The organism is Roseibium sediminicola (assembly GCF_023156505.1).
Taxonomy (GTDB): Bacteria; Pseudomonadota; Alphaproteobacteria; order Rhizobiales; family Stappiaceae; genus Roseibium; species Roseibium sediminicola.
The window spans coordinates 1-57,332 of record NZ_JALNMJ010000025.1 but is presented as its reverse complement, the minus strand read 5'-3'; the positions used below and the strand labels follow the sequence as shown (position 1 = coordinate 57,332).

The 57,332-nt window shown below is 61.6% G+C and carries 50 protein-coding genes (1 of these 50 running past the window's edge); 32 read left to right on the top strand and 18 right to left on the bottom strand.

The window, feature by feature from the left end; translation table 11 throughout:
* The 3 genes from fabF to M0H32_RS24985 all read left to right on the top strand — a co-directional run.
* Positions 1-143, top strand: partial view of a beta-ketoacyl-ACP synthase II gene (fabF, locus tag M0H32_RS24995; RefSeq protein ID WP_248158915.1) — the 3' end only. The gene continues 1,120 nt to the left of window position 1, outside the view; only the last 143 of its 1,263 coding nucleotides appear in the window; the start codon falls outside the window, past its left edge; it ends in the stop codon at positions 141-143.
* A gap of 264 nt (positions 144-407) precedes the next feature.
* Entirely contained in the window at positions 408-965 is a 558-nt protein-coding gene (locus tag M0H32_RS24990; protein WP_248158913.1) for a helix-turn-helix domain-containing protein, read from the top strand.
* Entirely contained in the window at positions 962-1,519 is a 558-nt protein-coding gene (locus tag M0H32_RS24985) for a GNAT family N-acetyltransferase (RefSeq protein WP_248158910.1), read from the top strand. Before M0H32_RS24990 ends, M0H32_RS24985 begins: the two co-directional genes overlap by 4 nt.
* Positions 1,520-1,722: 203 nt before the next feature.
* Here the strand turns inward: M0H32_RS24985 and M0H32_RS24980 are convergent, their stop codons facing one another.
* Both M0H32_RS24980 and M0H32_RS24975 read right to left on the bottom strand, forming a co-directional pair.
* Positions 1,723-2,385, bottom strand: a complete 663-nt coding sequence (locus tag M0H32_RS24980; RefSeq protein WP_248158907.1) for an FAD-binding oxidoreductase — start codon at positions 2,383-2,385, stop codon at positions 1,723-1,725.
* A 76-nt stretch (positions 2,386-2,461) separates the two neighbouring features.
* Positions 2,462-4,273: an ABC-F family ATP-binding cassette domain-containing protein gene (locus M0H32_RS24975; RefSeq protein WP_248158904.1), complete on the bottom strand. Its 1,812-nt coding sequence runs from the start codon at positions 4,271-4,273 to the stop codon at positions 2,462-2,464.
* 216 nt (positions 4,274-4,489) lie between these two features.
* Here M0H32_RS24975 and M0H32_RS24970 point away from each other — a divergent pair, with 216 nt between their 5' ends.
* The 5 genes from M0H32_RS24970 to M0H32_RS24950 all read left to right on the top strand — a co-directional run bounded on the left by M0H32_RS24970 (position 4,490) and on the right by M0H32_RS24950 (position 10,606).
* Complete coding sequence (locus tag M0H32_RS24970) at positions 4,490-4,987, top strand: BA14K family protein (protein WP_248158903.1); 498 nt, start codon at positions 4,490-4,492, stop codon at positions 4,985-4,987.
* Positions 4,988-5,208: 221 nt separating this feature from the next.
* On the top strand, positions 5,209-6,795 hold the full coding sequence (locus tag M0H32_RS24965) for a peptide ABC transporter substrate-binding protein (RefSeq protein ID WP_248158901.1): 1,587 nt from the start codon (positions 5,209-5,211) through the stop codon (positions 6,793-6,795).
* 109 nt (positions 6,796-6,904) lie between these two features.
* Positions 6,905-7,828, top strand: coding sequence for an oligopeptide ABC transporter permease OppB (gene oppB, locus M0H32_RS24960; RefSeq protein WP_248158899.1), 924 nt, complete (start codon positions 6,905-6,907; stop codon positions 7,826-7,828).
* Positions 7,829-7,842: 14 nt separating this feature from the next.
* On the top strand, positions 7,843-8,970 hold the full coding sequence (locus M0H32_RS24955) for an ABC transporter permease subunit (protein WP_248158897.1): 1,128 nt from the start codon (positions 7,843-7,845) through the stop codon (positions 8,968-8,970).
* A 10-nt stretch (positions 8,971-8,980) separates the two neighbouring features.
* Entirely contained in the window at positions 8,981-10,606 is a 1,626-nt protein-coding gene (locus M0H32_RS24950; protein ID WP_248158895.1) for an ABC transporter ATP-binding protein, read from the top strand.
* A 92-nt stretch (positions 10,607-10,698) separates the two neighbouring features.
* Here the strand turns inward: M0H32_RS24950 and M0H32_RS24945 are convergent, their stop codons facing one another.
* Both M0H32_RS24945 and M0H32_RS24940 read right to left on the bottom strand, forming a co-directional pair.
* On the bottom strand, positions 10,699-11,445 hold the full coding sequence (locus M0H32_RS24945) for a GntR family transcriptional regulator (RefSeq protein WP_248158892.1): 747 nt from the start codon (positions 11,443-11,445) through the stop codon (positions 10,699-10,701).
* A gap of 391 nt (positions 11,446-11,836) precedes the next feature.
* Positions 11,837-12,904 (bottom strand): dipeptidase, encoded by a 1,068-nt coding sequence (locus M0H32_RS24940; protein WP_345779365.1) that lies wholly within the window; start codon positions 12,902-12,904, stop codon positions 11,837-11,839.
* Between the two features lie 169 nt (positions 12,905-13,073).
* Here M0H32_RS24940 and M0H32_RS24935 point away from each other — a divergent pair, with 169 nt between their 5' ends.
* Positions 13,074-13,811: a L,D-transpeptidase gene (locus M0H32_RS24935; protein ID WP_248158889.1), complete on the top strand. Its 738-nt coding sequence runs from the start codon at positions 13,074-13,076 to the stop codon at positions 13,809-13,811.
* A 69-nt stretch (positions 13,812-13,880) separates the two neighbouring features.
* Here the strand turns inward: M0H32_RS24935 and trhA are convergent, their stop codons facing one another.
* Complete coding sequence (trhA, locus tag M0H32_RS24930; protein ID WP_248158885.1) at positions 13,881-14,534, bottom strand: PAQR family membrane homeostasis protein TrhA; 654 nt, start codon at positions 14,532-14,534, stop codon at positions 13,881-13,883.
* A gap of 227 nt (positions 14,535-14,761) precedes the next feature.
* On the opposite strand from trhA, the gene M0H32_RS24925 reads away from it, so the two are divergent.
* The gene (locus M0H32_RS24925; protein ID WP_248158882.1) at positions 14,762-16,273 is read left to right on the top strand and encodes a malonate--CoA ligase; all 1,512 of its coding nucleotides are present in this window, start codon (positions 14,762-14,764) and stop codon (positions 16,271-16,273) included.
* Between the two features lie 9 nt (positions 16,274-16,282).
* Here the strand turns inward: M0H32_RS24925 and M0H32_RS24920 are convergent, their stop codons facing one another.
* A complete protein-coding gene (locus M0H32_RS24920; RefSeq protein WP_248158878.1) occupies positions 16,283-17,644 on the bottom strand; it encodes a DHA2 family efflux MFS transporter permease subunit in 1,362 nt (453 codons plus the stop codon).
* Between the two features lie 91 nt (positions 17,645-17,735).
* Complete coding sequence (locus tag M0H32_RS24915) at positions 17,736-18,680, bottom strand: LysR family transcriptional regulator (protein ID WP_248158869.1); 945 nt, start codon at positions 18,678-18,680, stop codon at positions 17,736-17,738.
* Between the two features lie 78 nt (positions 18,681-18,758).
* On the opposite strand from M0H32_RS24915, the gene M0H32_RS24910 reads away from it, so the two are divergent.
* From M0H32_RS24910 to M0H32_RS24900, 3 genes are all read left to right on the top strand, one after another.
* Positions 18,759-19,679 (top strand): DMT family transporter, encoded by a 921-nt coding sequence (locus M0H32_RS24910; protein WP_248158868.1) that lies wholly within the window; start codon positions 18,759-18,761, stop codon positions 19,677-19,679.
* A gap of 97 nt (positions 19,680-19,776) precedes the next feature.
* The gene (locus tag M0H32_RS24905; protein WP_248158867.1) at positions 19,777-20,361 is read left to right on the top strand and encodes a nitroreductase family protein; all 585 of its coding nucleotides are present in this window, start codon (positions 19,777-19,779) and stop codon (positions 20,359-20,361) included.
* A 302-nt stretch (positions 20,362-20,663) separates the two neighbouring features.
* Positions 20,664-21,209, top strand: coding sequence for a DUF2867 domain-containing protein (locus M0H32_RS24900; protein WP_248158864.1), 546 nt, complete (start codon positions 20,664-20,666; stop codon positions 21,207-21,209).
* Here M0H32_RS24900 and M0H32_RS24895 read toward each other — a convergent pair.
* Together M0H32_RS24895 and M0H32_RS24890 are read right to left on the bottom strand one after the other, a co-directional pair.
* Positions 21,194-21,850, bottom strand: a complete 657-nt coding sequence (locus M0H32_RS24895) for a cupin domain-containing protein (RefSeq protein WP_248158854.1) — start codon at positions 21,848-21,850, stop codon at positions 21,194-21,196. The two genes, M0H32_RS24900 and M0H32_RS24895, sit on opposite strands and share 16 nt — an antisense overlap.
* A 154-nt stretch (positions 21,851-22,004) precedes the next feature.
* Positions 22,005-22,826, bottom strand: a complete 822-nt coding sequence (locus M0H32_RS24890; RefSeq protein WP_248158853.1) for a substrate-binding periplasmic protein — start codon at positions 22,824-22,826, stop codon at positions 22,005-22,007.
* Between the two features lie 283 nt (positions 22,827-23,109).
* Between M0H32_RS24890 and M0H32_RS24885 the strand changes: the two genes are divergently transcribed.
* Together M0H32_RS24885 and M0H32_RS24880 are read left to right on the top strand one after the other, a co-directional pair.
* Positions 23,110-24,585 (top strand): helicase HerA domain-containing protein, encoded by a 1,476-nt coding sequence (locus M0H32_RS24885; RefSeq protein ID WP_248158852.1) that lies wholly within the window; start codon positions 23,110-23,112, stop codon positions 24,583-24,585.
* Positions 24,586-24,663: 78 nt separating this feature from the next.
* The gene (locus M0H32_RS24880) at positions 24,664-25,032 is read left to right on the top strand and encodes a hypothetical protein (RefSeq protein WP_248158851.1); all 369 of its coding nucleotides are present in this window, start codon (positions 24,664-24,666) and stop codon (positions 25,030-25,032) included.
* Positions 25,033-25,035: 3 nt separating this feature from the next.
* Here the strand turns inward: M0H32_RS24880 and M0H32_RS24875 are convergent, their stop codons facing one another.
* The 3 genes from M0H32_RS24875 to M0H32_RS24865 form a co-directional block, all read right to left on the bottom strand.
* Positions 25,036-25,440 (bottom strand): GFA family protein, encoded by a 405-nt coding sequence (locus M0H32_RS24875; RefSeq protein WP_248158842.1) that lies wholly within the window; start codon positions 25,438-25,440, stop codon positions 25,036-25,038.
* Between the two features lie 67 nt (positions 25,441-25,507).
* Positions 25,508-25,825: a hypothetical protein gene (locus tag M0H32_RS24870; RefSeq protein WP_248158840.1), complete on the bottom strand. Its 318-nt coding sequence runs from the start codon at positions 25,823-25,825 to the stop codon at positions 25,508-25,510.
* A 174-nt stretch (positions 25,826-25,999) separates the two neighbouring features.
* Positions 26,000-28,033 (bottom strand): methyl-accepting chemotaxis protein, encoded by a 2,034-nt coding sequence (locus M0H32_RS24865; protein WP_248158838.1) that lies wholly within the window; start codon positions 28,031-28,033, stop codon positions 26,000-26,002.
* Positions 28,034-28,224: 191 nt separating this feature from the next.
* Here M0H32_RS24865 and hmgA point away from each other — a divergent pair, with 191 nt between their 5' ends.
* The 16 genes from hmgA (at position 28,225) to M0H32_RS24785 (ending at position 49,700) form a co-directional block, all read left to right on the top strand.
* Complete coding sequence (gene hmgA, locus M0H32_RS24860) at positions 28,225-29,595, top strand: homogentisate 1,2-dioxygenase (protein WP_248158836.1); 1,371 nt, start codon at positions 28,225-28,227, stop codon at positions 29,593-29,595.
* Entirely contained in the window at positions 29,595-30,464 is an 870-nt protein-coding gene (locus M0H32_RS24855) for an MBL fold metallo-hydrolase (RefSeq protein ID WP_248158834.1), read from the top strand. The genes hmgA and M0H32_RS24855 overlap by 1 nt, the downstream gene beginning before the upstream one ends.
* A 7-nt stretch (positions 30,465-30,471) precedes the next feature.
* Positions 30,472-31,488 (top strand): fumarylacetoacetate hydrolase family protein, encoded by a 1,017-nt coding sequence (locus tag M0H32_RS24850; RefSeq protein WP_248158832.1) that lies wholly within the window; start codon positions 30,472-30,474, stop codon positions 31,486-31,488.
* A gap of 242 nt (positions 31,489-31,730) precedes the next feature.
* Complete coding sequence (locus tag M0H32_RS24845; protein ID WP_248158830.1) at positions 31,731-32,690, top strand: MBL fold metallo-hydrolase; 960 nt, start codon at positions 31,731-31,733, stop codon at positions 32,688-32,690.
* 3 nt (positions 32,691-32,693) lie between these two features.
* Positions 32,694-33,218: a DinB family protein gene (locus M0H32_RS24840; protein WP_248158827.1), complete on the top strand. Its 525-nt coding sequence runs from the start codon at positions 32,694-32,696 to the stop codon at positions 33,216-33,218.
* Between the two features lie 23 nt (positions 33,219-33,241).
* Positions 33,242-34,861: an FAD-dependent oxidoreductase gene (locus M0H32_RS24835; protein ID WP_248158826.1), complete on the top strand. Its 1,620-nt coding sequence runs from the start codon at positions 33,242-33,244 to the stop codon at positions 34,859-34,861.
* The gene (locus tag M0H32_RS24830; RefSeq protein WP_248158823.1) at positions 34,858-35,049 is read left to right on the top strand and encodes a DUF2783 domain-containing protein; all 192 of its coding nucleotides are present in this window, start codon (positions 34,858-34,860) and stop codon (positions 35,047-35,049) included. The genes M0H32_RS24835 and M0H32_RS24830 overlap by 4 nt, the downstream gene beginning before the upstream one ends.
* Positions 35,050-35,352: 303 nt before the next feature.
* Positions 35,353-37,797, top strand: a complete 2,445-nt coding sequence (locus M0H32_RS24825; RefSeq protein ID WP_248158814.1) for a methyl-accepting chemotaxis protein — start codon at positions 35,353-35,355, stop codon at positions 37,795-37,797.
* Positions 37,798-37,966: 169 nt separating this feature from the next.
* Positions 37,967-39,184, top strand: a complete 1,218-nt coding sequence (locus M0H32_RS24820) for a WD40 repeat domain-containing protein (RefSeq protein ID WP_248158811.1) — start codon at positions 37,967-37,969, stop codon at positions 39,182-39,184.
* A 234-nt stretch (positions 39,185-39,418) separates the two neighbouring features.
* Entirely contained in the window at positions 39,419-41,296 is a 1,878-nt protein-coding gene (locus M0H32_RS24815) for a diguanylate cyclase (protein ID WP_248158808.1), read from the top strand.
* 148 nt (positions 41,297-41,444) lie between these two features.
* A complete protein-coding gene (locus M0H32_RS24810) occupies positions 41,445-42,353 on the top strand; it encodes a metal ABC transporter substrate-binding protein (protein ID WP_248158805.1) in 909 nt (302 codons plus the stop codon).
* A gap of 115 nt (positions 42,354-42,468) precedes the next feature.
* Positions 42,469-43,377, top strand: a complete 909-nt coding sequence (locus M0H32_RS24805; RefSeq protein ID WP_425607363.1) for a manganese/iron ABC transporter ATP-binding protein — start codon at positions 42,469-42,471, stop codon at positions 43,375-43,377.
* Positions 43,377-44,255 (top strand): metal ABC transporter permease, encoded by an 879-nt coding sequence (locus M0H32_RS24800; protein WP_248158801.1) that lies wholly within the window; start codon positions 43,377-43,379, stop codon positions 44,253-44,255. Before M0H32_RS24805 ends, M0H32_RS24800 begins: the two co-directional genes overlap by 1 nt.
* Entirely contained in the window at positions 44,255-45,109 is an 855-nt protein-coding gene (locus M0H32_RS24795; RefSeq protein WP_248158798.1) for a metal ABC transporter permease, read from the top strand. The genes M0H32_RS24800 and M0H32_RS24795 overlap by 1 nt, the downstream gene beginning before the upstream one ends.
* A gap of 252 nt (positions 45,110-45,361) precedes the next feature.
* On the top strand, positions 45,362-46,540 hold the full coding sequence (locus M0H32_RS24790) for an efflux RND transporter periplasmic adaptor subunit (RefSeq protein WP_248158795.1): 1,179 nt from the start codon (positions 45,362-45,364) through the stop codon (positions 46,538-46,540).
* Positions 46,541-46,556: 16 nt separating this feature from the next.
* Positions 46,557-49,700 (top strand): efflux RND transporter permease subunit, encoded by a 3,144-nt coding sequence (locus tag M0H32_RS24785; protein WP_248158792.1) that lies wholly within the window; start codon positions 46,557-46,559, stop codon positions 49,698-49,700.
* A gap of 223 nt (positions 49,701-49,923) precedes the next feature.
* Here the strand turns inward: M0H32_RS24785 and M0H32_RS24780 are convergent, their stop codons facing one another.
* From M0H32_RS24780 to M0H32_RS24765, 4 genes are all read right to left on the bottom strand, one after another.
* On the bottom strand, positions 49,924-51,186 hold the full coding sequence (locus M0H32_RS24780; protein ID WP_248158988.1) for a TRAP transporter large permease: 1,263 nt from the start codon (positions 51,184-51,186) through the stop codon (positions 49,924-49,926).
* Between the two features lie 53 nt (positions 51,187-51,239).
* Positions 51,240-51,791 (bottom strand): TRAP transporter small permease subunit, encoded by a 552-nt coding sequence (locus tag M0H32_RS24775; RefSeq protein WP_248158788.1) that lies wholly within the window; start codon positions 51,789-51,791, stop codon positions 51,240-51,242.
* A 273-nt stretch (positions 51,792-52,064) separates the two neighbouring features.
* Entirely contained in the window at positions 52,065-53,087 is a 1,023-nt protein-coding gene (locus M0H32_RS24770; protein WP_248158785.1) for a TRAP transporter substrate-binding protein, read from the bottom strand.
* Between the two features lie 30 nt (positions 53,088-53,117).
* Complete coding sequence (locus M0H32_RS24765; protein ID WP_248158782.1) at positions 53,118-53,675, bottom strand: gluconokinase; 558 nt, start codon at positions 53,673-53,675, stop codon at positions 53,118-53,120.
* Positions 53,676-53,807: 132 nt separating this feature from the next.
* Here M0H32_RS24765 and gntR point away from each other — a divergent pair, with 132 nt between their 5' ends.
* A complete protein-coding gene (gene gntR / locus M0H32_RS24760; RefSeq protein WP_345779363.1) occupies positions 53,808-54,812 on the top strand; it encodes an HTH-type transcriptional regulator GntR in 1,005 nt (334 codons plus the stop codon).
* A 26-nt stretch (positions 54,813-54,838) separates the two neighbouring features.
* Here the strand turns inward: gntR and M0H32_RS24755 are convergent, their stop codons facing one another.
* Both M0H32_RS24755 and M0H32_RS24750 read right to left on the bottom strand, forming a co-directional pair.
* Positions 54,839-56,071 carry an MFS transporter gene (locus M0H32_RS24755; protein ID WP_248158778.1) on the bottom strand — a complete coding sequence of 411 codons (1,233 nt, stop codon included), beginning with the start codon at positions 56,069-56,071 and terminating at the stop codon, positions 54,839-54,841.
* Between the two features lie 156 nt (positions 56,072-56,227).
* Positions 56,228-56,998 carry a substrate-binding periplasmic protein gene (locus M0H32_RS24750; RefSeq protein ID WP_248158776.1) on the bottom strand — a complete coding sequence of 257 codons (771 nt, stop codon included), beginning with the start codon at positions 56,996-56,998 and terminating at the stop codon, positions 56,228-56,230.
* Positions 56,999-57,332 lie beyond the last annotated feature (334 nt).

Sequence of the window (57,332 nt, the reverse complement as noted above, 5' to 3'; positions counted from 1 at the left end):
GCAACCTGGACAGCGCCGACGAAGCCATGCAGCGTTTCGAAATGATCCCCGGCAAGGCGATCGCCCGCGAGGTCAACCACATCCTCACCAACGGCTTCGGCTTCGGCGGCGTTAACGCCAGCGCGGTGTTCTCGAAGGTGTGAGGGGTGCTCCAATTTGGGGAGGCTCGTCTGAAGCTCTCCTGCAACGTCATCCCATGGCTTGACCATGGGATCCATGCCGTTTCGTGTCTCCATTGAGGGTCCTGTCTTATGGCAACGACATGGCATGGATTGCAGGGTCAAGCCCTGCAATGATGAGGTGGGGAGCTTGGCACAGCAATCAGCCTTCCTTAGGTGCCTGGTCGTTTTCACTTGGCAAAACAATGATTCCCATTTATGAGAAAAATCTCAAATATGGGAATTGTTATGAGCAGCCTTGAACAGGATATCGGCCGGCGGATTGCCGAGCTGCGCCGGGCGCGGGACTGGCCGCTGGATGAGCTGGCGGAAAAGTCCGGCGTCAGCCGGGCAACCCTGTCGCGGATCGAACGCGGCGACACCAGCCCGACGGCGGTGGTGCTCGGCCAGCTGGCTCGCGCCTTTGAACTCTCCATGGCTGACCTCTTCGGCTTCGGCGCGCCGCTTATGGACAAAAAGATTGCCCGGCAGGACCAACCGGTCTGGCAGGACCCGGAAACCGGCTTCCGCCGCCGCAGCGTTTCGCCCGCAGCCAGTGGTTTTCGCGGCAGTGTCATCGAGGGCGAACTGCCCGCAGGGCAGACGATTTCCTATTCCGTGCCGCCGCTGCCGGATCTGGAACATCACCTGGTGCTTCTGGAGGGGGCGTTGGTGATGACGCTCGGCGAGGAGCGCCATGAGCTTCAGCCCGGCGACTGCCTGCGTTTCCGCCTCAACGCCGCCAACGCCTATCACGCGCCCGGCCCGGAGGCCGCCCGCTATCTCCTGACGGTGATCACGCCATGACTGTGTCCAAACCCGCCACAACGCCCTTCTTGCCGGAACCTCCCGTCCATCTGCTGACCCCGGCCGAAGTCCGTGCGGCCGTGCCGCAACTGGCCGCCTTGCTGATGGCCTGCGTCGAGGATGGTGCCGGCATCGGCTTCATCCTGCCGCTGTCACGCGAGAAGGCCGAGGCCTTCTGGGAAAGCCGTCTGCCGGCGCTGGAGGCCGGCGAGGCGTTCCTGATGGTGGCGAAGGACGGCAACGAGATTGCCGGCGTCGTCATGCTGGCGCTCGCGCCCCAGGACAATGGCCTCCACCGGGCGGAGGTCGCCAAATTGATGGTTCATCCGGGTCACCGCCGCAAGGGCCTTGCCCGCAAGCTCATGGCCGCCATTGATGGGCTGGCGCTGTCCCTGGACCGCTGGCTGCTGGTGCTCGACACGGTCACCGGCGACCGCGCCGAGAAACTCTATCCGACCTGCGGCTTTCAGAAGGTCGGTGTCATCCCGGACTACGCCTATGGCAGCCACGGCGTCCTCGATGCGACCACGGTGTTCTACAAGGATTTGAGGTGAGCGAAATGATCCGCATAAAGCTGACAGGCCGCGTTTCCGTCCAGATGTCCTTCCCGCGAAAACGGGGGCCCAGAAATCTTCGTCGTCTCTGATGGCCAAATCGCCTCGACCCGGGAGTCCCGGGTCTCGGGTCTTCGATTCGCTGCGCCTTAGATGACAGCAGAAAGAGTGGATCATCCGGCCTGCAGACAAGCCACTTCTACTCAGTCACTGAACGCGATCGCTTCCGCCTTCACGCCGAGCTTGCCCAGAACCTCCTCGACCGCCTCCATCATCGGTGGTGGACCGCAAAGATAGAAGCGCCTGTCGAGATCCGGCACCAGGTCCGTCAAGAGATCGGCGTCGATCAGGCCGTGATGGGTCCCGGCAAGATCCTCGTCGGACAGGACGTGATCAACCTTGAGGCCGTCCATCGACTCCAGCTGGCTCTTGTAGATGATGTCCTCGGAGGTCTTGTTGGCGATGATCAGATGGTTGCCGGCCAGCTTGCCCTCTTTTTCAAGCATCCGGAAAATCGCCAGGAAGGGCGTGATGCCGGCCCCGCCGGCGATGAAAACACCGGGTTCCTCGTAGCGAAATGTCTTGAACGGATCGGCAATCAGCACCGTGTCGCCCTCCTTCAACGCGTGCAGGCGCTTGGTGACACCGTCATGTTCCGGATAGCCCTTGATGGTGAATTCGAGTGACTTTTCCTCCGGCAGGGAGGTCATCGTGAAAGGCCGCGTTTCCTCGCGCCAGCCGTCCTGATCAAGCGCGATCTCGGTGGCGTCGCCGACGTTGAAGTCGAAGCCTTCCGGCTCGCTGATCCGGAAGCGCTTCACGTCATGGGTCACCTGGTCGATTTTCAGAATTTTCGCCGTGTGCATCGCTTGCGTCTCCTTCTGTTCGGGAGGAAAACGCACAGAGGCGGGCAGGGTTCCGGCAGAGAGGCAGACGTGAAGTTCAGCCCTCTTCGCTCAGCATCTCCAGCTCCAGCCACTGCTCCTCGGCGGAGTCCTTTTCCGCTGTCAGGTCAGTGATTTGCTGGGAGATCCTGGCAAATTTGTCGGGGTTCTTGGCAAAAAGGTTCGGATCGTTCATCTCGCCCTGAAGCGCTTCAAGCTGTACTTCAAGTCTCTCGATCGTGTCCGGCAGCGTTTTCAGAAGATGCTGCTGGGTGAAGGTCAGTTTCGACTTCTGCTGCGGCTTGGCGGCCGAAGCGTTTGACCGGGCTGGTTTTTCCTTCTTCGCCGGCACCTGGTTCTCGACCTTGCGGGCGGTGACGCCTTCGCCGCGTTGCGCCAGCATGTCGGTATAGCCGCCGGCATATTCCCGCCACAGGCCATCGCCTTCCGAGACTATCACGGAGGTGGCCACCCGGTCGAGAAAGTCGCGGTCGTGGGAGACGATTAGCGCGGTGCCGGGATAGTCGGCGAGAAGCTCCTGGAGGAGGTCGAGCGTTTCCAGGTCCAGATCGTTGGTGGGTTCGTCGAGCACCATCAGGTTGGACTTGTTGGCGAGTGCTCTCGCCAGCATTGCCCGGGCGCGTTCGCCGCCGGAGAGCGCATGGACCGGCGTGCGCGCCTGTTCGGGCGAAAACAGGAAGTCCTTCATATAGGACATGACATGTTTGCTCTCGTCGCCGATGACCACCATGTCGCCACTGCCGCCGGTCAGGACCGAGGACAGGCTGTCATTGAGATCCAGCTTCTCGCGCTTCTGGTCGAGCGTGACCATTTCCAGATTGGTGCCGAGACGTGTCGAGCCGGTGTCGGGCGCCAGCTCGCCGGTCAGCATTTTCAGGAGCGTCGTCTTGCCGGCGCCGTTCGGGCCGACAAAGCCGACCCGGTCACCGCGCTGGATGCGGGTGGAGAATTCCTTGACGATGGCGCGCTCGCCATAGGTCTTGGAAATGCCCTTGGCCTCGATCACCAGCTTGCCGGAAGCCTCTCCTTCGGTGGCGCTGAGTTTCGCCGTACCCTGCGGGCCACGGTGCTCGCGCTTCTGTTTCCTGAGGTCCGCCAGCTCGCGCACGCGGCGCATGTTGCGCTTGCGCCGCGCGGTGACGCCATAGGTCATCCAGTGCTCTTCGCGCTTGATCTTCTGGGCCAGCTTCTGCTGGTCGACCTCTTCCTGCTCGAACACCTCGTCGCGCCAGGCTTCGAAATAGGCAAAACCCTTGTCCATGCGCCGGGAAGTGCCGCGGTCGATCCAGATCGTGGCGCGCGAAAGATTTTCCAGAAAGCGGCGGTCGTGGGAAATCAGCACCAGTGCCGATTTCAGGCTCTTGAGCTCTTCTTCCAGCCATTCAATGGCGGGCAGGTCCAGATGGTTGGTCGGCTCGTCGAGCAGCAGGATGTCCGGCTCCGGCGCCAGCGTCCTGGCAAGAGCCGCGCGGCGGGCCTCGCCGCCGGAGAGCGACTTCGGGTCTTCCTTGCCGGTCAGGCCGAGCACTTCGAGCAGATAGGCGCCTCGGTAGGGATCGTCGCCCTCCGTCAAGCCTTCATTGACATAGTCGAGCACGGTTCGATAGGCGGCAAGGTCCGGGTCCTGCGGCAGGTAGCGCACGGTGCGCCCGGGCTGAAAGAAGCGTTCGCCTGTGTCCATCTCCATCAGACCGGCGGCAATCTTCAAAAGCGTGGACTTGCCGGAGCCGTTTCGGCCGACCAGGCACAGCCGGTCGCCCTCGGAAACCGACATTTCGGCGCCGGTCAGAAGCGGCGTGCCGCCGAAGGTCAGGTGGATGTCGCGCAGGGTCAGAAGGGGCGGGGCCATGGATGCCTAGGAATTGTTGAACCGGTGTCTGATCGGCGCCCGGTTTACTGGCCGGACCGGGACAGCGCAAGCGGCCGGGAAAGGCGGACAGCTATTTTTGATCGGTGTGCGCGAGATTTCCGCGTTTAAATCGGATATAGTTTTGGAAGAGTGGACAGGGCCGACGACAAAGGCGCAGTCTGGGGATGGACCCCGAGACTGCCGGGAGTATGGAACATGTCTTTCTTGAACACTGGTCTCTTGCCGCGCGGTTTGGCCCGCCGCAGCCGCAACCTTTTTCTGGCCGCGTCCCTGATTGCGGCCGGCGCGCTGGCGATTGCGCCAGAAACAGCCCGCGCCGACGGAATCTATGTCGGCGGCGGCGGAATCGGCTTTTCCTTTGGATCGGGCGGGTATCGCGGATATCGCAGCGGCTTTTATTTTGGCGGTCCGGTCGGCTTCTACGGCCCGGGCCTCTACGGTCCACCCTACCGTCCTTATGGCGCTCCCTACTATTATCACCCTTACGATCGCCGCGCGTATCCCTACAGATCGCGGGTCTATGTCAATCCGCCGCGCTACCGCGGACAACCGCAGCGTGTACCCTATACCAAGACCGGATTGGCACCGTTCACGCCGCAATGGGCGGCCTATTGCGCCCGGAAGTTCAAGTCTTTCAACCCCAATACGGGCACCTATCTGGCCTATAGTGGAAAATATCGCTTCTGCCGCTAGCTTTGAAAGATTATTGCGCGTATCGGCGTGGCAACGTTTGACCAAACAGTAAAACCGGGGAAAATTTTTCCCCTTCCTCTCAAATGTCCGCAAAAACATCGCCTTTTTGCGACGAAAGTCGAAATGTGCCGTTGGGGGATGCTTGATTGCGCGCAAAGAGCGTGGAATCTTGTCGCCCATCGTTCCTATTCTTTAACTAATAACCCAGAGGGGAGAGCGATATGTTCAAGTCCATGCGTGTGACAGCGCTGGCGGCTGCGTTGATGGCTGCCACATCTCTTACTGCAATGGCCGAGGTGGTCTACCACCGCGGCAACACGGCTGACCCGGAAACCCTGGACCAGCACAAGACCTCCACAACCTATGAAGCGCATATCCTGCGCGACCTTTACGAAGGTCTGGTTGCCTACAGCTCCGCGGGCAAGATCATTCCGGGCGTGGCCACCGAATGGTCCGTCTCCGACGACGGCAAGACCTACACCTTCACGCTGCGCGACAATGCAAAATGGTCGAACGGCGATCCGGTCGTTGCAGGCGATTTCGTCTATTCGCTTCAGCGCATCATGACCCCGGACACCGGCGCCAAATACGCCAACGTGCTTTATCCGATCATGAATGCCGAGAAGGTCAACAAAGGCGAGTTGAAGCCTGAAGACCTCGGCGTCAAGGCGGTCGACGACCATACGCTCGAAATCACGCTTGAAGCACCGACACCGTACTTCATCGACCTGCTTGCCCACCAGACCGGCCTGCCGGTGCACCCGGCCTCCGTCGAGAAATTCGGCTCCGACTTCGTCAAGGCGGAAAACATCGTCACCAACGGTGCCTACACCCTGGCCGAATTCATCCCGAACGCTCATGTGAAGGCGGTCAAGAACCAGCATTTCCATGACGCGGACAACGTCAAGATCGACACTGTCTTCTTCTATCCGACCGAAGACCGCGGTGCTGCCCTGCGCCGGTTCCAGGCCGGCGAACTGCACACCAACAACGACGCGCCGACCGAGCAGGTCGCGTTCATGCGCGAGAACCTGGGTGACCAGTTCCACGTGGCGCCGTATCTCGGCACCTACTACTACGCTCTGAACCACGAAGACGAAGTCCTGAGCAATCCGGACGTTCGCCAGGCGCTGTCGATGTCGATCGACCGCGAATTCCTGGCCGACGAAATCTGGGGCTCCACCATGGTGGCCGGCTATTCCTTCGTGCCGCCGGGCATCGGCAACTACGGTGATCCGGCTTTTGCCGACTACAAGGACATGTCCCAGATCGATCGCGAAGAAAAGGCGCTCGAGCTGCTCACGGCCGCAGGTTACGGCCCGGACAATCCTGTTGAGCTGACCATCAACTACAACACCTCCGAGAACCACAAGAACACGGCCGTTGCGATTGCCGACATGTGGAAGCCGCTGGGTGTCAACATCAACCTGATCAACACGGACACCAAAACGCACTACGCCATGCTGCGTGACCGTCAGGACTTCGACATCGCGCGCGCGGGCTGGATCGGCGACTATTCCGATCCGCAGAACTTCCTGTTCATGGTCGAGGCCGACAACACCGGGTTCAACTACGCTCGCTACGAGAACCCGGAATATGACGCCCTCATGGACGAAGCCGCGGTCACCGTGGATCTGGAAAAACGCGCCGACATCCTGAAGAAGGCCGAAGAGCTCTTCATGCGGGATCTGCCGTTCATTCCGATGATGTACTACGGCTCGATGAACCTTGTTTCCGACAAGGTCGCCGGATTTGAGGACAACCTCCTCAACATCCACCCGAGCCGCTGGATGAGCATCTCCGAGTAACCCCGAAAACCTCAGGACCGGCAGGGCATTCCCTGCCGGTTTCCTGTTGTAAGGTGGCGTTGGCCGAGGCCGATCAAAAGACCGCCGTCAAAACAATAGGGGCAAGTCTATGCACCGCTATGTGCTCGGTCGATTGCTCGGCGCAATCCCGACCCTCTTTTTGATAGTTACCATCTCTTTCTTCCTGATCCGCATCGCGCCCGGTGGTCCGTTCGACCTGGAGCGTCCGCTGGAAGCGAAAGTGATGGAGAATTTGAACAAGATCTATCACCTCGACGAGCCGCTCTGGAACCAGTACCTGCTGTATCTGCAGAGCGTGGCACGTCTGGATTTCGGTCCGAGTTTCTATTTCCGTGATTTCTCGATCAACGAACTCTTCGCGCAAAGCTTGCCGATCTCCATCCAGCTCGGCCTGTCGGCTCTGTGTCTGGCGCTGGTTGTCGGCGGTTGTCTCGGCGTGATCGCCGCCCTGCGGCAAAACAAGACCACCGACTATTCGGTGATGGCGGCCGCAACGCTCGGCGTGACCATTCCGAATTTCGTTGTGGCGCCGATCCTGACCCTGATCCTCGGCGTCTGGCTGGGCTGGCTGCCGGTCGGCGGCTGGAACGGAGGGGCCTTCGTCAACCGGGTTCTGCCGGTGGTCACACTGGCCCTGCCGCAGATCGCGGTCGTCGCCCGTCTGACCCGCGGCTCGATGATCGAGGCGCTCAGGTCCAACCATGTGCGCACGGCCCGGGCCTATGGCTTGACCTCCTACATGATCGTGGTGGTGCATGCCCTGCGCGGCGCGATCCTACCGGTGGTCTCCTATCTCGGTCCGGCCGCGGCTGCCCTTTTGACCGGCTCGGTGGTGATCGAGACCATCTTCGGCATTCCCGGCATTGGCCGCTACTTCGTGCAAGGCGCGCTGAACCGCGATTACACCCTGGTCATGGGAACCGTCGTGGTCGTCGCCTGTTTCGTTATCATGTTCAACCTCATTGTGGATCTGCTTTACGCGCTTCTCGATCCGCGTGTGCGCTACGATTGAGGAGGAGCTGACCCGTGACCCTGACTGCAACAACATCCAGCGACGTGCCCGCAAAGGGGCGTTCGCTCTGGGACGACGCCCGCGACCGGCTTCTGGCCAACCGCGCGGCCGTCGCCTCCATGGTCGTGCTGCTGGTGATCGCGCTGATCTCGATTTTCGGCCCGATCCTGTCACCGCACCATTACGACACGGTCTATCGCGACTATGTCAAAGTGCCTGCGAGCCTTGAGGCCTATCCGCGCGCGGAAAAAGTCGAGCCTGGCTTCATGACAGCGGCCAAGCGGGCCCGCCTGACGGTGGACAGTTACGAGCGCGACGGCGATGCCGTGGTGGCGACCGTGACTTCCAAGCGGGAAATCGATCCGCGCTCGGTGCAGTATTTCGACCGCAGCGACCTGTTCAAGAACACCGTGCTGTCGGACATGTCCGCCGACAAGAAACAGGCCACGATCCGGTCCGACATCAACTACACCCATTTCTATTTCGGTACCGATGCCAATGGCAGGGACATGATGACCCGGACATTCATCGCCGGCCGGGTGTCGCTGACGATCGGCCTTCTGGCCACTGTGGTCGCGATCTCCATCGGGGTGCTCTATGGCGCCACGTCAGGCTATCTCGGCGGCCGGGTCGACCAGATGATGATGCGTGTCGTCGATGTGCTTTATTCGCTGCCCTTCATCTTCTTCGTGATCATGCTGGTGGTGTTTTTCGGCCGGAACTTCATCCTGATGTTCATTGCCGTTGGCGCGGTGGAATGGCTCGACATGGCGCGCATCGTGCGCGGTCAAACGCTCACCATCAAGCGCCAGGAATACGTTCAGGCGGCCGAGGCCATGGGTGTTGCCGATGGCGGCATCGTGCGTCGGCACATCATTCCGAATACGCTCGGGCCGGTGGTGGTCTACATGACCCTTCTGGTGCCCAAGGTCATCCTTCTGGAGAGCTTCCTGTCCTTCCTGGGGCTCGGCATCCAGGAGCCAATGACCAGCTGGGGTGTTCTGATTTCAGAGGGGGCGCGCAACTTGCAGGGCGCCGCCTGGATGCTGATCTTCCCGTCCATCTTCCTGACATCGACCTTGTTCGCGCTGAACTTCATCGGCGACGGCCTGCGCGATGCGCTGGATCCGAAAGACCGATAGGGAGAGAGCCATGGCCCAAGACAGCAACAAGACGGTCCTCTCCATCAAGGATCTCAAGGTCGATTTCGAGACCGCCACCGGAACCATCAACGCCGTCCGCGGCGTCGACATCCATGTCGGAGCCGGCGAGACGGTCGCGATCGTCGGCGAGAGCGGCTCCGGCAAGAGCCAGACGATGATGGCCGCGATGGGTCTGCTCGCTTCCAACGGGCGCACCGAAGGCGAGGTCATCTACGAAGGGCGCAACATCCTCGGTTTGCCGATAGGCAAGCTGAACAAGGTCCGCGGTGCCAAGATCACCATGATCTTCCAGGAGCCGATGACCTCGCTCGATCCGCTCTACACCATCGGCCGCCAGTTGGCCGAGCCGATGGTCGTGCATGGTGGCCTGTCGTGGAAGGCGGCCAAGGCCAAGGCGCTCGAGCTTTTGAAGCTGGTGAACATTCCCGAGCCGGAACGCAAGATCAAGGCTTATCCATACGAGATGTCCGGCGGCCAGCGTCAGCGCGTGATGATCGCAATGGCGCTTGCCAACGATCCGGATGTTCTCATCGCCGACGAGCCGACCACGGCGCTTGACGTCACCACGCAGGCGCAGATCCTCGATCTCCTGGCCGATCTGCAGAAGCGGCTCGGCATGGCGGTGATCTTCATCACCCACGATCTGGGCATCGTCCGGCGCATTGCCGACCGGGTTTATGTCATGAAGACCGGCGAGGTGGTCGAAAGCGGCGAAACCGGCCAGATCTTCACCCGGCCGGAGCATCCCTACACCAAGATGCTGCTGGACGCGGAGCCGACCGGCCACAAGCTGCCGGTTCCCGAAAGTGCGCCGATACTACTCGAGGCACAGAAGGTCGAGGTCGAGTTTGAACTCGATAGCGGCTTCTTCAAGCCCAAGCACATCCTGCGCGCCGTCGACAATATCAGCTTCTCCCTGCGCAAGGGCCAGACGCTCGGGATCGTCGGCGAAAGCGGTTCGGGCAAATCGACCTTGGGCCGGGCGGTCCTGAACCTGCTGCCGGCCGGCGGCCGGGTGGTCTTTCAGGGACAGCAGATCTCCGGCAAGGACCGGGGGGCCATGCGCGCCCTGCGCAAGGACATGCAACTGATCTTCCAGGACCCGTTCGGTTCGCTCAGCCCGCGCATGACGGTCGGTCAGATCATTTCCGAGGGGCTTCTGGTGCACGAACCGTCCCTGTCCGCAAAGGACCGGGACAAGCGCGCTTGCCAGGCTCTGGAAGAGGTTTCCATGGACCCGGTCATGCGCAATCGCTATCCGCATGAGTTTTCCGGCGGCCAGCGCCAGCGCATTGCCATTGCGCGCACCATGGTGCTGAAACCGGAGCTGGTCGTGCTCGACGAGCCGACCTCGGCCCTGGATCGCACCATCCAGAAACAGGTGGTCGAGCTTCTGCGCGATCTGCAGAAGGCCCATGACTTGACCTACCTGTTCATATCGCATGATCTTGCCGTGGTCCGGGCGCTGTCCGACACGGTGATGGTGATGCAGCGGGGCAAGGTGGTGGAGGCCGGCACTGCCGATGCGATCTTCGAAGCACCGAAGGACGCTTACACCAAGGAGCTGATCGGTGCGGCCATGCTGACCCAGCAACAGATGATGGAAAGCGCCTGACCGGCGTTTTCCGGGATTGGTTTTCAGACGCGTTGAATTGGCGGCGGAGCATGGCTTCGCCGCTTTTTTGCATGTCCTGAGACTGAGGTTGTTTAGCTCGCCGATTGCAGGGGCAGCGTATCGACCTGGTCCTGAAGCCGATCCAGATCCGTGCCGTAGTAATGCGGCGCAAGCAGAACGGCGCTGGACAGGATATGGGATCTGAGCGCGGCCTGGGTGGCTTCTTTGTTGCGCTCAGCCAGTGCTTCGAAAATCGCCGCATGTGGTGTGACGTTCGGCCGTGCCCAGGAGACTTCCGGACGCGGTTTTGACAGCATCACCTGCTGAAGGATCATGAAGGTTCTGAGCAGCATCGGTTCCAGGACCGGCATCTGGGCGATCTTGAACAGACGCACATGCAGTGCCCGGTCGACCTCGGCGCAGCCGAAGACATCCCGCCGTACACGGCAGTCCTCAAACTGCCGGTCCAGGTCGTAAAGCTCGTCGATTTGCGAGGGGGTGACGTATTTGATTGCTTCTGTGATGCCGGTCGCTTCGATATCCACCCGCAGTTTCAGCATCAATTGCGCCTCGGGCAGGCTGGGATCGGTCACGAATGTGCCCTGGTATCCGCGCCGGACGACCAGGCCATATTCCTGCAGCAGCATCAGGGCTTCCCGGATCGTGCTCTGCGAGCAGCCGTAATCCTGGGCAAGAGACTGTTCGGTAATCGGGCTTTCAGACGTCATTTCACCCGTCAGGATCTTCCGCTTCAGATCCTGGTAGACCGCGTCCGACTTCCTTGCACGCTTGCCGCCGCGCGTATTTTCGGCTTGCGGCCTCTTATCCGCAGCGTCCATTAACCTCACGTCGTTGCCTCCCCACTGGCATCGCGTCCGATTGGCAACACGCATTGAGACCGCGGCCGGTGTCAAACACCAGCTGCAATCTCGATCTCCTTAGGAACCGATCTTACGCAGATGCGAGGGATCGGTCGATGGGGCGTGCCAAACGTGGTCAGCCGTCCTGCCGGTTTTTGCACCTGTCTGCGACTTTTTCCCGGGCCATCGCCGGGACCAAAGGGACACAGCTCGGTGCGGGGCCAGTCTGCATAATTAGACGACTGCGAAAAATGACAATAAATGCATTGTTTCGCCGTCCTGACACAAATGCAATCGCTAAGTCGTTGGCTTTGGTAACAAGTTTGCGAGCGAAGGACCCGAGGGACGCCGGTACCCGGCAGCGTACGGATCAGGCTGCGGCTTTCTCCAGAGCCGCGATCCAATTCCTGTAGGCGATCTTCTCCAGCACTTCGCCGGTAAAGCCGCGGGCGTCGAGGGTCTCCATCAGCCGGCCGAGGCCGGTCACGTCGCCAAGGTCGCGCGGCAGCACGCAGCCGTCGAAATCCGAGCCGAGGGCGACAGAGTCTTCTCCGAGGCGGTCGACCAGATAGGCGGCGTGATCCGCGATCACGTCGAGCGGCATGTCGCGGCCATAGCCGCCATCCGGGCGTAGGAAGGCCACGTGGAAGTTGATCCCGACCAGTCCGCCGCTTTCCTTGATGGCATCCAGCTGCTTGTCGGTGAGATTGCGGCTGCTGGCGCAGATCGCATGGACATTGGAATGGCTTGCCACGATCGGCCGGTCGGTGATCCGCGCCAGATCCCAGAAGCCCTTTTCATTGAGATGGGACACATCGAGCAGAATGCCGAGCTGATTGCAGGCGCGCACCAGGTCACGGCCCGCTTCCGGCAGGCCCGGGCCGATGTCCGGTGATGCCGGATAGGCCATCGGGACACCATAGCCGAAAGCGTTTTCCCGGCTCCAGACCGGACCAAGTGAGCGCAGTCCGCGCCGGTACAGGTCCTCAAGAGCATAGAAGTTGGTGTCAATCGCTTCCGCGCCCTCGATGTGAAGGCTGACCGCCATCCGGCCGGCCTCGATCGCGGTCCGGTTTTCCTCCGGTGTCCGGCAGATCGCGACAGTACCTTCCGACTCGGTTTCAAGCTGTTCGGCACGCTCGATCAGCCGCATGGTGAAGTCGAGCGCCTGTTTCTGGGGGACGGGTTGATAGTTGGCCGGGTCCTTCGGATCGAACGGCTTGGAAAAATCCTGGTTCGGATTGGACGGCACGAACATTGCGAAGAGCCCGCCGGCAAACCCGGCTTCTTCCGCCCGGACCTTGTCGAGATGGCCGGTGTTGTCGCGCTCGAAGAAACTGCGCTCCTGACCCTTCATCATCTCGATCTCGAATTTCAACAGCGTGTCATTGTGGCCGTCGAATATGGGGAAGGGCGAGTGGGGGGGAGAAGAGTGCACGGAAAAACCTTGTGAGTGGGGCAGGAGAGACACAACACGCGCTAATCTAGGCATTCGGGGGAGGAATGTAAGGCATCTTTGTGGAATGTGACTTGCAACTGTTGAAAAGCTGGCTCAAGAAAGAGCCTGATTTTCCGAAGGTCCCAAAAGAGGCCCAGCGAGAGGTTCCATGAAGCGTTTCGAACCGCAGACTGAATTCGACACAAGCTTCGAAAGCCGTGGCGTAAACCGGCGCTCGTTTCTGGCCGGAAGCGTCGCGCTTGCCGCGCTGACCCTTGCCGGCTGCCAGACGGCCGATCTTGTCGGCCTTCCCGATCAGCCCGCGCTGCCGGATGAGGAGTTCGATTACGCTGCCGCCTATGCGGCACTGCCCGATGGCGACTTCACCTGGCCAGCGATCAACTACAAGAGTTTCGACAAAAAATACTGGCGCCAGGTGGTCGAGTACAAGACCCGGGAGCGGCCGGGTACCGTCATCGTCGACCCCTACAACAATTTCCTCTACTGGACGCTCGGCGGCGGCAAGGCGCTGCGCTATGGAATCGGCGTTGGCCGCGCAGGCTTTGCCTGGTCCGGCGAGGCGCAGATCCGGGTCAAGCGTCCGCATCCGATCTGGCGCCCTCCACGTGAAATGATCGCTCGCAAGCCGTCCCTGGAACGCTATTGGGAAAAGGGCTATCCGGCAGGCTTGAAGAACCCGCTTGGCGCGCGCGCCATGGATCTGTGGCAGGGCGCAACCGACACGCTGTTCCGGATTCACGGCACCAACCAGCCGAGTTCCATTGGCAAGAGCGTGTCCTCCGGCTGCATCCGCATGTGGCAGCAGGACGTGATCGATCTTTACAATCGGGTGCCGCTGCGCACCAAGGTGATCGTTTTGAAGAAGGACCCGGACGGGGAAGCCTGAGCCGGGATTTCCTTGAACTGATCGGAAGGCAGCACGCTTCGGCGGGCTGCCTTTTTCTTTGTGCCGGCCTCAGACGGCCCGCGCCAGCGCCACGTCGTGGAACACGGCCGAGAAGTGGCAGACGGCCGCTGCCAGAACGAAGGCGTGCCAGATCGCGTTTTGAAACGGCAGCCGTTTCCAGACATAAAACAGGGTGCCGATCGTGTAGAGCAGGCCACCGGCCAGGATCATGTAGAAACCGAAGGTCGACGCCTTTTCGATCAGGGGATTGGCGGCGAAGACGACCACCCAGCCGAGGCCGAGATAGATCGGCACGGTCAGTTTTTCCAGGCCGGTCAGATGAAGCAGCTTGACGATCACACCGGCAAGCGCCCCGGTCCAGACGACCGCAAGCAGGATTCCGCCCGTCCAGCCGCCGATGATCATCGCGGCCAGCGGCGTATAGGTGCCGGCAATCAGCAGGAAGATCGCGGCATGGTCCAGACGGCGCAGAATGCCGGTTTTGTGGTCGCGGGCGAACATGTTGTAGAGCGCGGAACAGATCAGCATGGCCATCAGGCAGGCGGCGTAGATCATCACCGTGACCTGCCGGGCTGCATCGCCGGTGTTCCAGAGCGTTGCGGCAAGAATGATGGTTGCCGTCAGTCCGAGGCAAATGCCGATCACATGGATAGCCCCGTCTGCGATGAATTCGGCGAGTGTCAGCGGCCTTTGGGTCGACATGAGAAGTCCTTGTCGCGTCTGTTGCTGTGCATCTGAGTTGCGGATCTCACATTTCACCTGAGTGTGCGGATTCTTTGGCAAAGCAAATACGTGGCCAGACAACAGCATGAAGACAAACGTTTATGAAACCGTAATGGCAGGCGAAAAGCGGATCCGGACTTGCCCAAATTACGGAGACTTGCTTTAAAATTGAGCATCGTTTTGCCCGCCTGTCCGGAAATCCTACCATGAGCAATCATCTCTTCGACGCCCTGACTGCCTTTATCCCCGACCGGGACAAGGTGTTTCTGGAACTGGCGGACGGCACAAAACTCACCTACCGGGACATGCTGGCCCGCTCGGCGCAATATGCCGGCGCCCTGCAGAAGCTCGGAGTCAAACCGGGCGACCGGGTCGCTGTTCAGGTCGAGAAAACAGCCGACGCGCTGATGGTCTATCTGGGCACGATTCGCGCCGGAGGCGTCTTCCTGCCGCTCAACACGGCCTATACGCCCACCGAGATCGCCTATTTCGTCGGCGATGCTGAGCCAGCGGTCTTTGTCTGTGACCCGTCCAGGGCCGACGCGCTTGCCGGAACCGCGCAGAAGGCGGGTGCAAAGCTGCAGACCCTTGACGCAAACGGCGAGGGCAGTCTGCGGCAACTGGCCGATGCGATGCCGACAGATTACGAGACCCGGCCGAGGGAAGACGACGATCTGGCCGCGATTCTTTATACCTCCGGAACGACGGGCCGCTCCAAGGGCGCGATGCTGAGCCATGACAATCTGGCGTCGAATTCCGCGACCATGGTCAAATACTGGCGGTTCACGCAAGACGATGTGCTTCTGCACGCCCTGCCGATCTTCCACACCCATGGTCTGTTCGTCGCCACCAACTGCCTGATGATGGCGGGCGGCTCCATGCTGTTCCTGCCGAAATTCGACCTCGATCAGGTGCTGGCGGTTCTGCCAAGAGCAACCGCCATGATGGGCGTGCCGACCTTCTATACGCGTCTGCTCGGGTCCGAGCGGTTCACCAGGGATATTGCCAGCCACATGCGCCTGTTCATTTCAGGCTCCGCGCCGCTTTCCGCCGAAGTGCATAGGGAATTTTCGGAGCGCACCGGTCACGCCATCCTGGAACGCTACGGCATGACCGAAACCAACATGAACACCTCCAACCCCTATGACGGCGAGCGGCGCCCGGGCACGGTCGGCTTTCCTTTGCCGAGTGTGGGCCTGCGGATCGTCGATCCCAAAACCGGACGGGAAGTTGCGAAGGGCGAGGTCGGCATCATCGAGATCAAGGGGCCGAACGTGTTTCAGGGCTATTGGCGCATGCCGGAGAAAACCGCGCAGGAATTCCGTGCGGACGGCTACTTCATTACCGGTGACATGGGCCGGATCGACGAGGACGGTTATGTCGCCATTGTCGGCCGTTCCAAGGATCTGATCATTTCCGGCGGCTTCAACGTTTACCCGGCCGAGGTCGAGGCGTTGCTGGATGAATTGCCCGGTGTTGCCGAAAGCGCGGTGATTGGCGTGCCGCATCCCGACTTCGGCGAGGCGGTCATTGCGGTTCTGGCGCCGAAAAACGGCGCCGTGCTGGATCAGGAAACCGTCCAGACCGCGCTCGGTGACCGGCTCGCCAGGTTCAAGCAGCCGAAGAAGGTCCACGTGCTGGAGACCCTGCCGCGAAACACCATGGGCAAGATCCAGAAAAATGTGCTGCGGGAGCAGTATCAAGGCGACTTCGCCTGAAAATCGCGGCTATCTCGCCGCAACTGAGTCTTTCACGAAGGCTGTGGCGCCATAGGCCCAGCACAGCATCAAAAGCGCGCTCATGACCCAGAAAATGGAGCTGAAACCGGCGCTCATAGCCAAGAGCACGCTGCCCATGGTGACGCCGAGCGTGCCGCCGACCAGACGGGCGGTGATCACCAGGCCGCTGACCTCGCCCTGTTTGTCCTTGGGCACCGAATTCGCCGTGAGGCGTCCGGTCGGGATCATTGCGAAGGGCAGGGCGATGCCCCAGACCAGCAGCGCGGGCGCGAGAACCATATAGTTTTCCATAAACATCAGTCCGCCGATTGCCGCATTGGCGACGGCCAGAAGGGCAAGCGAGAGCAGGACGGGCCGGCGGGAGCCGTGCCTGTCGGCGAATTTGCCGGCGGGCGCCGACAGGAACGGAAACGGCAACACCGCAACGACCGTGGCAAGACCCGCGGCCAGCGCGGAATATTTCATCTCCAGCTGCAGGAAATGGGGCACGAAGATCGCCACCACGATCTTGCTCATCTGGGTGAGCAGAATGACCGTGGCGCTGGCGTGAAAGGCCTTCAGGCGGAACAGCCGGACATCGATGAGCGGCTTGGCTTGCCGGGCCTCATAGGCGATGAAGACGGCAAGGCCGATGACACCTGCCACGAGGCTGACGAGAATGGCCGGTGTCACCCAGCCGAAATCGGGGCCTTCCATCAGGCCGAAGATGAGCCCTGTCATACCGATCAGAAGCAGCACCAGTCCAATCCGGTCGACGACGGGCCGGGGCCGCGGAACTTCCGGGTTGCGCCACAGAAAGCAGGCAAGGGCGGTGCCCGCGACGACGATCGGAATGTTGATCCAGAAAACCCAGCGCCAGGACAGGTAATCCGTCAACACCCCGCCCAGGAAAGGGCCGGCCGCGAGAAAGATCGTCGCCATGCCCGCCAGGGTACCGATGGCACGGCCGCGTTCGGTCTCATCGAAGGTCAGCGTTGCCGCTGCCAGTGTCATCGGAAACATGATCGCCGCGCACAGGCCCTGCACCACCCGCATGGAGATCAGCATGGTGGCGCCATCGGCAAAACCAGCGAGCAGGCTGGCGACCGCAAAAACCACGCTGGTGACAATGAGCGCAGGCCGAAGCCCAAACAGATCGATCGCCTTGCCACCGATGGCGGCAAAACAGGTGAAGGTCAGCATGTAGGAGTTGATGATCCAGTGGGTGGTGGTCGGCGACAGTCCCATTTCGGAGCGGATGGCGGGCAGGGAAACGCCGAGAATGGTCTCGTCGAGCATGACCAGGCCGCCAAGACCTCCCATGGCCAGCACCAGCCCACGCTTGCGGCCCTTCTCGGACAGTCCCGCCATCAGTCTTTCCCTCGCCCAACCACATATCTCCGGTGGCAGCTTAGGCCAGTTTGCGAGTGACCGGCCAGAGGGATTTCAGGAGTTAAGAGCTCTACGATCCGCTCCCAAAAGCCAGCGTCGACAGGGCGCGGTCCGTATCGCGGCTCCAGCAGGCGAGAACACTGGCAAGGCGGGCCGACGGACTGTCGGCTGGATCGGAAGCGCGCCGGACGCACCACCAGTCGAGCGACACGCCGCCCTCGGCAATCGGCCGGGAAACCAGCGTGCCGTCGGCCAGCTCCGGTTCGATGGCCCATTTGCTGAAGATCGCGACACCGAAGCTCGCCCGGACAAGGTCGATCACAGCCTCGGGTGTCGGCATGGGGTTGAGGCGCCGGAACGGCTTGGTCGGCGCGCCGAGCAGCGTGGTCCAGTCAAACCCCGGCTCGGACGTCAACGGATAAACGAAGAAACGCTCGTCGCCCATGTTCTCGCTGTTGACCACGGGTTCGGCCGCCAGCGGGTGGGTTTTGGACAGAACCGCGACAATCGGGTCGGAACCGAGCTTGATCGAGCGGAATTGGGAAAGGGCCGGCTCGCGGCCGAACACCAGGGAGACATCCACCGAGCCGTCCAGCAGCGAGGCCAGCGGATGGGCGGTGGCGCGCCCGGCAAGATCGATGGAAAGGCCTGGGTCGGCCTCCTCGACATAGTCCAGAAACGCTGGAAACCAGTGATAGCGGCTATAGGTTGCCTGTCCGAGCCGGACCAGGACGCGGGCATCGCGGGCGGAAGCTTCCAGGTCCTGTTCAAGCCGGAACAGCTCGGCCAGAAAACTCTCGCCCAGGTGGCGCAGTCGTTCGCCCTCCGCCGTCAGCTCGATACCGGCATCCGCGCGGCGCGCGAGGGGCACGCCAAGCCGGCGCTCGGCTTCCCGCAGCCGGTGCGAGGCCGCTGACTGGGTGACGCCGAGACGGGCGGCGGAGGCGGTCATGCTACCGGTTTCTCCAAGCGCGGAGAGCAGCGTCAGGTGATGCATGGCAAGGCGCGGAATCATACCTTTATGAAATCATTTCATGTCGCAAATGAAAACTAGGAATTTCATTTTTGTTTTTGCTGACTGTATCGACAGATCATGATGATCAAAACGCTCCCCGAACCTCACCTCAACACCACAAGCGCAACGCTTGTCATTGCCGCTTCCGCAGTCTGCTTCGGCCTGATGCCGCTGTTCGTGCGCGAGCTTCAGGGCCTGGGCACCGGGCCTGCGACGATCGCGCTCTATCGCTATGGCTTTTCGGCGCTGTTCCTGCTGCCGTTCCTGCCGCTGCAGCGGGAAAAATGGGGTGGTGCGCTGCTGCTCATGGGAGCGGGCTGCGTTTTCAGCCTCAGCCTGATCGGCTATCTGGAAGCGCTCGGCTCCGCGCCTGTGGCGGCGGCCGGTGTCGTCTATATGTCCTATCCGGTGTTCGCGGCCCTGTTTGCCTGGGTTCTGTTGCGGCAGGCACTCAGCTGGCGGTCCTTTGCGGCGGCGGGGCTCGTCATTGCCGCGGCCGGCATGCTGCTGGATCCCGCGATGTTGTCGCCAGAAGTGTTCAAGGCGCTTGTCTGGGCGATCCCGGCGCCGGTCGCCTTCGGTTTTCTGGTGGTTGTGCTCAGCGGCCTCGCCGGGCAGCTCAATTCCCTGGAACGCACGGCCTCAGGCCTCACCGGATCGATCATTGGCCTTCTGCCGCTGGCTCTTCAGGAAGGACAGGGCTCGGTGCTGCCCGCGTCCGCCGGGGCTTGGGGGCTGGTGCTGGTGATGGGCCTGCTGACGGCCTTGATTCCGCAACTGATATTCACCTTCGCCTGCCAGAGGGTCGGCCCGGTGCGCACCGCTGCCGCGGGCAGTTTTGAACTGCCAACTATGTTCCTGGTCGGCTGGTGGGGCTTCGGCGAGGCCCTGGGAATCCGCGAAATCCTGTCGGCCCTGCTTGTACTGACGGCCATCCTTGTGGCCCCGGCCATCGGCGCAAAACCGCAGGAACCGGGCCGCGCGGCTCCGGCGGGATGATGTCTTGATAAAAAGTATCTTGATATAAAGATAAAGCTATCCTATCTCCAGCTCGGCCGGGCGGACAACAGCCCGGGACCTGTTTGGAGAGATTGCAATGACTGCCCGTACGCCTGCCCATCCCGTCGACGACCTGTTTGTCAACCGCTGGTCGCCCCGTGCCTTCGACCGCTCAGAAATGCCGGAAGCGGATCTGAAGACCATTCTGGAAGCCGCCCGCTGGGCACCCTCCGCGTTCAACATTCAGCCCTGGCGTTTTGTCTATGCCCGGCGGGGAGACGGCAACTGGCAGGTTCTGGTCGACCTGCTCAACCCGTTCAACCGCGACTGGGGCCAGCATGCCTCGGCGCTGGTTTATCTCTTTTCGGATACAGAAGTGGATGGTGAGGACGGCAATCCCGGCCGGCCGAACGGCTATCACGCCTTTGACGCCGGCTCGGCCTGGACCCATGCGGCGCTGCAGGCCTCAACGCTCGGCTATCACGCCCACGGCGTTGCCGGCATCCTGAAGGACGAGATCCACGACAAGCTTGGAGTGCCGGAACGCTACCAGCCGCAGATCGCGCTGATCATCGGCAAGCGCGGGGATGTCGCCGAACTGCCGGAAAGTCTTCAGATCCGCGAAACCCCGAGCAGCCGCATGGCAATTGACGATATCGCTTTTTCCGGGGCCTGGGGCTGACGTTTGGCTTTGGTTCGGCAAAGGTAGAATGCCCCGATTTCGTCATCCCGGGCGCAGCGAAGTGTAGACCCGGGATCGGAGAGCCTGGATCTGTCGGTGGGAAAAGGACAAAAGGTCAAAGACTTCGAGCTCCCCGGTCCCGGCTCGCGCTTCGCTTGGCCGGGATGACATGGGAACGAACGGGTTGGCAAAAAAAGCATAAACGGCGCTTCGAGCCTTTTTTGCTGCGGCAATCCGCGTGAGCGCGCGGGACGACAATCGGCGGTAGTCTTGCTTCCGATTTCACGTCTTTGGAGCAGACAATGAGCCAGGCCGACACGCTTCCTTCCGAAAGCCTTTTGAACGCCTATCGGGCACCGCGCGATTTTCTGGACTGCTATTCCGTGTCCCTGAAAGGGCGCCCGGATCTGCAGGCGGCGGACATGCGCGTCCTGGCCGACCATGTCCTCAACGCCGACATCAACTGGATGAAGGCGCTGCTGGCAGTCCGTGACCGGCTGACCGGGCTGATCGGGATGAAAACCACCGACAAGCTGGCGCTTCAACAAAGCCGGTTGCCAATGGAGCAGCGGGCACCGGGCGACCGGATCGGCTTTTTCAAGATCTATTCGGTCGCTGACGACGAGATCGTCCTCGGCGAAGACGACTGGCATCAGGATTTCAGATTGTCCCTGTTGCGCACCGGTGGAGCGGCGCCAAGGGTTTTTGCATCGACCTGCTGCAAGCGGCACAATCTGGCGGGCCACGCTTATTTGGCGCTGATCCTGCCGTTTCACAAGCTGATCGCCCGATCCGTGCTGGACAAGGCGGTGGCAAGTGGCCCCATTTCGGCTCAAGTTTCCAGATGACCGGTCTTGCGCCAGACCCGCGCGCCCTGTGATGTGCGGATGGTCTGCCGGCTGTCCGCTGGCAGGCGCAGCCAGGTTCCCTGGTCGTAGCGGCCGTCCTGATCCTCGAAACTGCCTTCGATAACAAAGTATTCCGCGCCACCCGGAAAATCCTGGGCGTCGAAGCGCGCCCCGCGTTCCCAGTCGAGCATGACGACTTCCTCGTCCGGCCGGATGTGTAGGGGCAGGATGCTTTCGCCCGCCCGTCCCACCTGCCAGCCGGCCGGGTCAAGCGTATTCACCCGCACATAGGCGGCGTCATCCGGCTGCATCTGGCGCAGCTTGACCAGGATCACGGCGCCCGGATCGCTCGAGGGGACATGGCTGGAGCCGGGCGGATTGCGGACATACATACCTTTCGGAAAGTCGCCGCTTTCATCGGAAAAGACACCGTCCAGCACCAGGAATTCCTCGCCCATGTCATGCTTGTGCGCGGAAAAGGCAGAGCCGGGGGCATATCGGACCAGCGACGTGGCCCGGGCGACCTCCGCGCCGTCCCGCTCCAGCATGCGGCGCTCGACACCGGCCATCGGCGAGGGTACCCAATCGAGCGTCGCACTGTCGACGACGGCCCGTTCTGTCAAATCGGCGTGGATTTTCATGGTTCTCTTCCTGTGGCTCGTTCTCAAACACATGGTGCCGATCTTCGCTGGAGGGAAGGGGGAGATCCAGTGCAGGGGGGGCGAACGGCATTTGGGCAGAGAATCCGATCCGGTCACCGGTCCCGATGCGCAAGGTCTCTTCTGTGAAACTGTCTCAGGACGGACTGTGTGCCTCGTCGTCAGTGCTCCGGTCTGGCCATAGCAACCGGTTATACTCGCCGCTGTCCTGCAAGGCCTTGAGACCCTTGTTGAAGCGATCGCAGAGCAAGGCCCCGTCTTCCGACATCTTGGAGACAATGACACGGTAATCCCATTCGACAGCGATGGCCTCAAGAGCGAGGAACTTTCCGGCGTCGCGGGGCGGTACCGCGGATGAGATTGCGTCACTGGCGACATCTTCGTTGCCCATGACGAGATCGACACGTCCGACCGCGAGCATTTGAATGAGGTCTTCCAGCGTGCTCTGAAGATAAATGGTGATACTGCCGTCCGCAACGAGCCGGTCCAGATCCTCACCAAGCGCTGCGCCTTCGATGACGCCAAGGCTCAATCCTTCAAAGTCCTTCCAATCGTCGGCGTCAATCGGACGGTCCGTCGAATAAAAGAACTGTTCGCGCTGGATCAGGACCGGGTCGCAGAAGTGAAAATAGGGTTCCCGGTCAGCGGTCTTGCCCCAGCCGGCCGAAACCGGCCATCGGCCTTCCTGGGTTTCCAGAAGGGCCCTTTTCCAGGGGAAGAACCCATATTCGACCTGCAGTCCCTGAAGTTCGAATGCACGAGTGACGACCTGCGCGTAGGTGCCGTAGCCTTCGGCGGATTCCGAAAAATAGGGAGGCCATTCGCCAACCGCGATCTTTACCGTTTGCGCCATGGCGGCCGGTGACAGAAAGAGCGCGAACAAAAGACCGGTTGTGAGGACGGCCTTGCGCGTATAAAGGATCCGGCGCAGTGCGTTTATCGGTCTTCTTGTCGTCACGGTCCTGTCTCGAGGGTCTTGTTTGACTTGGAGACTAGCATAGGACGCAACGTTGTGGGCGACAGGAGTGTACCAATCCTGTATCCAGCGTGATCCTGAGCCGGGCTCCTGTGCGCGGGAAACCCGACCAAGGGGGCTCAAGCGGTGGAATGCTGGGAAAACCGCGCTTTCCGCGCTTGCCGGCTTTGCAAGTCTGCCGGAATCGTGCTGACTACCGCACTGCACGAAATCGCAGGAAACGGGGTATCCGCAGCGCTGCCGGAGCTGCACGCAAAGTGAAAGCATGACGGTTCAGATCGATATCGGGGAAATGACGGGTGGCGCACGGGCCGGCCTGGATCTTGAGGAGCTGCTGGCGACGCGGCTTCTGGTTCAGGGCAATTCCGGGTCGGGTAAGTCGCACCTTTTGCGCCGGCTTTTGGAACAGTCAGCCAACTGGGTGCAGCAGGCGATCATCGATCCGGAGGGGGACTTCGTGTCGCTCGCCGACAAGTTCGGCCATGTGGTCGTTGACGCCGTCGGCACCGAAAAGGATCTGCAGATGATCGCGGGCCGGGTGCGCCAGCACCGGGTCTCCGTCGTGCTCAATCTGGAAGGTCTCGACGCCGACCGCCAGATGAAGGCAGCGGCCACCTTTCTTGACGGCCTCTTCGATGCGGACCGGGACCAGTGGTATCCGATGATCGTCGTCGTCGACGAGGCCCAGCTGTTTGCGCCGGCTGCCGCCGGCGAAGTCACCGAAGAAGCGCGCCGGCGGTCCCTGGGTGCCATGACCAACCTGATGTGCCGAGGTCGCAAGCGCGGCCTTGCAGGTATCATCGCCACACAGCGTCTTGCAAAGTTGGCCAAGAACGTCGCCGCCGAAGCGTCCAACTTCCTGATGGGCCGCACGTTCCTGGACATCGACATGGCCCGAGCCGCCGACCTTCTCGGCATGGAACGGCGCCAGGCGGAGAGCTTCCGCAACCTCGACCGCGGCCATTTCATTGCGCTCGGACCGGCCATGTCCAGGCGCCCGGTGCCGGTCAAGATCGGACCGGTGGAAACCATGGGTCGCGGCGGCAGCCCGAAGCTGATGCCCTTGCCGGAGCAGCCCAAGGAAGACGCCATGGACCTGATCTTCACGCCCGGCGCCGACGAAGTGCAGCCGGTGCGCCAGCGTTTTGTCGAACCGGTCGTTTCCACCGGCGAGGTGCTCAACCAGCTGAGCAGCGCCGAACGGGCGAGCAACGAGGATGTGCCCCAAGCGGAGAGCCTGCTCGATTTCGGCGAACGCGAGGACAAGATCGCCGAGATCATCGCCGGCATTCTGGAAGACGAGGAGGCTGCCTTCCAGCCGATTGCCTCGCTCTATCAGGATTTCCAGGTCCGCTGCCGGATCACGAAGCTCCCCGGCGGCGCGCCGGATCTGCAAACATTCCGGGAAAAACTGTCGGTCGCCCGAGCCGGTGTCGAAAAGGGCGAGATGGATGACGGTGCCTGGGCCCAGGCGGAACTGATCGCCGCCGAATTGCCGGAAGACATGCGCGGCGTCTATCTGCTGCTCGCCAAGGCGGCGCTTGCCAAAGCGCCGTGTCCTGGCAACATCGAGATCGCCACGGCCTATGGCACGCGGTCTCCCGGCCGGGCCCGCTGGCTGCTCAGCCACATGGAAGAGCGCGGCTTTCTGGTCTGTGCCACGGATCTGCGCGGCAACCGGATCGTCACCCTGACTGACCTCGGCTGGCAGACGGCCCCCGGCGACGAAGCGGCGGCCTGAATTCAGCTTGAGCCAGGCCCTCTGGCGGTTCCCTCAAAAAACGCGCATGCTTGCAGGTCAGAAATTCGGGAGGCCGCCATGACGCTCGAAGAAACCATCGACATCTATTGTTCCGCCTGGTCGGAGCGCGATCCGTCCTATCGCCGGGATCTGCTCGACAAATCCGTTTCGGTCGATGTCAGGTACACCGATCCCGAGACGGATCTGCGGGGGCGGACGGAACTGGTCGATCACATTGCCGGTGTGCTGGCCAGCCGGGTCGGCGCCAAGATCCTGCGCACCAGCGCCATCGACGAGCATCACGGCATGGCACGGTTCGCCTGGCATCTGGTCAAGGCGGACGGTACAGCGCTGCCTGAAGGGCTCGACATCGTCACGGTCGACGGGCAGTCGGGCAAATTGAAATCGATCCTTGGGTTTTTCGGTCCGCTGAAAGAGGAAGCCTGAGGCTCAGCCGGGAAAGGTCTCGAATTCCTGTACCTCCTCCAGCCTGTCGTCCCAATCGGCACGGCTGGCCGCAAAGATATGGCCGGCCGGTTTCATCCCGACAGGGCTGTTCAGACTGCCTGCGGGAACAACCAGCAAATTGCCCTCCAGCTGATGATTGGGTAGCGCGGAGCCGCAGTCCTTGCAGAAGGCCTTGCGGTGCCGTGTGCCCGGCAGGGTGAAGGTCGTGACATGGTCCGCGCCGGAGGTCCAGATCAGGTTGGCTGTCGACGAAAACAGGTTGGCGGCATGCGCGGACCCTGTGTCCTTCCGGCAATGGCTGCAATGACACAGGAAGAACGCGTCGAAGTCGCCGTTGATCTGAAAGGCAACGGTGCCGCAAAGACAGCTGCCGGTATGGATTTTCATGGGGCTGACCTGATTCGACGAGAGAAGAGTGTCTGCTCTACCATTCACCCCGGCAAAGCGACAAGCCTCAGATCGCCGGCCGCATGCGCCGGGAATCAGTGCCCGCTGCTGTCACGTCGACCGGTTTCTGCACCAGGAGGTAGTCGAGCTGCGACAGTTCCAGCGTGATGCCGTCGATGGTCCGGGTCAGCACACCTTCCAGATAGCTGCCGCCCGGGGAGCGGTCCCGGATGGCAATGGCCCGTTCCCGCGCCTTGCGCAGATAAAGAATCATCTTGCGCACGTCGCCAGGGGTCACATCCGTCGTCTGGACACTATCCAGCAGGGACGGCGACGCCGCGAGAACCGCGCGGGATTGCTCAAGGGTGGGATTGGCCAGCCGCATTGCTTACCTCATTTGTTCGCTATTTGTTCTTTTTAGATCACGGCAAATGATTGATCAAGCCCCGTGTGACGAAAGGCAGGGAAGGGATCTGAGCCGGCAAACTGTGAGATCGGAAAAAAGGAAGCCCGCGCAAGGGGTTGCGCGGGCTTCTGTTTCTGGGCGATTTGACTGTCTTTAAGCGGCCCGGACCTTCGACAGGAAATCGGCAATGGTGGCCTGCAGGCCCTGGGCCTGTTCGGAAACCGACTGGGACACCGTCAGGACATCGGCCGCGGAGCTGCTGGTTTCCTCCGCCGCCTGCATGACGTCGCCGACGCTTGAGCTCATGTCGCTGGTACAGCTGGCAGCCTGCTGGACATTGTGGCTGATCTCGTTGGTGGCATCGCCCTGCTGCTGGATCGCCGCTGCGATTGCCGCGGTGAACTGGTTGACCTCGTCCATGGTCGAGGCGATTTCCTGGATCGAACCGACAGCATTGCGGGTCGAAGACTGGATACCGGCGATCTGCGCGGAGATTTCCTCTGTCGCCTTTGCCGTCTGGGTGGCCAGTTCCTTGACTTCCGCCGCCACGACCGCGAAGCCCTTGCCGGCTTCCCCGGCGCGGGCCGCCTCGATGGTGGCATTCAGGGCCAGGAGGTTGGTCTGTTCGGCAATCGCTTGGATCAGGCTGACAACTTCGCCGATCTTCTGGGCGGCGGTGTCGAGGCTTCCGACCTTGTCGTTGCTGTCATTGGCCGCGCGGGTTGCGCTGGTGACAACCGTTTTGGTCTGTTCGATCTGGCGGCCGATTTCCGAGATCGAGGCCGACAATTCTTCCGCGGCCGAGGCAACCGTCTGGACGCTGCCCTGGGCGACTTCGGAGGAGCCTGCGACGGAAGACACTTTGGCCGAGGTGTCGCGCGCGATGGCGTCGAGCGAGGCCGCTGTCTGTTCCATGCGATGCGTATTGCCGGAGACCTGGTCGAGCACCGCGTGAACGTCACGCTCGAAGGTTTCGATCAGTTCTGCGACGGCGCGCTGGCGCTCCATCTGGCTCTGCTGGGACTGTTCTGTGTCGCTCTGCAGCGTCCGGCGCTCGTTTTCATTGGCAACGAAGATTTCCAGGGCGCCGGCCATCTGGCCGATCTCATCCTTGCGCTCGGTATAGGCGACCGGCGTACTGACATCGCCATCGGCGAGATTGCGCATGCGCGTGGTCAGGGCCTGTACTGGGCCGGCAATGGTCGAACCGAGCAACCACATCAGGAAGGTGCCAGCGATGAGCAGTCCTGCGGCGAGCAGGAGGCTCATCTGCATCGTGGAATTGGCGCTGGCGAGCAGCTCGCTTTCGTCGACCGCGACGACGATAAACCAGCGCTGGCCGGTGCCGTCCAACTCGAACGCCTGGATTGCTTCCGCTGTGCCATCCTGGGTGGCGAAACCGGCGTCGCCCTTGAGCGCCTTGATCTTGGCGATGGCTGCTGCGTCGGCCTTCTGGCCGAGCAGGCTCGCGTCCGGATGGGACACCCAGACACCGGCCTCGCTGAGCAGGCCGACATAACCGCTGTCATAGGTCTGGCCGGCGCTGACCGCCTTCTGCAGACCTTCCAGGGAAACGTCGATGGTGGCGCCGCCGATGCCCTTGCCGGACGGGTCCTTGATTGGAGAGGAGGCGGTCGCCATCAGAACGTCGACGCCGTTGACCGGATAGAGGTAAGGCTCGGTGACCGTGTCGTGGCCGAGATTTTTCGGCTTGTCGTACCACTCCTCAGAGCCACTGTCGCCGCCGAAGAGCAGAGGTTCCCAGGCCACCTTGGCACCGTCATTGTAGAAATAGGGAATGAAGCGGCCCTTGTCGTCGGAGAAATTGGCCCCCGCGTTGTCCGCGTCCGCGCCGGCCATGTCAGGCTCCAGGATCGCGCCGCCACCGACGAAATGTTTGTTCTGGCCGATCTGGTGCTGCATCACCGCGGCATAGGCGTTGCGGTCGGTGACGCCGGCATGCTGCAGGCCTTCCAGTGCGTCCGCAGCGGCGCGCGCAGCCAGCTGTGCCTGGGCGAGCGTCTTGCCCGCGTCCAGTGCAAGGGCGGCTGCGGTCTTACGGATCAGGTCCTCGCCGGATTTTTGCGACGTTGACTGGGTCATGAAGGTAACGGCCAGGATAAGCGTCAGGAATCCAAACAGGAAGACGCCGCTGGAAGCGAAGAAAATCCGATTTCTGAGAGACATGAAGTGCTCCAAGGGTAAGACTGGCTCAACCTTAGGTCAGCTGCGTAAATCAAAGCTTACGGACCGGCCCGTTTTTGCGGTGCAGAAAGACTTTTTTGCCGGCCGCGATACATTTTTGAGATGCGGCTTGATCCTCGGAATGAAAATGGTTACATATGCAACTAAATTCATCTCCGAACCGGGAGGATGTCATGGATCAGAGAACGGACAGCAGTCAGAAGCTTGGCGAAGAACGGCGGAATTCGGCCGCTCTTGAGTATATGCCGGGCTTTGGCAATGATTTTGAGACCGAAGCCCTGCCCGGGGCGCTGCCCCAGGGCAGGAACAGCCCGCAGAAATGCGCCTATGGACTTTACGGCGAGCAGCTCTCCGGCACCGCCTTCACCGCGCCGAGCCATCAGAACGAACGCACCTGGTGTTACCGCATCCGGCCGTCCGTCAAGCATACCAGCCGGTTCCGGAAAATCGATCTGCCGCTCTGGAAATCGGCGCCGAATGTCTGCGATGATGTTGTTTCGCTCGGCCAGTACCGCTGGGATCCGGTACCCCATTCCGGCGATGAACTGACCTGGCTCACCGGCATGCGCACCATGACCACCGCCGGTGACGTTAATACCCAGGTCGGCATGGCCAGCCACATCTACCTGGTGACCAAGTCGATGGAGGATGAATACTTCTTTTCCGCCGACAGCGAACTTCTGGTGGTGCCCCAGGAAGGTGTGCTGCGGTTCTGCACCGAGCTCGGCGTCATCGAGCTGGAACCCAAGGAAATCGCCATCCTGCCGCGCGGCCTGGTCTACCGGGTCGAGGTGATCGAAGGCCCGGCACGCGGCTTTGTCTGCGAGAATTACGGTCAGAAGTTCGAGCTGCCGGGCAGGGGGCCGATCGGAGCCAACTGCATGGCCAACCGCCGTGACTTCAAGGCTCCTGTGGCTCATTTCGAGGACCGCGAAGCGCCGTCGACGGTGACGGTGAAGTGGTGCGGCCAGTTCCACGAAACGAAAATCGGCCATTCGCCGCTCGACGTGGTCGCCTGGCACGGCAATTACGCGCCCTGCAAATACGATCTCAGAAATTATTGCCCGATCGGATCGATCCTGTTCGACCATCCGGATCCGTCGATCTTCACCGTGCTGACGGCGCCGTCAGGTGTACCGGGCACGGCCAATATCGACTTCGTCCTGTTCCGTGAGCGCTGGATGGTGATGGAAGACACCTTCCGTCCGCCCTGGTACCACAAGAACATCATGTCCGAGCTGATGGGCAACATCTACGGCCAGTATGACGCCAAACCTCAGGGCTTCATTCCGGGCGGCATGAGCCTTCACAACATGATGCTGCCGCATGGGCCCGACAACACTGCCTTTGAAGGGGCGTCCAACGCCGATCTCAAGCCGGAAAAGCTCGACAACACCATGTCGTTCATGTTCGAGACCCGTTTCCCGCAGCATCTGACGGAATTTGCCGCCAAGGACGCGCCGTTGCAGGATGACTACATCGACTGCTGGGATTCGCTTGAGAAGAAATTCGACGGCACGCCCGAGGGGACCTGGAACAAATAATGAGCGCTTCTGACTTTCCCGATCGCCTGGTCATCCTGGGGTCGAAAGGCGGTCCGGCCATCCGCCCGGGCGGCCCGTCGCCGACCAGCTCGCTCCTCGACATCGGCGGACGCCGCTGTGTGGTCGATTGCGGTCTCGGAGTGACCCGGGGGCTGATCAATGCCGGTGTGGTGCTGAAGGAGCTCGATCTCATCTTCATCACCCATATGCATTCCGACCACGTCCTGGAACTGGGGCCGCTGATCCATACGGCCTGGACCACCGGTCTGTCGACAAAGGTCAAGGTCTTCGGCCCGGCGGACCTGAAGGACTACTGGGACGGTTTCCTGGCCTCCATGCGCTATGACATCGATCTCAGGATCGACGACGAAGGCCGGCCGGATCTGCGCGATCTGGTCGCGATCCATCTTCTTGAGGAAGGTGAGGTGCCGGTCGCGGACAATGCCGTGAGTGTCTCTGCGCTCCGCGTCGATCATCCGCCGGTGGTCGATTGTTTTGCCTTGCGCTTCGACGTCGAGGGCTGGTCGGTCGCCTTCTCGGCCGACACCACCTATTTCCCGCCGCTTGGCGAGTTCTCCAAGGATTGCGATCTGCTGATTCACGAGGCCATGCTGGCTCGTGGGGTAGACCGGATTGTGGAGATCACCGGCAATGGCGAACGTCTGCGGGAGCATCTTCTGGCAAGCCACACGATGGCGCACGACGCCGCAAGGATTGCCCAGGCAGCAGGAGTGAAGAAACTGGTGCTGCACCACCTGATCCCGGCGGATCTGCCGGGCTTTGAAAAAGAAGAATGGCTGGAGGCCACCAAGGGCTTCCAGGGAGAAACCATCGTCAGCCATGACGGCCTGGCGATCACAAGGAGCTGAGAACCTCATGAAACTGGCAACGCTCAAGGACGGCACGCGCGACGGCAAACTGGTGGTGGTCAACGACCGCCTGACCTTCTGCACCGATGCAAGCCACATCGCGCCGACGCTGCAGACCGCGCTCGACAATTGGGACGAGGTGGCGCCGAAGCTGGAGCTCCTGGCCGAAAGCCTCTCTCATGAAGCCGTGCCGACCATCCGCTTTCACGAGCATGATGCCCTGTCGCCGCTGCCGCGGGCCTATCAGTGGGCCGATGGATCGGCTTACGTCAATCACGTTGAACTGGTGCGCAAGGCGCGCGGCGCCAAGATGCCGGAGACTTTCTGGACCGATCCGTTGATGTACCAGGGCGGATCCGACACGTTCCTGGCCCCGCGCGATCCGATCAAGATGCGCGACGAGGCCTGGGGCATCGACATGGAAGGCGAGATCGCCGTCGTCACCGGCGATGTGCCGATGGGCGTCAGTGCGGACGAGGCCCGCGACCACGTCCGCTTGGTGCTCCTGGTCAACGACGTTTCCCTGCGCGGCCTGATCCCGGCCGAACTCGGCAAGGGCTTCGGTTTCTTCCAGTCCAAGCCGTCTTCCGCCTTCTCCCCGGTGGCGGTGACACCGGCCGAACTCGGCGATGCCTGGAAAGGCGGCAAGCTGCACTTGCCGCTTCATGTCGATCTGAACGGCGAAGCCTTCGGTCGCGCCAATGCCGGCGTCGACATGACCTTCGATTTCGGACAGCTGATCGCCCATGCGGCCAAGACGCGCCCGCTCGGCGCCGGCACCATCATCGGTTCCGGCACGGTCTCCAACAAACTCGACGGCGGCCCGGGCAAGCCGGTCGCCGAAGGCGGCGTCGGTTATTCCTGCATTGCCGAGATCCGCATGATCGAGACCATCAATTCCGGCGAGGCTAAGACCCCGTTCCTGAAATTCGGCGACACGGTCCGCATCGAGATGCTGGACGGCGAAGGCCACTCTATTTTCGGCGCCATCGAGCAGACGGTGGAGAAATACGAGGGGATTTGAGAGCCCTTAATCGGGGCCATCTTTGCTGGTGACCCCCACCCCTAACCCCTCCCCACAAGGGGGATCAGGCCGTGCCACAACGAAGCGCTTTTACCAGCTCCTGCGCATCTGAAGGACACGAGACCAGAGACGACATTCAGACCAGTCCCCCTCCCCCTTGTGGGGAGGGGCTAGGGGTGGGGGTCCCACTTCCTAAAGCCAAAAATTCTTATCAAGGGACCCTGCTTGGGCGGGGAGGCAGTATGAGCAAGCAATTCGCATCCGCCGGAGACATGAGCGAGAAGAAGATCTCCTTCACCGAGATCGGCAAGGACCTCTGGGCCTTTACCGCCGAGGGCGATCCGAACACCGGTGTCATCATAGGTGATGACAGCGTCATGATCGTCGAGGCGCAGGCGACTCCGGAACTCGCCAACAAGGTAATCGAGAAGGTGCGGTCCGTCACCGACAAGCCGATAAGCCATCTTGTGCTGACGCATTACCACGCTGTACGCGTGCTGGGGGCGGCCGCCTACAAGGCGCCGACTGTGATCATGAGCCAGAAGGCCCGGTCCATGGTCGTGGAACGCGGCGCGGAAGACCGGGAATCGGAATTCATGCGCTTCCCGCGTCTGTTCATGGGCTATGACAATGTCAACGATATCCCGCCGCTCACCTGGCCGACAACCACCTTCAACGACCGCATGACGGTTTATCTCGGCAAGCGCCGGGTCGACCTGCGGTTCCTGGGCCGCGCCCACACGGCCGGCGACATCGTCATCCACGTGCCGGACGCGAACGTCATGTTCACCGGCGACATTGTCGAATACCACTCGGCCTGCTACTGCGGCGACGGCCATTTCAACGACTGGCCGACGACACTGGAGGCCATCCGCTCCTTCGATGTGGAAGCCATCGCGCCGGGCCGCGGCGATGCGCTGGTCGGCAAGGACATGGTGGGCAAGGCGCTGACCAACACCGCCGATTTTGTGTCTTCTACCTACCGTCCGGTCGCCCGGATCGCCCAGGGCGGCGGATCGCTGAAAGAAGCCTGGGACGCCTGCCGCGCCGAATGCGATCCGAAGTTCAAGGACTACGCGATCTACGAACATTGCCTGCCGTTCAACGTCGCCCGCGCCTATGACGAAGCGCTCGGCATCGACACGCCGCGCATCTGGACAGCCGAGCGTGACGCCAGGATGTGGGCGGACCTGCAGGGCTGAGGCATGACCACCGCCCTCGACCACATCCACCTGATGGCGCGTAATAACGCCTATGCCAACGAGCGTCTCTATGAAGCCTGCTGCAGGCTTTCGCAGGAGGCGTTCGCGGCGGAGCGGACGAATTTCTTTCCGTCGATCCGGGAGACCCTCAATCACAACTGGGAGGTCGACCGCTATTACCTCGATGCTTTGAGGGAAGAGGGAAGGGGGCTCACGGTCTTCGATGCACCGCATCTGGAAACGGCCGCGGAGCTGAAGGAAGCCCAGGAACTGCTCGACCGGATGCTGATCGGCTTCTGCGACGGGCTCACAAAAACCGATCTGGACCGCAAGGTGGTGCAGGACCGCGGCAAGAATGGCCGGTTTGAAGAAACCGTCGCCAACACGCTGCTGCATCTGTTCCAGCACCAGATCCATCATCGGGGCCAGGTGCATGCCATGCTGGCGGGAACGGACGTCGCCCCGCCGCAGCTTGATGAATTCTTTCTCGATTTCGACCGCCATCCGGCGGCCGAAAAATATCTCTGACGCAGGAGCCGGGAGGAGACCCTGTGACCAAACTCTTCGAAGCGCCGCTTTACCCTTACAAGTGGTCGCCGGACCAGGACGCGCCGTCGCCGGTACGCCACCCCGTGGTGATCATCGGCGCTGGACCGGTGGGTCTCGCCACGGCAATCGATCTGGCCCAGGCGGATGTGCCGGTGGTCGTGCTCGACGACAATGACAAGGTCAGCGTCGGTTCCCGTGCGATCTGTTTCTCCAAGCGGTCTCTTGAGATCTTCGACCGGCTCGGCTGCGGCGACGAGATGGAGGACAAGGGTGTCGTCTGGAATGTCGGCAAGGTCTTTTTCGGCGACCGTCAGGTCTATGACTTCAACCTGCTGCCGGAAGAGGGCCACAAACGCCCGGCCTTTATCAACCTCCAGCAATATTACTGCGAACTGTTCCTGGTCGAGCGCATCCGGGCCTTGCAGGCCGAAGGCAAGCCGGTGGAAATCCGCGGCGGCAACAAGGTTGCCAACCTAACCGCCTATGACGACCACACTCTGGTGACCGTCGAAACGCCGGAAGGGGCCTACAATCTGGAAGCCGATTGGCTGATCGCCTGTGACGGTGCCGGGTCACCGACGCGCAAGATGCTCGATCTCGACTTTGTCGGCCGGGTGTTTGAGGACAACTTCCTGATTGCCGACGTGATCATGAAGGCGGATTTTCCGACCGAGCGCTGGTTCTGGTTCGACCCGCCCTTCAACAAGGATCAGTCCGCGCTCCTGCACAAGCAGCCCGACGGGGTCTGGCGCATTGATCTTCAGCTCGGCTGGGACATTGACAAGGAAAAAGAGAAAAAGCCGGAAAACGTCATCCTGCGGCTCAAGGACATGCTCGGGCCGGATGTCGAGTTCGACCTGGAATGGGTGTCGATCTACACCTTCCAGTGCCGGCGCATGGAACAGTTCCGCCATGGCCGGGTGATCTTTGCCGGCGACAGCGCACACCAGGTCTCGCCCTTCGGCGCGCGCGGCGCCAATTCCGGCTTCCAGGACGCCGACAATCTCGGCTGGAAGCTGAAACTGGTGCTGGACGGCAAGGCACCGGAGCGCCTGCTCGACAGTTATGCGGTCGAGCGGGAAATGGCGGCGGACGAGAACATCCTGCAGAGCTCGCGCTCGACCGACTTCATCACGCCGAAATCCGAAATCAGCCGGATTTTCCGCGACGCCGTACTCGATCTCTCGGAACATTTCGAATTCGCGCGCCCGCTGGTGAATTCCGGGCGCCTCTCCGTGCCCTGCATCTATGACGGCTCGCCGCTGAACGGTCCGGACGCGGCGGGACTGCCCGCGCGCACCCGACCCGGCAGTCCAGCCGTGGACGCCCCGTTTGCCGAAGGCTGGCTGTTGGACCGCATCGGCGGCGACTTCCTGCTTCTGGGATTGGGGGCCGAGGTGCCAGCAAAGATGGAACTCGATGGCATCCAGATTACGGGCTTGACCATTGCCGCGAACCAGATCAACCGCGACCTGAAACACCGCTATCTTGGGGAGGTCGGGTCGGCGGTCTATCTGATACGTCCGGACCAGCATGTGGCCGCCCGCTGGACGGGATTCGATGAGACGGCAGTCGAACAGGCTCTGGCGATTGCTCTCGGCAAAAAGGAACTGGCAGCATGACGGACAGCGTGACGGCACCGAAACTGGACAAGCCGGACGAATTCTACGCCCGGCTGCTGACGGCGCATGAGGGTCTCAGCAAGGCGGAGAGCGATGCGTTCAACGCCCGGCTGATCCTGCTGATGGCCAACCGGATCGGCAATCTGACAGAGCTTGAGGCCCTGCTCGAGGCAGCCAGAGCCCGGTGATTCTGGGCCTTGATGCTGTAAGAATGAGTATCAAGGCCGAATCCGACTGTGCTTTTGACGCGGGTTGAATCAGTCCGAATTTAACGCTCATGGGTAGTATTCCGGGGCTGCCTGCTTTTTCAGCAGAGTGCCTGATTTTTTTCGGGCAAAAAAACTTAGATAAAAATCCGGAAGTATCTCTTTGCTGGCAAAGACAAAACGACGTCGGATTTAATTCGCCTTCTGAAACAAGAAGTCGTCCCGAAAAACTGCATCAATTCATTAACCCCCTGCGCTTTCACTTAAGGAAACTGCGGGGGAAACATGTCCAAGCTGCTTACACCATTGAAGAATGCCCGCTTCTCCGCGAAGGTCGGCGGCGGGTTTGTCACCATGATCCTGGTGGCTGCGGCGGTTGGCGCCGTCGGCACGGCCGCGATCCTCGGGCTCCGGTCCCAGTCGGATGTCAGCGCCAAGGCGACCACAGCCATGGCCAATCTGCAGCAGGTCGCCCAGGCGCAGGAAGCTTATCTCTCCGGCCGCAGCGCCGAGCTTGCCGATGCCGCTGCCGCGCAAATCGCTCAGCTTGAAGCCTCGCTGGTGGCGCTCGACGAGGTGTCGGGCACGGGCAGCGGCCACGAAGCGACTGAAGAAGCGATTGCTCTGGTCGGCCGCCTGAGCGGCGAGTTCGAGGGCGTGGTTGTCGCGGTTGAAAACCGGCGTACCCAGGTCGACAAGCTTCTGCGTTCGGCCGTCGGTCTGGAAACGCAGGCGGTGCGGATCACCGATCAGATGACCAAGATCCAGCGCGATGCCGGCAGTGCGGCCAAGAAGGCCGATGGCAGCCGCAACCGGGGCGACAAGATCGGCCGGGGCCTCTCCGACATCGAGGACGGCGCGGCGGAGCTTGTGGCGTTGATGGCCGAGGCAGGCGCGGGTGCTGACCTCACGGCGGAGATTTCCACCACTGTTCTGGCTGGCATCGAGGACATGGAAAAGACAGCCAAGAAATCTGCCAAGCTCAAGGTCGACGGGGTGGATGCCGCGAAACTGAAGGATTTTGCCGAGGCCGCCAAGGGCCTTGCCGCGAAACTGCCGAAGCCCGAGGGCGAAGGCGCGCAGCCGGGTCCGGTCGCCGCATCATTGGCGGCTGAGTTGGTTGCTGGCTTGAGCGATCTTCACGATCGTGCCTCCGCCTTGCGCAAGGAGGTTTACGCGGCAACCGACGAGGCCAAGAAGATCGCCGGCGCGGCGTCCTCCAAACTCGGCATTGTCGAACTGGTCAATGTGAACGCGTCGAAATTCCTGCGGGCTTCGCTGGAAATCCGCTCCGCGACCATGGAGTTCTTCGCAGGCTTTGAATCTATGGGCGCAGACGAAGTCGTCAACCGGATCGAGACCCTGCGCTATCTGGCGAACCTCCTCAAGGCCGACAGCGCCGCGTTCCCAGAAATCACCGATGCGGTGGCGGCGATCGAGCAGGAAGTCTCTGCCTACGAGACCGAATTTGCCGGCATGGTGACGGCCAAGGATGCCTTCGACATCAAACGGGAATCGCTTGTGGCAATCTCGGCCGATGTCCGGCGGGTGATTGCCGGTCTGACCGAAGCGCAGTCCGCCAGTGCCTATGCCCGCGCCGATACCGCGCTCGGGCTGATTGCGGTGGCGCTTGTGGCGGCGGTGGTTGTCGGCGGCCTCCTGGCCTTTGTCCTGTCCCTTGTCATCACGCGGCCGACCCGGTCGCTGACCGAAGCCATGGGGCGTCTGGCGGAAGGCGATATCGATGTGACGATTCCGTCCACCGATCAGCGCGATGAAATCGGTGACATGAGCCGGACGGTCCAGGTGTTCCAGGAAAATGCCCGTGAGCGCGTCCGCCTCGAAGGCGAGGCCAATGCCCATCGCGAGGCCCAGAATGCCCGCCAGGTGGAGATCGAACGGCTGATCGCCGGCTTCCGTGAGGAGGTCCAGGGGCTGCTCGGCGCCCTCGATGAGACGGCCGCGGGCATGTCGCGAACATCGTCGGCGCTCGGCGGCATTGCCGAAAGCAGTGCGGCCCAGGCGGGCGACACGGCCCGCGTCAGTGAAGATGCCAGCATGAGCGTTGAAAACGTGGCCGGCGCGGCGGAGGAATTGTCCGCCTCCATCGCCGAAATCGGTGACCAGGTGCAGCGCTCCTCCGACATCGTTACCTCGGCCACAAGTGCGGTGCACGAGACCAACGGAAAGGTTCAGGGCCTGGCGGAAGCTGCTTCCAAGATCGGCGAAGTGGTCACGCTCATTCAGGCGATTGCCGAGCAGACCAATCTTTTGGCACTCAACGCCACGATCGAGGCAGCGCGGGCCGGTGAAGCCGGCAAGGGCTTCGCGGTGGTCGCAGCGGAAGTGAAGGAACTGGCGACCCAGACCTCCAAGGCAACGGAGGAGATCTCCTCGCAGATCCAGACCATCCAGTCCTCCACCAGCGAGGCCGTGACGGCGATCGCTGCGATCTCCGACACGATGGAAGAGGTCAATGGCTACACCCAGGCGATTTCGGCCGCGGTCAGCCAGCAGGGCTCGGCGACAAACGAAATCTCCGGAAACGTCCAGCGGGCCGCGCAAAGCACGCAGGCTGTGCAGTCAAACATGGCCCGTCTCGCACAAGCCGTCGATGAGACCAAGGAAGCTTCGGGCGATGTCCTGACCGCGTCCGGCGATCTCAGCAACCGCAGCGGCGACTTGAAACGGGGCATCGAGACTTTCCTCAACCGGGTCGCTGCGGCCTGACTTGAGAGGATCTCGGTTCAATTCGAGCCTCCGGCCGTTCGGCCGGAGGCTTTTTGTTTGGGCACCCTCTCTTCTTTTGGCTGTTTTTCAAAATCTTAAAACTATTGATTGAGTGTGTTTCTGCGTTGCGCAACCCGCGCTCCGATACAGCCTCAAGGGAGGAGCAGTCATGAGCATTTCAGAACGGCCGGAAGCAGAAGACACATCATCGGATTATCCGGTCTTCGCCCCTTATGCGCAGCTTGGCGCAAAACTCGTCGGATCCAACGCGCTTGGCGACAGCCAGCAGGGCACCGTCGCGATTTCCGCGGACGGGACGACCGCCGTGGTCGGTGGCAGCAACGACAACGAGGGCACCGGGGCGATCTGGATATTTGTCCGGAGCGGCGACAGCTGGACTCAGCAGGGTGCAAAGCTGACCGGCAGCGATGGCGTCGGAGCCCCGGGTCTTGGAACCTCGGTTGCAATTTCAGAGGACGGCAACACCGTGATTGCCGGCGGCAGCGGTGACAACGGTCTTGTGGGCGCGGCGTGGGTCTTTACCCGCACAAACGGGATCTGGACGCAACAGGGCGCCAAACTGGTCGGGTCGGGCTATGTCGGTGAACCGATGCAGGGCGCGGCCGTCGGCCTGTCGGCCGATGGCAACACGGCCGCAATCGGCGGCAATGGCGATGATTATGCCGTCGGTGCGGTCTGGATCTTTACCCGCTCGACCGGCACGTGGTCCCAATCCGGCAGCAAGCTCGTCGGTTCCGGTTACAGCGGCAAGGCCAACCAGGGCGCCGCGCTGGCTCTGTCGGGGGACGGGCAGACGCTTGTCATCGGCAGTGCTCTGGAAGTGCAGGACACGGCGCCGGTCTGGGTCTTCGCCAATTCCGGCGGTTGGCAGCAACAGGGCAACTATCTGACAGGCTCCGGCGGCGTGCCGGACCCGTATGGCCAGAATACGGCGCTCGCTGTCTCCCATGATGGAAGCACGTTCGTTCTGGGTGAAAACCAGGACAACGGCCAGACCGGCGCGACCTGGATCTTCACGCGCACCAGCGGCATCTGGACCCAGGAGGGCAGCAAGCTTGTCGGGACCGGGGCAACGGGAACGGCCGGGCAGGGCGGCGCGGTCGCCATATCGTCGGATGGCAAGACGATTGCCGTTGGCGGCGACGACGACAATTCCGATGAGGGGGCCGTCTGGGTCTTTCAGAAAAACTCCGGTACCTGGCTGCAATGCGGCGAGAAACTGGTGGGTACGGGAGCGTCCGGCAAGGCTCTTCAGGGAACGTCCGTGGCGCTCAGTGGAGATGGGCGGACCATTCTGTCGGGTGGCCCCGGCGACAACTCCATGACCGGCGCCACCTGGGTCTTCGCGGCGCAGTTTATTGCCTGACGACACTCGAAACCCTGGCCAAGTCTCCAGCCCATTCGCTCCTGGCTGGGCTGGAGGCCGTCATATCTGGTCGATCGGGTACAGTCAGGGAAAAATGATGATGTATTTAAAATTGAGTGGTCCAGTTTCGGAACAAAATTGATTTTCATCGTAAATATTACGAGGTGCCCAGTTCGGGTAACAGTTAAATTGGTAAGACTATTTGGATAGTTTCCTTTGCGGAGGGACCTGGAAATGTTCAAAGCGACAAGCACCTTACCTTTGCTGATTGCGTCTGTTTTGGGCGGTGTTGTCGCCGCTGGTTTCCTCGGCGTCTCGGCGAAACGCGAATTGACAAGTTTCCAAACAGGCGAATATGCCGCCATGGAGCGCTCGTCGAACGATGCGGCCGCGTATATCCGAGACTTTGTCGAGCGGCGCAAAGTGCTGGTTCAGGCTTTTGCCAAGAATCACGCCGAGCTGTTGAATACGCTGGTGAAGAACCCGGAAGAAGAAGACCTGGACACGAAAATCCGATCGCTCGTCTCGGACTATTTTCCAGGACATTTTACATACGTCGCCCGACGGTCTGACGGCGAGTTTGTACCTGATGATCTAGGTGAGTTTGTAGGGCAGGCCTGCCGAACGGACATGCATGAGTTTGCGCTTGTCTCTGCGGTCGAAAAACTACATGGGCATGCGGGCAACGCTGTTGCTCCGGACTATCATCCTTTCATCCATCCTCAGGCCCACAACTATCATTTTGATCTGAGTGCGCGCTGGACCGCGACCGACGAGACCAGCGGGCTCCTGATGATCAGCTTCCGGCCACAGGAACTGGTTCGTATTCTTCATGGCCATGAATTGCCGCATCACCGGCTGGTCCTGCTGAGAAACGACCGCCCCGAGTTGATTGAGGCAACGGCAGCCGGGTGGCGGGAGACTTTCGACCGCGAGGGCACCTTGAGCGAAGAGGAAGCCGCGTCGATACCCGGACGGGTGGCAGTTGCGGGCACCAGATGGGATGTCGCCTACCTTCCGTCCCTAGATTATCTCGCGGATACCAGAGGGCGGATCTACCAGACCACGGCCCTGAGCATTGGGCTCATTCTTGTTTTTCTCGGGATCCTGATCTTCTGGTACGTGCTGTCGGAAGCCGCAAGAAAGAAGGCGGCCGCAGAGAAGGCGGGTCTCTTGCGTCAATCCGAAAGGGATCGTTTGTCCCTGCAGACCCTGATCGATGTCATTCCCGTACCGATCTACCGTCGCAACGGTGATGGGCGCACGGACCTTATCAACCAGGCCTTTGCCAGCCTGCATGGCCGGAAACCCGACGATATTCTCGGCAAGACGACCACGGAGATCTATGGCGAAGATGTTGCCAAATGGATCGAGGAGACAGATCAGGATCTGCTTGATAGCCCTCAGAACCGCCATGTCTATGAGCGCCAGATCGTGCCGGACAATGGCATGCCGGCCCGGGATGTCGTGATCTACAAGGCCAGAATGGTGCTGGACGGCGAAAGCCGGCCCTCCATTGTCGGGGCGGCGGTGGATGTCACGGAAGAAAAGGCCCTGCGCCGGAAGCTGGAGCAGCTGGCGACAACCGACCCGCTGACCGGGCTTGCGAACCGTCGCCGCTTCATGGAAGTCGCGGAAGACGAGGTGGCGCGGGCGAAGCGCTACGGTCAGGTTCTGTCTTTACTCACGCTGGACATCGATCATTTCAAATCGGTCAACGACACCTATGGCCACGACATGGGCGACGAAGCGATCAAGGCGGTCAGCCGGGTCATCGAAGGCGAACTCCGCGACGGTATTGACCTCGCCGCCAGGGTTGGCGGCGAGGAGTTCTCCGTGCTGCTGCCGTCCACCGACCGCTGTGGCGCGATGGCCGTTGCCGAACGCATCCGGCAGAAGATCGCGGCAACGGAAATCCAGCATCGCGGCGAAATGATTTCCGTGACCGCCAGCCTGGGTCTTTCGAGTTGGGCGCCCCTGGACACGCTGCACAGTCTTGATGATTTCCTGAACCATGCGGACAAGGCGCTTTATGCGGCCAAGCATGGCGGCCGCAATCAGACGGTCTGTTTTGAAGAAATGGAAAACGTCGCCAGCACCAAGGCCGGCTGACTTTGCTCAAATTTCTCGGATGTGCCTCGACCCGCCCCTGAACGGGCAATTTTTTAGCTCTCATGAAACTGCAACTCATTCGCAACTGGCTTGACAGTTGCAAATGATTTGCAATATCACTTGCAGGAAGATAACCTCTTACCCGGACATGGTGATGCTCAAAAAACTGGTTCTGACTGCTTCTCTCACGGCGCTTGCCGCGGGTCTGTCCTCGGCTGCACTCGCTGCGGACAAGATGAAGGTGGTCACCACCTTCACCGTACTCGCCGATATTGCCCAGAATGTCGCCGGCGATGCCGCCGAGGTGGTGTCCATCACCAAGCCGGGCGCGGAGATCCATGGCTATCAGCCGACACCTCAGGACATTGTCCGGGCATCCGACGCGGATCTGATCCTGTGGAACGGCATGAACCTGGAGCTGTGGTTCGAACAGTTCCTGTCCAACCTGGGCGACGTGCCGTCTGCGACCCTGACCGACGGCATCGATCCGATTGCGATCAGCTCGGGCTCCTATCAGGGCAAGCCCAATCCCCATGCCTGGATGGGCCTCGACAATGCGCTGATCTATATCGACAACATCGAAAAGGCATTTGCTAAACACGATCCGGACAATGCATCGGTCTATGAGCAGAACGCAGACGCCTATAAGGAAATGCTCAGGGCCACCATTGAACCCCTGCGCCAGGCGGTCGCCGAAATCCCGGAAGACCGGCGCTGGCTGGTGACCTGTGAAGGCGCCTTCAGCTACCTTGCGCGCGATTTCGGCATGAAGGAACTCTATCTGTGGCCGATGAATGCCGATCAGGTCGGTACGCCGCAACAGGTCCGCTCCGTGATTGACGGCGTAAGAGACAATGAGATCCCGGTCGTGTTCTGCGAGAGCACGGTCAACACCGCGCCCGCCAAGCAGGTCGCGCGCGAAACGGGTGCCAGCTACGGCGGCGAGCTCTATGTCGATTCCTTAAGCGAGGCCGACGGCCCGGTGCCGACCTACCTGGATCTCCTGAAGGTGACCTCCGGCACGGTCGCGGAAGGATTGAAGTCCGCGACGGACTGAATGGGTCCGGACCTTCTCGACCTGATGGCATGCGCTGCAGAGCAGCGATTGTGAACGCGTGAATTGTGCATTTTAATAGGCGAGGCCGATGCTGCAGTTAGTCAGGGATGCGGAAATGGACATGACCGCCCAAGCGGATGACGGTGGCCTGTCCGCCGAAGACGTGACCGTAACCTACCGGAACGGTCACACGGCCCTGTGGAACGCCAGTTTTACCATTCCGCGCGGCACGGTGACCGCGCTGGTCGGCGTCAACGGTGCCGGCAAGTCGACCCTCTTCAAGGCGATCATGGGCTTTGTGCCGGCAGCCAAGGGCCGGATCCGGATCCTCGGTCTTCCGGTCAAGGAGGCGCTCCGCAAGAACCTGGTCGCCTATGTGCCCCAGTCGGAAGAGGTCGACTGGTCCTTCCCGGTGCTGGTCGAAGATGTCGTCATGATGGGCCGATACGGCCAAATGGGATTCCTGCGCAGGCCGAAAAAAGCGGATCACGAAGCCGTCGAAGAGGCGCTCCGGCGCGTCAACATGCAGGACTTCCGCCATCGGCAGATCGGCGAGCTTTCGGGCGGCCAGCGCAAGCGGGTTTTTCTGGCACGGTCGCTCGCCCAGGACGGACAGGTGATCCTCTTGGACGAGCCCTTCACCGGAGTGGATGTGAAGACCGAGGAACAGATCGTCGCCCTTTTGAAGGAACTCAGGGACGAAGGCCGGGTAATGCTGGTCTCGACCCACAATCTCGGTTCCGTCCCGGAATTCTGCGACCGGACGGTGCTGGTCAAGGGCACGGTGCTCGATTACGGCCCGACGGAAACCACCTTCACCCGTGACAATCTGGAAAAGGCCTTTGGCGGTGTCCTGCGCCATTTCACCATTTCCGACCAGACCCTGCACACCGATGGCGACCAGCGCACGGTCACCATCCTGACCGACGACGAACGGCCCTTTGTGCAATATGGCGATAAGGTTCAGACCAGCACGGTGGCACCCGGCGACGGCGAAGGTGTGCCGGAAGAGGCCGACAAATAATGGACGTGCTTCTGGAGCCTTTCACCTACAACTACATGACCAACGCTATGTGGGTGTCCGCCCTCGTTGGCGGCGTTTGCGCCTTTCTCTCCGCCTACCTGATGTTGAAGGGCTGGTCGCTGATCGGCGATGCCCTGTCCCATTCCGTCGTTCCCGGCGTTGCCGGGGCCTATATTCTGGGGCTGCCGTTTTCGCTTGGCGCCTTCATCGCCGGCGGGATGGCGGCCGGCGCCATGCTGTTCCTGTCCGAACGCTCCGGTCTCAAGGTCGACGTGATCATCGGCCTGATTTTCACGTCCTTTTTTGGCCTTGGCCTGTTCATCGTCTCCGTCAATCCGATGTCGGTCTCCATCCAGACCATCACCATGGGCAACATTCTGGCGATCACGCCGGAGGACACGCTGCAGCTCGCCATTATCGGTTTTGTCTCGCTGGCGATCCTGCTCGCCAAATGGAAGGACCTGATGGTCACCTTCTTCGATGAGAACCACGCGCGCACAATCGGCCTGAAACCAGGGCTGCTGAAAGCGATCTTCTTCGTGCTGCTGTCAGCCTCCGTTGTCGCGGCCATGCAGACAGTCGGTGCCTTTCTGGTCATCGCCATGGTGGTGACCCCGGGCGCGACCGCCTATCTGATCTGCGACCGCTTTCCGCGTCTGATCGCGCTTTCCGTCGCCATCGGCGCGCTGACGAGTTTCCTGGGGGCCTATGCGAGTTATTTCCTTGATGGCGCCACCGGCGGCATCATCGTCACCCTGCAAACGCTGATCTTCCTGATGACTTTCCTGCTGGCTCCGAAACACGGCCTCCTGGCCGCCCGCCGCAAGGCCGCCGAAGCGTTGCGCAAGGGGCCGGCGGCACAAGGGGAGGCACTCTGATGGATCTCGACACGCTTCTGCTGCCGTTCCGCTTTCCCTTCATGCAGAACGCCTTCCTGATCTGCATCATCGTCGCCATTCCGACCGCGCTGCTGTCCTGCTTTCTGGTCATGAAGGGCTGGGCGCTGATGGGTGACGCTGTCAGCCACGCCATCCTGCCGGGCATTGTGCTCGCCTATATTCTCGGCATTCCGTTGCTGATCGGCGCTTTTGCCGCTGGCATGGTCTGTTCGCTGGCGACCGGATATCTCTCCGGCAACAGCCGGGTGAAGCAGGATACGGTCATGGGTGTGGTCTTTTCCGGCATGTTCGGGCTCGGCATCGTGCTTTACGTCTCCATCGAGTCCAACGCCCATCTGGACCACATCCTGTTCGGCAACATGCTGGGCGTCGAGCGCCATGAATTGATCACGGCGGGGATCATCGCGATGGTCGTCGGCGGCCTGCTGGTGCTGAAGTGGAAGGACCTGGTCCTGCACAGTTTCGACGCCGCCCAGGCAAAGGCTTCCGGCCTGCCGGTCAACCTGATGCATTACGGTCTGCTGGCGGCGCTGTCCCTGACCATTGTCGCGACGCTCTCCGCAGCGGGCCTGATCCTGGCCATCGGCCTCCTGATCGCACCAGGCGCTATTGCCTTCCTGCTGGTGCGCACCTTCGGCTCCATGTTGTGGGTGTCCGTTCTGGTCTGCATGGCCTCCATGCTGGCCGGAACCTATGCCAGTTTTTTCCTCGACAGCGCGCCGGCACCGACCATCATCCTGATCCTGACCGGGATCTTCCTGATCGCCTTCATCCGCAGGCAGATCCTTAACCGCCAGACCTCGCTTCGACGGATCGAGGCGGCCGGGGACTGAATGATTGTTCGAGCGGACTGCCAAAGACCCTGATCCGGAACCAGACGTAGCTTTCGGCATCTCCGGGCCCCCTGAAACCGGAAAATTCCGCATTTCAGGGCGGCGGCGGTAGAATTCTTCCCCGTTGGCCGCACTTCCCAATACACTTTGCGACACTAAATCGTTTGGTGGGCTACGGGTTTTGCCGTAGAGCAATGATCGTGGGTGGCACACTGGCGCGGATTCGACTGCGCAGGCTTGGTGGAGCAATCGGTGTCGATTTGGAAACAGCTCTTTTTGACCCTCGTGGTCCTGGTCATCGCGGCCGGTCTCTGGGTTCGCTATTACCCCGGCGCGAATACCTATCTGTCCGCCTGGGGCATTGACTGGCTGGATTTTGCCGTTGCTGACGCAGCGCCTTCGGAAGGCGACAAACCGCAGCGCCGCCGGGGCGGACCGCAAGGAGCGGTCGTGACGACGCCGGTTGTCGAGATCACCATCAACGACCGCCTGTCCGCCATCGGCACCAGCACCGCGCTGCAGTCCGTCGCGGTCACGCCCTATACCAGCGGTACCCTGACCGAGGTTCTGGTTCAGTCCGGCGCAACGGTGAAGCCGGACGATGTCATCGCCAAGCTTGATTCCGACGCCGAGCAGATCGCGGTCGAGCGGGCGGCGAATGGTCTGAAGGATGCCGAAGCCCGGCTCCAGCGCATGGAACAGCTGCGCAAGTCCAACACAGCCACTGCTGTCCAGGTCACCGATGCCGAATTGACGGTGGACAATGCGAGGCTTCAACTACGGGAAGCGCAGCTTGCCCTGTCCAGACGCTCGATCGAGACACCGATCGGCGGTGTTGTCGGCATCCTGCCGATCACGGCCGGCAATTACGTGACCTCGCAATCCGTCATTGCCACCATCGACGATCGCAGCGAAGTTCTGGTCGATTTCTGGGTGCCGGAACGCTACGCCTCCGCGATCCGGGTCGGCTCGCCGATCACCGCGACCTCGGTCGCCCGCCCGGGCGAGACCTTCGAAGGCGTGATCAGTGCTGTCGACAACCGCATCGACATCGACAGCCGAACGCTTCAGGTCCGTGCCCGGTTCCCCAATGAGGCCGACAAGCTGCGCGCCGGCATGTCGTTCCAGGTGTCGATGAAATTTCCTGGCGACAACTATCCCGCCGTCGACCCGCTCGCCGTGCAATGGGGCTCCGATGGCGCCTTTGTCTGGGCGGTCCGCGATGGCAAGGGCGTGCGCGTCCCGATCAACATTATTCAGCGCAACACCGACAGCGTGCTGGTCGACGCGGCGCTGACCCCTGCGGACGAAGTTGTCACCGAAGGCATTCATCTGGTCCGCCAGGGCGCGGACGTGACGGTTGCCAACCGCAAACAGGCTCCGGCTGCGGACGCGCCGCCGGAACCGGTCTCCGCCAAAAGCGGTTCCTGAGCTTTGTGAGGCGCTCATGAAAATGGATCGTTTGAAGGATCTCGGGTTCACCGGCCTGTTTGTCCGGCGCCCGGTGCTTGCCTTTGTGATCAACATGCTGATCGTGGTTGCCGGCATTGCCGCGATCTTCGGCATCGAGGTGCGCGAGCTTCCCGACGTGGACCGGCCCGTGATCACGGTGAGCACGGATTACCGCTCCGCTTCCGCCGAGACCATCGACCGGGAGGTGACCGGCCTGATCGAAGGGGCGGTGGCCCGTGTTTCGGGTGTCAAGGCGATCTCTTCCTCATCCTCGTTCGGGCGCAGCCGTGTGGTGGTCGAATTCGCCGACGAGGTCGATCTCGACGTCGCCGCCTCGGATATGCGGGATGCGCTTGGCCGCATTCTCAACGACATGCCGGAAGACGCCGATCCCTCGCGTATCATCAAGGCCGATGCCAACGCGCAGCCGGTTGTCCGCCTGGCGCTGACCTCTGACCGCATGACGGTCGAGGACATGACCGTGCTGGTGGAAGACCAGGTTTCCGACACCCTGGCAGCGGTGCCGGGTGTCGCCGATGTCCAGGTCTATGGCGATCGCGAGAAAATTTTCCGGATCGACATCGACCAGGCCAAGATGGCCAGCCTTAACCTGACCATCGCCGATGTTGCCAATGCTTTGTCCTCCATGGCCTTCGACACGCCTGCCGGTTCGCTGACCAGCCCAACCCAGGACCTGATCGTGCGCGCGAGCGCGGCTGTCAACTCGCCGGAAGCCTTCGAGAACATCATCATCAACCGCCGGGCGCGGCTCCGTGACTTTGTCACCGTCACCCTCGGGCCCGATCTCGGCCAGACCCAGCTGCGGGCAAACGGCAAGTCCGGCATCGGTCTTGGCGTGATCCGTTCGGCCCAGTCGAACACGCTCGAGATTTCCAAAGGCGTGCGCGCCGCCGCCGCGCGCATACAGGAAACCCTGCCGGAAGGCACCAATATCGAGGTCACCAGCGACGACGCCATCTTCATCAACGGCGCCATCAATGAAGTCGAGATCGCACTCGCCATAGCGGTCTCCATCGTGCTGCTGATCATCTATATCTTTCTCTGGGACTGGCGTGCGACTATCATTCCGGGCGTGTCGCTGCCTGTTGCGCTGATCGGCACATTGGCGGCGATTTATCTGGCCGGATTCTCGATCAACATCCTGACTCTGCTGGCCCTGGTGCTGGCGACGGGCCTGGTGGTCGATGACGCCATCGTCGTTCTGGAAAACATCGTCCGCCGCCGCAACGAGGGCATCGGTCCGCGCGCGGCCGCCGTCCTTGGCACGGAGGAAGTCTTCTTCGCGGTGCTGGCAACGACCGCCACGCTGATCGCGGTCTTCGTACCCCTGTCCTTCCTGCCCGGGCAGACCGGCGGTCTCTTCCGTGAATTCGGCTTCGTTCTGGCGATTGCCGTCTTCCTGTCCTCGATTGTGGCCCTGTCCCTGTGTCCGATGCTGGCTTCCCGGATCCTGAAATCCGGCACGGATCTGGGCAAGCAGGGTGCCTCGAATGGACACAGCGGCCCCGTCGGCGCGTTCGGCCGCTTCCTGAGCGGCCTCTACAGGCGCTGCCTGCACTGGTGCCTGGACGCGCCCGTTGTGGTCGTGGCCATTTCGCTTCTGTTCGCGGCGACGGCAGGTGTCCTGTTCGGAACGCTGAAATCCGAACTGACCCCATCTGAGGACCGGTCGCTCGCCTTCCTGCGCATCTCAGCGCCGCAAGGGGTCAGCTTGGACTACCTTTCCCAGCAGATGCGCGGCATCGAGGAGCTTCTGGAGCCCTACCGCGAGAGCGGAGAAATCAACAGCATCTTCTCCATTGCCGGGGCGCGAGGCTCCAAGAACACCGGCTTCATGGTGATGCGTCTGGCGCCCTGGGAAGATCGCGCTCGCTCGCAGCAGGAAATCCTCGCCGAGGTCAACGGGCTGGTGCGCAATGTACCGGGCGTGCGCGCCTTCGCGTTCCAGCCCAACAGCCTGGGCATTCGCGGCGCGGGCTCGGGCCTGCAATTTGCCGTGGCCGGCAGCATTCCCTATGCACAGCTTGGCGAGACGGCCGAGAAGATCATCGCCGAGATGGAAAAGGATCCGCGTTTTCGTCAGGTCCGTCTGTCCAGCGAGGCGACCCAGCCGCAGTTGTCGGTGTCCGTCGACCGGGAACGGGCTTCCGATCTCGGCATCGACATCAACGGCCTGGGCAACGCGATGCAGGCCATGCTCGACGGGCGCAAGATCGGCCAGGTGTTCATCAACGACCAGGCCTATGATGTGAAATTCGTCTCGACCACCAACCCGATCAATGACCCGACCGATATGGAGAACATTTTTATCAAGACCGGGGACGGACGGTTCGTGCCGGTGTCGACCATCGCCAGCCTTGAGGAAAAGGCGGTGCCGCCGGCTCTGGAACGCGAATACCAGATGCGTTCGGTTGCCGTGACTTCGGCGCTGGCGCCGGATTTCGCGCTTGGCAGCGCCTATGCGGAAGCGCTCCGGATCGCCGAACCGCTGCTGCCGCCGGGCGCGCGCATCGTACCGCTCGCCGAGACGGCAACGCTGGGCGAGCAGTCTTCGTCGATGACGCGCACCTTCGGATTTGCCATCGTCATCATCCTGCTCGTGCTGGCGGCCCAGTTCGAGAGCTTCGTCAGCGCCATCATCATCATGGCGACCGTACCGCTGGGCCTTGCCTGCGCGGTCTTCGCGATGCTGCTGACCGGCACGACGCTGAATGTCTATTCGCAGATCGGGCTGGTGCTTCTGGTCGGTATCATGGCCAAGAACGGTATCCTGATCGTCGAATTCGCCAACCAGCTGCGCGACCGCGGCCAGGGCGTTCGCGAAGCGATCGAGAATGCCGCCAATATCCGGCTGAGGCCCGTGATGATGACAATGATCTGCACGATCGTTGGCGGCGTGCCGCTGATCATGGCAAGCGGCGCGGGCGCCGAAGCGCGCATCGCGCTCGGCTATGTCATTGTCGGCGGCCTTGGCCTGGCTACGGTCTCAACCCTGTTCCTGACCCCGGTGGCCTATCTGCTGCTCGGCCGCTTCATTACCCCGGCGGCCCATGAAGAGGAACGGCTCCACAATGAAATAGATGCCGCGCGCTCTCTGGAGCAACAGCCCGGGGAGTAGGGCAGGGGCTGTAGCATCCTGCAAACTTGGTCCCCCCTCCCTCGTCATCCCGGCCTAGCGTAGCGCGAGCCGGGATCGGGGAGCCACGAGACCAACAATGGCGCACGGGCTCCCCGGTCCCGGATCTCCGCTTCGCTTCGTCCGGGATGACTGGGAGAGGGGTAGTCGAAAAAGAAAACCGCCCGCGTTTTCACGGGCGGTTGTTGTTTTTCCGAAGCGTTTCCTACCGCCCGGTGATGCCGGGGAAAAACAGCAGGATCCCGACCGCCAGGATCTGCAGCGCGATGAACGGCAGCAGGGAGCGGAAGATGGTTGCCAGGGTGATGTCCGGTGGCGCCACGCTTTTTAGGTAAAACGCGGCGGGCCCAAAGGGTGGCGACAGGAACGAGACCTGCATGTTCATGCAGAACAGCACCCCGAACCAGACCGGGTCATAGCCCAGATCCTTGATGATCGGCACGAAGATCGGCATTGTCAGGAGCGCGATCCCGACCCAGTCCAGGAACATGCCGAGCACGAACAGGATCAGCATCATGAACAGCAAGATGATGGTCGGGTTGTCGGAAATGCCGGAAATCAGCGCCGAGACGAACTTGATGCCGCCCATCAGGTTGAAGACGCCGACCAAAGCGCTGGCGCCAATGCCGATCCAGACGATCATGCCGACGGTCTGAAGCGTCTGCAGGGCGGCGCCCTTCAGCAGTCCGAGTGAGAATTCACCGCGCACGACGGTTGACAAGAGCACTCCGGCAACGCCGACGGCGGAGGCCTCGGTGACGCTGGCGACCCCGCCATAGATGGATCCGAGCACACCGGCGACCACCATCAGCGGCAGGATCAGGCCCTTGAGGAGACGGATTTTCTCATCCAACGGCACCGGGTCGCCATCCGGGATCGGAGCCACCTTCGGATTGAGATAGGCCCGGATCAGCACATAGGCGACATAAAATCCGGCCAGCATCAGGCCGGGCACGAAGGCGGCGGTGAAGAGGTCGCCGACCGAGACGTTGGCGGTCAGTCCGTAGATGATCAGGACGATCGAGGGCGGCACCATGGTGCCGAGCGCGCCGCCTGCGCAGACAACGCCGATCGCCAGGTGCTTGTCATAGCCAAGCCGCAGCATCTGGGGCAGGGCGACAAGGCCAAGCAGCACCACTTCGCCGCCGATGATACCGCTCATCGCGGCCAGGATCACGGCCACGATGATGGTCTGGATGGCAACCCCGCCGCGCAGGCGGCCGCCAACCAGCTTCATGGCGTCGAACAGGTCCCGGGCAATGCCAGACCGGTCGAGGATCGCCGCCATCAGCACGAACATCGGCACGGAGACAAAGACGAAGGAGCCGACAAAGGAATAGACCCGGCTGGTGATCAGCGGCACCACCATCGGGCCGAACCAGCCAAGGGCGAAGATCAGCGCAACCAGAAGCGTGACGAAGGCGAGGGGAATGCCGGAGACAAGCAGCACCAGCAGCATCGCAAACATGAGCAGGGTGCCGGTCTCGATGCCGAGGCCTTGGAGGGAGCCGAAGAAATCTATCACTTGCGCCCCCTGGCGTAGTTATAGGCAAGGATCAGGAACTGGACGGCCATAACGGTCATGATGACGAGCAGGAAGACCTTGATCAGGCCGGGAAAGACGGGATCCCAGGCGCTGCCGGAGCGCTCCAGGCGGAAGCTGCCATCCGGGCGGAAGGCCGCCTTTTGCACCATCAACCAGGACGCCCAGGCAAAGAAGGCGCTTGCCATCATGCAAATCAGCGAGATGACCACGTCGAAGACCCGGCGCATGCGGGGTGGCAGGCTGTCATAGATCAGCACCACCCGGATATGCCGGTCGCGCGCCGTGCAGTAGAGCCCGCCGTAAAGAAAAGCCATGCCGCAAAGAAAGATGGTGGTCTCATGCGCCCAGATCGTCGGCGCATTGAAGAGATAGCGCAGCACCACTTCATTCAGCAGGATCAGCATCGATAGGACGATGCCCGCGGCAAACAGCAAGCCGCCCTTGTCGATCCAGCGGCCGAGAAGACCCGCTTCGGCGATGGCGCCGGGATCGGGTTCCTTTGGCATGTCTTCGTTCAGTTCCGCCACGGTGTCCTCCCGTTCGTTGCACAAGCACGTCGTCGACGTTTCAGGCCAATGTTCTGGGATCTCTGCAGGCCATCGTCATCCCGGCCAAGCGTAGCGCGAGCCGGGACCGGTGAGCCACCGGCATCGATCGGCGTGAGGCCGTGAAAAGTCTGACAGAAATCGGCTCCCCGGTCCCGGATCGCAGCACAGCTGCGTCCGGGATGACGACAGAGGGGGCCTTGATTTGAAACGGGCGCCCGCAGGCGCCCGTTGAACCACTGCCTGTCGGGCAGCTTACTGCATCAGGCCGTTTTCTTTCAGGTAGCTCGTCAGAACGTCATAGACCTTCTGCGCGTTGTCCGAACGCTCTGCGACCTTGGCCCATTCACCGGTGGCAATGGTGCGAAACTTGGCGCGCTCTTCCGGCGACCAGTCGGTGACGGTGACTTCGCCGCTTGCCTTGGCTTCCGCCACTGCCTCAAGGTCACGCTCGGCGAGTGCTGCGACCTGCGCCTTGGCGAATGCGGCGACGCTTTCTTCCAGAGCGGTCTTCAGGTCATCCGGCAGGGCGTCCCACTTGGCCTTGTTCATGGAGATTTCCACGAGCGGCATGGAGTGGAAGCCGGGATAGACCGGGTTCGGCGCAACCTTATGCATGCCCTGGGCATGGTTGGTGGAAAACACCGTATAGTCGGCGGCATCGATCACGCCCTTGTCGAGCGCGGTGAAGACTTCAGAGCCCGGCAGGTTCACCGGCGCGGCGCCGGCCGCGGCAAACACCTGCTGCACCAGGCCTTCCGGCGCGCGCATCTTCAGGCCTTTCAGGTCGTCGACGCCATTGAGCGGTACTTTCGACACGAAGGCTTCCAGGCCCGGTGTGGTCGCGCCAATGAAATGCAGGCCATAGGGCTCGACCAGCTCGTTCATCAGCTCCTTGCCGCCGCCTTTGCTCATGAAGGCAAACATTTCGTCCGGAGAGGACCAGGCGCCGACCGGGTTGGCGATCAGACCGAAGGCCGGGTCCTTGCCGGCAAAATAGGAGGTGTCGGTGATGTGACCGTCGAGAATGCCGGCCGAGATCGCGTCCTGGGTCTCGTTATGGGCGACGATGGATTCCACAGGCAGCAACTCGATCTCGATCCGGCCGCCGGTCTTTTCCTTGACCGCTTCGGTCCAGCCCTGCTGGAGTTCGAAATTCGGGTTGCCCGCCGGGTCCGAGGACTGGAAGCGGAACGAATAGTCGGCAGCCATGGCCGAGGTTGCAAAAGCGCCGGCCGCGACGGCGGCAAGAGCGGATCTTTTCAGGTGTTTCAGCATGTCTTCCTCCCGTTTAAGGACATCGCATCATCAGGATGCGATGGTTTCAATCGGCGGCGGGGCTTGCCGCAGTTCTTCCAGGGCAATGTCGACAAGCGTGTCAACCGGCCTTGAAATCTCCAATGTGAAACCGGTTTCTCCGGCTTCGAGCGGTTCGAGGGTCGCCAGTTGGCTGTCGAGCAGGGTCTCGCCGACAAAATGGCCCTGACGATTGGCGAGACGCTCCGCGATCAGCGCGCGTGGTCCGCTCAAGTGGATGAAGCGGCACGCGGGCAGGGATGCCCGCAGACGCTCCCTGTAGGCGCGTTTCAGGCTGGAGCAGGCGACGACGGCACCGCCGGTGCAATAAAGCTGCAGGCGGGCCGCCATGGCGACCGCATCCAGCCAGGGCATGCGGTCGGCATCGGTGAGCGCTTCCCCCGCCGACATCTTGCGCTTGTTGGCCGGACTGTGAAAGTCGTCGGCCTCGACCATGCCTACGCCGAGACATTCCGACAGGCGGCGTGCCAAACGGCTTTTGCCGGCACCGCACACGCCCATGACGACGACGGCGCTTTCGCTTCCGGCCTTTGGCAAATCACCCGTCATGGTCGTCCTCAATTGGTGTCTCTGTTGCTCGTATTGAAAATGATAGCGCTAACATTTGTCAATTTTTTTTTTCTGGTCTATCATCCGAAAAATCGACAGTTCGACATTAAATATCTGTAATGGCTGATTAAATTGCGAATAACAATTGCTGATGTAGCCAGGGAAGCTGGTGTTAGCGCTATGACTGTGTCGCGGGCGCTGCGCGATCCGGACAAGGTCTCGGCGAAGACGCTTGAGAAAATCAAGGCGGTTGTCGACCGGCTGGGATATGTGCCCGATCCGGCGGCGAGCGCGCTGGCCGCGGGCAAAACCAATGTCATCGGCGTCATTGTTCCGTCTGTCACCAACAACGTCTTTTCCGATGTCATGCGCGGCATCTACGAAGCTGCCGAAGGCTCGAAATGGCAGATCCAGCTCGGCAATTCCCGCTATTCTCCGCTTGAAGAGGAGAGCCTTGTCCGCACCTTCCTCAGCCAGAAACCCGCCGGCCTGATCCTCTCAGGTCTCGACCAGTCCGAGGAGACCTCGAAACTTTTGATGGGCGCGGACTGCCGCATCGTCCAGATCATGGAATGCGGGCCGGATCCCTTCGACATGATGATCGGATTTTCCCATGTCGACGCCTCCGCCGCCGCGACCCGTCACCTGCTGGACGCCGGCTATGAGCGTCCGGGGTATATCGCCGCCCGGCTCGATCCGCGCAGCCAGCGGCGCCTCGCCGGTTTCAAGGCGGCAGCGGAAAAGGCTGGTGTGTTCGATCCGGCCCGGATCGTGACCACGCCGCGCGCCTCGACCGTCACACTTGGCTGCGAACTGGTTGCCGATCTTCTGTCAAAGGCACCGCAAACGGACGCGATCCTGTGCAACAACGATGACCTTGCGCTCGGCGCCCTGTTCGAATGCCAGCGCCGAGGTCTCAGGATCCCTGAGGACATTGGCCTCTGCGGCTTCAACGACCTTGAGATGATGGCCGCCGCCAATCCGCCGGTCACCTCGGTGCGCACCTTCCGCCTCGCCATGGGCCGGGAGGCATTGCGCATGCTGACCGGCGCGCTCGCCGGCATTGAGCCGGAAACGCCCGTGGTCGATCTGGGCTATGAGGTCATCGCGCGCCAGAGCACGGCACGAGTCGGTTAGGGCGGCCTTGATAGGGCAAAGGGCGGTCAGTCCGCCTTGTCGCTGGCAGCCGCATCCGGATGCAGCGTCCCCACTGACTGGACACCCTGAACGGAGACCGGCGCGACCGGGCCGCTGTGTTCCGGCGCCTCTGAGCGCAATTGCCGGAGCAGGGCGACACAGGCGGTGAAACCGCTGACCGCAGCCATGAACAGGGGCAGACCGGCAGCGCCTGCAAGGCCGATTGCGGCCGGACCGGCAAAAGCGCCGAAGAGAACACCGACATTGAGCGTCAGCACCAGCGTACCGCTCGCAGGCACGATCTGGTTCGGTGCCAGGTGATCGTTGGCATAGGCAACGCACAGCGAATAGACCGGCAGGGACAGGGCACCGACAAGGGCGAAAGCGGGCAGCAGCGTGGTGTCGAAGGCACCGCTGAAGAGGGCCAGGCAAAGTGCCAGATTGGCCAGGGAGAGAAGCGCAATCACCAGACGCCGGTCGGTGCGGTCCGAAAGCCAGCCGACCGGGAACTGCGCGGCGGCGCCTGCCAGCGTGCCGGCGACCAGCAGCCCGGCGGCGTCGCTGGTGCCAAGGCCCACCGCTAGACCGTAAAGCGGGACTGCGACATAGATTGCCGCCTGCAGGATGCCGTTGAAGAAGGCACCCAGCATGGCCGTCGGCGAGATCTTGAAGAACTTGCGCGCCGACAGCCGGTCGGGCGCGGAATAGGCCGGCGCCGGACTGGTCGAGACCAGGAGCGGCACCAGCGACAGCGAAATCAGGATCGAGGCAAGGCCGAACAACAGGCTGCCGCTCATGCTTTCAAAGCCGGCCATCCATTGCCCGATGGAAGCGCCGAGGGTCTGGATGACAAAATAGACCGACAGGGTCAGGGCGCGGGAGCGGTTCTCCGCCTTGGCGTTGAGCCAGCTTTCGGCAATGACATAGAGCCCGGGAAAACAGAGCCCGGACAGGAGCCGCATGGCGGTCCAGCTCCAGAAATCACTGGTCATCAGATGCACGATGGCGGAGATTGAACACAGCGAGGCCAGCGCACCGAAGGCCCGGACATGACCGACCCGTTCCACCAGCCTTGGCGCATAGAGCGAGCCGACCAGCGCGCCGAGCGGATAGGCCGCCTGCATCAGCCCGATGGCGGTCTCCGACAGGCCGATGGCACTGCTGCGCACGCTGAGCAGCGTGACCAGCAGCCCGTTGGAGGCCATCAGCAGCAGCATGCCGGTAAAAAGAGCCCAGTTTTCCTTCAAAGCGCGGATCATTCAAGCGTGATAGCACCAGTGTGTGAGAGCCGGAAAGCGTTTTGGAAGGAGGGATGCTGTTTGGCATCAAGCGTCTGGATTTGCGGGAGGAAACAAGGACTCGTCGGGCAGAGACCGGGTTCAATTCTGTCTGTGCAAACCGTGCGTCTTGCCCGGTCAGGAATTGTCCGGATTGCGGGCAATATAGATCTCGAAATCCTCGACATTGTTGAAAGGCAGATGCTGTTGCAATGAGCCGTCGCGCCACATGGCGGAAATCGCGTCGTTGAGCGTTTCGATCAAGAGGACGGCCCGCGGTTGTGACCCGACCAGTGCGGCGCCATAGACGAACATCGGCTTTTCCGGATCGTGGATAAGGCTGTCGATCCCCGCCTTCTTCATCGCCTGGCGGACCACGAATTCGTCGGAGAGATACGCATCGACGCGACCCCGGTCCACCATGCTGACGGCGGAATGGTCCGAGTTGGTGTAGGTGATGGTGATGTCCTTGTCTTCGAGAATGGTCGGATCGAGGCCGTAGCCAAGCGTCGCGGCCAGGGTCTTGCCGCGCAGCTCTTCCGGTTTGTGCGGAATGGGCATTCCTTCACGGACAAAGACAAAATCCCGCCGGAAAATCATCGGCAGGGTCCGGGTAGTGTTGAAGTCCTGATACTCGAACATTTCGATTTCCAGGATCGGCATCGCGAAATCGACTTCGCCCTGCCTGAGCAGGACCGGGACACGGCGGCTCGGAACCACGGAAAATTCGACGGTGTGACCGGCCTTTCTGAAAATCTCGGTGACGGCGCCGATCAGCATGCCTGACACGCCGTCCTCGTTGACCAGCCCCTCAAGATGGGGAGAGGCAACACGAAACGTGTCGGCCAGGGCGTGCGGGCTGGACAAGCCAAGCAGGATACACAGCAGTGATGAAGCCAAAATCCTCATGAGCTCCTCCGGATCGTCAACCTATCACGATACCAAAAACTTGCGGAAGCTGTTGAGATTGACCAGTCGTCAGAACCAGGCGCGTGATCCCGGGATGGCTTTCCAGCGTATCCCCGCCAGGCTGCAATCGCCTCGGTAAAGGCGCCGGACACAAGGGGAAACGCGCGGACTTCAGCCGGAAGCGCGAATTCAGATCTATGGATGATGCAGAATGCCCGACCTGAGACATAGGTGACAGAACGTTCCGGACACATAGGTAACACTTTCCGTTTTTCGGGAGGTGTAGATGCCGTGGCAAGAGGTGTCCAAAATGGAGGAACGTCTTCGTTTCGTC

What these genes read in the sequence shown, in the direction of transcription:
- M0H32_RS24990 (WP_248158913.1), top strand. Translation starts at nt 408, where the DNA reads ATGAGCAGCCTTGAACAGGATATCGGCCGGCGGATTGCCGAGCTGCGC.
- M0H32_RS24985 (WP_248158910.1), top strand. Translation starts at nt 962, where the DNA reads ATGACTGTGTCCAAACCCGCCACAACGCCCTTCTTGCCGGAACCTCCC.
- M0H32_RS24980 (WP_248158907.1), bottom strand. Translation starts at nt 2,385, where the DNA reads ATGCACACGGCGAAAATTCTGAAAATCGACCAGGTGACCCATGACGTG.
- M0H32_RS24975 (WP_248158904.1), bottom strand. Translation starts at nt 4,273, where the DNA reads ATGGCCCCGCCCCTTCTGACCCTGCGCGACATCCACCTGACCTTCGGC.
- M0H32_RS24970 (WP_248158903.1), top strand. Translation starts at nt 4,490, where the DNA reads ATGTCTTTCTTGAACACTGGTCTCTTGCCGCGCGGTTTGGCCCGCCGC.
- M0H32_RS24965 (WP_248158901.1), top strand. Translation starts at nt 5,209, where the DNA reads ATGTTCAAGTCCATGCGTGTGACAGCGCTGGCGGCTGCGTTGATGGCT.
- oppB (WP_248158899.1), top strand. Translation starts at nt 6,905, where the DNA reads ATGCACCGCTATGTGCTCGGTCGATTGCTCGGCGCAATCCCGACCCTC.
- M0H32_RS24950 (WP_248158895.1), top strand. Translation starts at nt 8,981, where the DNA reads ATGGCCCAAGACAGCAACAAGACGGTCCTCTCCATCAAGGATCTCAAG.
- M0H32_RS24945 (WP_248158892.1), bottom strand. Translation starts at nt 11,445, where the DNA reads ATGGACGCTGCGGATAAGAGGCCGCAAGCCGAAAATACGCGCGGCGGC.
- M0H32_RS24935 (WP_248158889.1), top strand. Translation starts at nt 13,074, where the DNA reads ATGAAGCGTTTCGAACCGCAGACTGAATTCGACACAAGCTTCGAAAGC.
- trhA (WP_248158885.1), bottom strand. Translation starts at nt 14,534, where the DNA reads ATGTCGACCCAAAGGCCGCTGACACTCGCCGAATTCATCGCAGACGGG.
- M0H32_RS24925 (WP_248158882.1), top strand. Translation starts at nt 14,762, where the DNA reads ATGAGCAATCATCTCTTCGACGCCCTGACTGCCTTTATCCCCGACCGG.
- M0H32_RS24920 (WP_248158878.1), bottom strand. Translation starts at nt 17,644, where the DNA reads ATGGCGGGACTGTCCGAGAAGGGCCGCAAGCGTGGGCTGGTGCTGGCC.
- M0H32_RS24915 (WP_248158869.1), bottom strand. Translation starts at nt 18,680, where the DNA reads ATGATTCCGCGCCTTGCCATGCATCACCTGACGCTGCTCTCCGCGCTT.
- M0H32_RS24910 (WP_248158868.1), top strand. Translation starts at nt 18,759, where the DNA reads ATGATGATCAAAACGCTCCCCGAACCTCACCTCAACACCACAAGCGCA.
- M0H32_RS24905 (WP_248158867.1), top strand. Translation starts at nt 19,777, where the DNA reads ATGACTGCCCGTACGCCTGCCCATCCCGTCGACGACCTGTTTGTCAAC.
- M0H32_RS24900 (WP_248158864.1), top strand. Translation starts at nt 20,664, where the DNA reads ATGAGCCAGGCCGACACGCTTCCTTCCGAAAGCCTTTTGAACGCCTAT.
- M0H32_RS24895 (WP_248158854.1), bottom strand. Translation starts at nt 21,850, where the DNA reads ATGAAAATCCACGCCGATTTGACAGAACGGGCCGTCGTCGACAGTGCG.
- M0H32_RS24885 (WP_248158852.1), top strand. Translation starts at nt 23,110, where the DNA reads ATGACGGTTCAGATCGATATCGGGGAAATGACGGGTGGCGCACGGGCC.
- M0H32_RS24880 (WP_248158851.1), top strand. Translation starts at nt 24,664, where the DNA reads ATGACGCTCGAAGAAACCATCGACATCTATTGTTCCGCCTGGTCGGAG.
- M0H32_RS24875 (WP_248158842.1), bottom strand. Translation starts at nt 25,440, where the DNA reads ATGAAAATCCATACCGGCAGCTGTCTTTGCGGCACCGTTGCCTTTCAG.
- M0H32_RS24870 (WP_248158840.1), bottom strand. Translation starts at nt 25,825, where the DNA reads ATGCGGCTGGCCAATCCCACCCTTGAGCAATCCCGCGCGGTTCTCGCG.
- M0H32_RS24865 (WP_248158838.1), bottom strand. Translation starts at nt 28,033, where the DNA reads ATGTCTCTCAGAAATCGGATTTTCTTCGCTTCCAGCGGCGTCTTCCTG.
- hmgA (WP_248158836.1), top strand. Translation starts at nt 28,225, where the DNA reads ATGGATCAGAGAACGGACAGCAGTCAGAAGCTTGGCGAAGAACGGCGG.
- M0H32_RS24855 (WP_248158834.1), top strand. Translation starts at nt 29,595, where the DNA reads ATGAGCGCTTCTGACTTTCCCGATCGCCTGGTCATCCTGGGGTCGAAA.
- M0H32_RS24850 (WP_248158832.1), top strand. Translation starts at nt 30,472, where the DNA reads ATGAAACTGGCAACGCTCAAGGACGGCACGCGCGACGGCAAACTGGTG.
- M0H32_RS24845 (WP_248158830.1), top strand. Translation starts at nt 31,731, where the DNA reads ATGAGCAAGCAATTCGCATCCGCCGGAGACATGAGCGAGAAGAAGATC.
- M0H32_RS24840 (WP_248158827.1), top strand. Translation starts at nt 32,694, where the DNA reads ATGACCACCGCCCTCGACCACATCCACCTGATGGCGCGTAATAACGCC.
- M0H32_RS24830 (WP_248158823.1), top strand. Translation starts at nt 34,858, where the DNA reads ATGACGGACAGCGTGACGGCACCGAAACTGGACAAGCCGGACGAATTC.
- M0H32_RS24825 (WP_248158814.1), top strand. Translation starts at nt 35,353, where the DNA reads ATGTCCAAGCTGCTTACACCATTGAAGAATGCCCGCTTCTCCGCGAAG.
- M0H32_RS24820 (WP_248158811.1), top strand. Translation starts at nt 37,967, where the DNA reads ATGAGCATTTCAGAACGGCCGGAAGCAGAAGACACATCATCGGATTAT.
- M0H32_RS24815 (WP_248158808.1), top strand. Translation starts at nt 39,419, where the DNA reads ATGTTCAAAGCGACAAGCACCTTACCTTTGCTGATTGCGTCTGTTTTG.
- M0H32_RS24810 (WP_248158805.1), top strand. Translation starts at nt 41,445, where the DNA reads ATGGTGATGCTCAAAAAACTGGTTCTGACTGCTTCTCTCACGGCGCTT.
- M0H32_RS24805 (WP_425607363.1), top strand. Translation starts at nt 42,469, where the DNA reads ATGGACATGACCGCCCAAGCGGATGACGGTGGCCTGTCCGCCGAAGAC.
- M0H32_RS24800 (WP_248158801.1), top strand. Translation starts at nt 43,377, where the DNA reads ATGGACGTGCTTCTGGAGCCTTTCACCTACAACTACATGACCAACGCT.
- M0H32_RS24795 (WP_248158798.1), top strand. Translation starts at nt 44,255, where the DNA reads ATGGATCTCGACACGCTTCTGCTGCCGTTCCGCTTTCCCTTCATGCAG.
- M0H32_RS24785 (WP_248158792.1), top strand. Translation starts at nt 46,557, where the DNA reads ATGAAAATGGATCGTTTGAAGGATCTCGGGTTCACCGGCCTGTTTGTC.
- M0H32_RS24780 (WP_248158988.1), bottom strand. Translation starts at nt 51,186, where the DNA reads ATGTTTGCGATGCTGCTGGTGCTGCTTGTCTCCGGCATTCCCCTCGCC.
- M0H32_RS24770 (WP_248158785.1), bottom strand. Translation starts at nt 53,087, where the DNA reads ATGCTGAAACACCTGAAAAGATCCGCTCTTGCCGCCGTCGCGGCCGGC.
- M0H32_RS24765 (WP_248158782.1), bottom strand. Translation starts at nt 53,675, where the DNA reads ATGACGGGTGATTTGCCAAAGGCCGGAAGCGAAAGCGCCGTCGTCGTC.
- M0H32_RS24755 (WP_248158778.1), bottom strand. Translation starts at nt 56,071, where the DNA reads ATGATCCGCGCTTTGAAGGAAAACTGGGCTCTTTTTACCGGCATGCTG.
- M0H32_RS24750 (WP_248158776.1), bottom strand. Translation starts at nt 56,998, where the DNA reads ATGAGGATTTTGGCTTCATCACTGCTGTGTATCCTGCTTGGCTTGTCC.